General features: G+C 72.7%; 42 protein-coding genes (1 of these 42 only partly in view). 15 read left to right on the top strand and 27 right to left on the bottom strand.

Annotated elements, in window-relative coordinates; translation table 11 throughout:
• Positions 1-136: 136 nt before the first annotated feature.
• On the bottom strand, positions 137-2,629 hold the full coding sequence (gene pepN / locus ACZ5Y0_RS26260; protein ID WP_469131143.1) for an aminopeptidase N: 2,493 nt from the start codon (positions 2,627-2,629) through the stop codon (positions 137-139).
• A gap of 695 nt (positions 2,630-3,324) precedes the next feature.
• Positions 3,325-3,660: a chorismate mutase gene (locus ACZ5Y0_RS26255; RefSeq protein WP_469131142.1), complete on the bottom strand. Its 336-nt coding sequence runs from the start codon at positions 3,658-3,660 to the stop codon at positions 3,325-3,327.
• Between the two features lie 155 nt (positions 3,661-3,815).
• Here ACZ5Y0_RS26255 and ACZ5Y0_RS26250 point away from each other — a divergent pair, with 155 nt between their 5' ends.
• Positions 3,816-4,712 carry a hypothetical protein gene (locus ACZ5Y0_RS26250; RefSeq protein ID WP_469131141.1) on the top strand — a complete coding sequence of 299 codons (897 nt, stop codon included), beginning with the start codon at positions 3,816-3,818 and terminating at the stop codon, positions 4,710-4,712.
• 16 nt (positions 4,713-4,728) lie between these two features.
• On the opposite strand, the gene ACZ5Y0_RS26245 is transcribed toward ACZ5Y0_RS26250, so the two are convergent.
• Together ACZ5Y0_RS26245 and ACZ5Y0_RS26240 are read right to left on the bottom strand one after the other, a co-directional pair.
• Positions 4,729-5,634 carry an SDR family oxidoreductase gene (locus tag ACZ5Y0_RS26245; protein ID WP_469131140.1) on the bottom strand — a complete coding sequence of 302 codons (906 nt, stop codon included), beginning with the start codon at positions 5,632-5,634 and terminating at the stop codon, positions 4,729-4,731.
• A 1-nt stretch (position 5,635) separates the two neighbouring features.
• Positions 5,636-6,385 carry an SDR family oxidoreductase gene (locus ACZ5Y0_RS26240; RefSeq protein ID WP_469131139.1) on the bottom strand — a complete coding sequence of 250 codons (750 nt, stop codon included), beginning with the start codon at positions 6,383-6,385 and terminating at the stop codon, positions 5,636-5,638.
• A 53-nt stretch (positions 6,386-6,438) separates the two neighbouring features.
• Between ACZ5Y0_RS26240 and ACZ5Y0_RS26235 the strand changes: the two genes are divergently transcribed.
• Genes ACZ5Y0_RS26235 through ACZ5Y0_RS26220 form a run of 4 tightly spaced genes read left to right on the top strand, consistent with a single transcriptional unit; the run spans position 6,439 to position 9,799 of the window.
• Positions 6,439-7,182 carry an enoyl-CoA hydratase family protein gene (locus ACZ5Y0_RS26235; protein ID WP_469131138.1) on the top strand — a complete coding sequence of 248 codons (744 nt, stop codon included), beginning with the start codon at positions 6,439-6,441 and terminating at the stop codon, positions 7,180-7,182.
• Positions 7,183-8,019, top strand: coding sequence for a CoA transferase subunit A (locus tag ACZ5Y0_RS26230; protein WP_469131137.1), 837 nt, complete (start codon positions 7,183-7,185; stop codon positions 8,017-8,019).
• On the top strand, positions 8,019-8,735 hold the full coding sequence (locus ACZ5Y0_RS26225) for a CoA-transferase subunit beta (RefSeq protein WP_469131153.1): 717 nt from the start codon (positions 8,019-8,021) through the stop codon (positions 8,733-8,735). The genes ACZ5Y0_RS26230 and ACZ5Y0_RS26225 overlap by 1 nt, the downstream gene beginning before the upstream one ends.
• A complete protein-coding gene (locus ACZ5Y0_RS26220; RefSeq protein ID WP_469131136.1) occupies positions 8,735-9,799 on the top strand; it encodes an NAD(P)H-dependent flavin oxidoreductase in 1,065 nt (354 codons plus the stop codon). The genes ACZ5Y0_RS26225 and ACZ5Y0_RS26220 overlap by 1 nt, the downstream gene beginning before the upstream one ends.
• Positions 9,800-9,922: 123 nt before the next feature.
• Here ACZ5Y0_RS26220 and ACZ5Y0_RS26215 read toward each other — a convergent pair whose 3' ends face one another.
• Genes ACZ5Y0_RS26215 through ACZ5Y0_RS26205 form a run of 3 tightly spaced genes read right to left on the bottom strand, consistent with a single transcriptional unit; the run spans position 9,923 to position 12,555 of the window.
• Positions 9,923-11,080 (bottom strand): acetyl-CoA C-acetyltransferase, encoded by a 1,158-nt coding sequence (locus tag ACZ5Y0_RS26215; protein ID WP_469131135.1) that lies wholly within the window; start codon positions 11,078-11,080, stop codon positions 9,923-9,925.
• Positions 11,081-11,106: 26 nt separating this feature from the next.
• The gene (locus ACZ5Y0_RS26210) at positions 11,107-11,742 is read right to left on the bottom strand and encodes a TetR/AcrR family transcriptional regulator (protein ID WP_469131134.1); all 636 of its coding nucleotides are present in this window, start codon (positions 11,740-11,742) and stop codon (positions 11,107-11,109) included.
• Positions 11,743-11,763: 21 nt separating this feature from the next.
• Positions 11,764-12,555 (bottom strand): SDR family oxidoreductase, encoded by a 792-nt coding sequence (locus tag ACZ5Y0_RS26205; RefSeq protein WP_469131133.1) that lies wholly within the window; start codon positions 12,553-12,555, stop codon positions 11,764-11,766.
• 49 nt (positions 12,556-12,604) lie between these two features.
• Between ACZ5Y0_RS26205 and ACZ5Y0_RS26200 the strand changes: the two genes are divergently transcribed.
• On the top strand, positions 12,605-13,744 hold the full coding sequence (locus ACZ5Y0_RS26200) for an acyl-CoA dehydrogenase family protein (protein ID WP_469131132.1): 1,140 nt from the start codon (positions 12,605-12,607) through the stop codon (positions 13,742-13,744).
• A complete protein-coding gene (locus ACZ5Y0_RS26195; protein ID WP_469131131.1) occupies positions 13,744-14,688 on the top strand; it encodes an acyl-CoA dehydrogenase family protein in 945 nt (314 codons plus the stop codon). Before ACZ5Y0_RS26200 ends, ACZ5Y0_RS26195 begins: the two co-directional genes overlap by 1 nt.
• Before the next feature lies 1 nt (position 14,689).
• Here ACZ5Y0_RS26195 and ACZ5Y0_RS26190 read toward each other — a convergent pair whose 3' ends face one another.
• From ACZ5Y0_RS26190 to ACZ5Y0_RS26175, 4 genes are all read right to left on the bottom strand, one after another.
• Positions 14,690-15,418, bottom strand: coding sequence for a vWA domain-containing protein (locus ACZ5Y0_RS26190; RefSeq protein ID WP_469131130.1), 729 nt, complete (start codon positions 15,416-15,418; stop codon positions 14,690-14,692).
• Positions 15,419-15,573: 155 nt separating this feature from the next.
• Positions 15,574-17,037: a glutamate synthase subunit beta gene (locus ACZ5Y0_RS26185; protein ID WP_469131129.1), complete on the bottom strand. Its 1,464-nt coding sequence runs from the start codon at positions 17,035-17,037 to the stop codon at positions 15,574-15,576.
• Positions 17,030-21,625, bottom strand: a complete 4,596-nt coding sequence (gene gltB / locus ACZ5Y0_RS26180) for a glutamate synthase large subunit (protein ID WP_469131128.1) — start codon at positions 21,623-21,625, stop codon at positions 17,030-17,032. The genes ACZ5Y0_RS26185 and gltB overlap by 8 nt, the downstream gene beginning before the upstream one ends.
• Before the next feature lie 377 nt (positions 21,626-22,002).
• Positions 22,003-22,734 carry a VIT1/CCC1 transporter family protein gene (locus tag ACZ5Y0_RS26175; RefSeq protein ID WP_469131127.1) on the bottom strand — a complete coding sequence of 244 codons (732 nt, stop codon included), beginning with the start codon at positions 22,732-22,734 and terminating at the stop codon, positions 22,003-22,005.
• A gap of 296 nt (positions 22,735-23,030) precedes the next feature.
• On the opposite strand from ACZ5Y0_RS26175, the gene ACZ5Y0_RS26170 reads away from it, so the two are divergent.
• The 6 genes from ACZ5Y0_RS26170 (at position 23,031) to ACZ5Y0_RS26145 (ending at position 30,347) form a co-directional block, all read left to right on the top strand.
• Positions 23,031-24,035, top strand: a complete 1,005-nt coding sequence (locus ACZ5Y0_RS26170; protein ID WP_469131126.1) for an ADP-ribosylglycohydrolase family protein — start codon at positions 23,031-23,033, stop codon at positions 24,033-24,035.
• 269 nt (positions 24,036-24,304) lie between these two features.
• Complete coding sequence (locus ACZ5Y0_RS26165; RefSeq protein WP_469131152.1) at positions 24,305-25,684, top strand: ADP-ribosylglycohydrolase family protein; 1,380 nt, start codon at positions 24,305-24,307, stop codon at positions 25,682-25,684.
• 8 nt (positions 25,685-25,692) lie between these two features.
• Positions 25,693-26,907 (top strand): ADP-ribosylglycohydrolase family protein, encoded by a 1,215-nt coding sequence (locus ACZ5Y0_RS26160; RefSeq protein ID WP_469131125.1) that lies wholly within the window; start codon positions 25,693-25,695, stop codon positions 26,905-26,907.
• A complete protein-coding gene (locus ACZ5Y0_RS26155; protein WP_469131124.1) occupies positions 26,895-28,265 on the top strand; it encodes an ADP-ribosylglycohydrolase family protein in 1,371 nt (456 codons plus the stop codon). The genes ACZ5Y0_RS26160 and ACZ5Y0_RS26155 overlap by 13 nt, the downstream gene beginning before the upstream one ends.
• A 46-nt stretch (positions 28,266-28,311) precedes the next feature.
• Positions 28,312-29,526 (top strand): CaiB/BaiF CoA transferase family protein, encoded by a 1,215-nt coding sequence (locus tag ACZ5Y0_RS26150; RefSeq protein WP_469131123.1) that lies wholly within the window; start codon positions 28,312-28,314, stop codon positions 29,524-29,526.
• Positions 29,523-30,347, top strand: coding sequence for an HpcH/HpaI aldolase/citrate lyase family protein (locus ACZ5Y0_RS26145; RefSeq protein WP_469131122.1), 825 nt, complete (start codon positions 29,523-29,525; stop codon positions 30,345-30,347). Before ACZ5Y0_RS26150 ends, ACZ5Y0_RS26145 begins: the two co-directional genes overlap by 4 nt.
• Before the next feature lie 72 nt (positions 30,348-30,419).
• On the opposite strand, the gene lgt is transcribed toward ACZ5Y0_RS26145, so the two are convergent.
• The 11 genes from lgt to hisI form a co-directional block, all read right to left on the bottom strand.
• On the bottom strand, positions 30,420-31,448 hold the full coding sequence (lgt, locus tag ACZ5Y0_RS26140; RefSeq protein WP_469131121.1) for a prolipoprotein diacylglyceryl transferase: 1,029 nt from the start codon (positions 31,446-31,448) through the stop codon (positions 30,420-30,422).
• 82 nt (positions 31,449-31,530) lie between these two features.
• Positions 31,531-32,307 (bottom strand): DsbA family protein, encoded by a 777-nt coding sequence (locus tag ACZ5Y0_RS26135; protein ID WP_469131120.1) that lies wholly within the window; start codon positions 32,305-32,307, stop codon positions 31,531-31,533.
• Positions 32,308-32,395: 88 nt separating this feature from the next.
• Complete coding sequence (trpA, locus tag ACZ5Y0_RS26130) at positions 32,396-33,232, bottom strand: tryptophan synthase subunit alpha (RefSeq protein ID WP_469131119.1); 837 nt, start codon at positions 33,230-33,232, stop codon at positions 32,396-32,398.
• Positions 33,229-34,512: a tryptophan synthase subunit beta gene (gene trpB, locus ACZ5Y0_RS26125; RefSeq protein ID WP_469131118.1), complete on the bottom strand. Its 1,284-nt coding sequence runs from the start codon at positions 34,510-34,512 to the stop codon at positions 33,229-33,231. Before trpB ends, trpA begins: the two co-directional genes overlap by 4 nt.
• Positions 34,513-34,569: 57 nt before the next feature.
• The gene (gene trpM / locus ACZ5Y0_RS26120; RefSeq protein WP_469131117.1) at positions 34,570-34,815 is read right to left on the bottom strand and encodes a tryptophan biosynthesis modulator TrpM; all 246 of its coding nucleotides are present in this window, start codon (positions 34,813-34,815) and stop codon (positions 34,570-34,572) included.
• Between the two features lie 20 nt (positions 34,816-34,835).
• A complete protein-coding gene (gene trpC / locus ACZ5Y0_RS26115; protein WP_469131116.1) occupies positions 34,836-35,645 on the bottom strand; it encodes an indole-3-glycerol phosphate synthase TrpC in 810 nt (269 codons plus the stop codon).
• 138 nt (positions 35,646-35,783) lie between these two features.
• Positions 35,784-36,230, bottom strand: a complete 447-nt coding sequence (locus ACZ5Y0_RS26110; protein ID WP_469131115.1) for a DUF2752 domain-containing protein — start codon at positions 36,228-36,230, stop codon at positions 35,784-35,786.
• Positions 36,231-36,312: 82 nt separating this feature from the next.
• Positions 36,313-36,564, bottom strand: coding sequence for an HGxxPAAW family protein (locus ACZ5Y0_RS26105; protein ID WP_469131114.1), 252 nt, complete (start codon positions 36,562-36,564; stop codon positions 36,313-36,315).
• Positions 36,565-36,721: 157 nt separating this feature from the next.
• Positions 36,722-37,372 (bottom strand): TIGR02234 family membrane protein, encoded by a 651-nt coding sequence (locus tag ACZ5Y0_RS26100; protein ID WP_469131113.1) that lies wholly within the window; start codon positions 37,370-37,372, stop codon positions 36,722-36,724.
• Between the two features lie 93 nt (positions 37,373-37,465).
• Positions 37,466-38,944, bottom strand: coding sequence for an anthranilate synthase component I (locus ACZ5Y0_RS26095; RefSeq protein WP_469131112.1), 1,479 nt, complete (start codon positions 38,942-38,944; stop codon positions 37,466-37,468).
• A gap of 11 nt (positions 38,945-38,955) precedes the next feature.
• Positions 38,956-39,351, bottom strand: coding sequence for a phosphoribosyl-AMP cyclohydrolase (gene hisI, locus ACZ5Y0_RS26090; RefSeq protein WP_469131111.1), 396 nt, complete (start codon positions 39,349-39,351; stop codon positions 38,956-38,958).
• A gap of 82 nt (positions 39,352-39,433) precedes the next feature.
• Between hisI and ACZ5Y0_RS26085 the strand changes: the two genes are divergently transcribed.
• A complete protein-coding gene (locus ACZ5Y0_RS26085; protein ID WP_469131110.1) occupies positions 39,434-40,069 on the top strand; it encodes a TIGR03085 family metal-binding protein in 636 nt (211 codons plus the stop codon).
• A gap of 7 nt (positions 40,070-40,076) precedes the next feature.
• Positions 40,077-40,475, top strand: coding sequence for a VOC family protein (locus ACZ5Y0_RS26080; protein WP_469131109.1), 399 nt, complete (start codon positions 40,077-40,079; stop codon positions 40,473-40,475).
• A 73-nt stretch (positions 40,476-40,548) separates the two neighbouring features.
• Here ACZ5Y0_RS26080 and hisF read toward each other — a convergent pair whose 3' ends face one another.
• The 5 genes in view from hisF to ACZ5Y0_RS26055 are tightly spaced (at most 15 nt apart) and all read right to left on the bottom strand, a layout consistent with a single transcriptional unit that may run on beyond the window.
• Complete coding sequence (hisF, locus tag ACZ5Y0_RS26075) at positions 40,549-41,304, bottom strand: imidazole glycerol phosphate synthase subunit HisF (RefSeq protein WP_469131108.1); 756 nt, start codon at positions 41,302-41,304, stop codon at positions 40,549-40,551.
• Between the two features lie 15 nt (positions 41,305-41,319).
• Positions 41,320-41,715 carry a RidA family protein gene (locus ACZ5Y0_RS26070; RefSeq protein ID WP_469131107.1) on the bottom strand — a complete coding sequence of 132 codons (396 nt, stop codon included), beginning with the start codon at positions 41,713-41,715 and terminating at the stop codon, positions 41,320-41,322.
• The gene (gene priA / locus ACZ5Y0_RS26065) at positions 41,712-42,437 is read right to left on the bottom strand and encodes a bifunctional 1-(5-phosphoribosyl)-5-((5-phosphoribosylamino)methylideneamino)imidazole-4-carboxamide isomerase/phosphoribosylanthranilate isomerase PriA (protein WP_469131106.1); all 726 of its coding nucleotides are present in this window, start codon (positions 42,435-42,437) and stop codon (positions 41,712-41,714) included. Before priA ends, ACZ5Y0_RS26070 begins: the two co-directional genes overlap by 4 nt.
• On the bottom strand, positions 42,434-43,084 hold the full coding sequence (gene hisH / locus ACZ5Y0_RS26060) for an imidazole glycerol phosphate synthase subunit HisH (protein WP_469131105.1): 651 nt from the start codon (positions 43,082-43,084) through the stop codon (positions 42,434-42,436). Before hisH ends, priA begins: the two co-directional genes overlap by 4 nt.
• Positions 43,075-43,127, bottom strand: the end of a protein-coding gene (locus ACZ5Y0_RS26055; RefSeq protein ID WP_170109940.1) for a hypothetical protein. The gene runs 112 nt beyond the window's last position; only the last 53 of its 165 coding nucleotides appear in the window; its start codon lies beyond the right edge, outside the window — the gene reads right to left on this strand; its stop codon occupies positions 43,075-43,077. The genes hisH and ACZ5Y0_RS26055 overlap by 10 nt, the downstream gene beginning before the upstream one ends.

Here is a 43,127-nt window from a genome sequence, read left to right as displayed (position 1 = left end):
GCGGAAGCCCGGGTGGATCGAGCCTTCTACGATCGGCGTCGGGGTCGTCGGCCGGCGCCGGATCGGTCGGCCATGGTTTGGCCCCGGCCGACCGGTTCCGGCCCTGAACGGGCCTGGGCCGCGAGCGCCGGACGGGTCAGGGCATGACGCCGTCCCTCACCCGCAGTGCTCGCTTCAGGTCGTCGAGCTGGTCCGCCAGTTTGCGGCGCAGGGACGGGGTCGGGTCCGCCTCGCGCAGGCAGGTTTCGCCCAGGGCCAGGTTCTCGGCGTCGATGGCGTACGCGGGGAAGGCCCAGCGGCCGGCGGCGTCCGCGATGGCGGGTCCGCGGCGGGCGGCCACGGCGATCGCGTCGTCGTAGAAGCGGGGCACGTACTGCTGTACCAGGTCCGCCTGTTCGGGCTGCCAGAAGCCCTGGGCGGTGGCGGTGAAGAGGTAGTTGGACAGGTCGTCGCCGTCGAACATGGCGGACCAGGCCGCGCTCTTGGCCTCCTCGTCGGGCAGGGCGGCGCGGCAACGGGCCGCTCCTTCCCGGCCGGTGGCGGACGGGTCGCGCTCGAGTTCGGCGGCGATGGCGGCCTCGTCGGTGGCGCCGAGGACGGCCAGCCGGGCGAGGACGCGCCAGCGCAGGTCGGGGTCGAGTTCGGGTCCGCCGGGGACGGTGCCGTCGACGAGCCAGGCGGCGATGGTCTCCGGGTGGACGGCGACGGCGATGAAGTGGCGTACGGCGATCAGGCGCAGGCCGGGATGGTCGCCGTCCTCGGTGCGGCGGATGAGGTCGCGGCACAGGGAGGACAGGGTCGCGAGGGCGGCGGGGCGCTCCGCGGGGGTGAGGTAGCGGTCGGCGACCTGGGCGGAGGCGAAGGCGAGGACGCCCTGGACGAGGGCGAGGTCGGTCTCGCGCGGGAGGTGGACGCGGGCGGTCTCCAGATAGGCGCCGGGGGCGAGTTCGCCGTCGCGGACGGCGTCGCGCAGGGCGTTCCAGACGACGGCGCGGGTCAGCGGGTCGGGCAGCCGGGACAGGCTGGTGCCGACGGCCTCGGCGGACGCGGCGTCGAAGCGGACCTTGGTGTAGGTGAGGTCGCCGTCGTTGAGCAGGAGCAGGGCGGGGGGCTTGCCGACGGGCTGCGGGGTGCTCTGCGGGATGTCGATGTCGAGGCGTTCGCGCAGGGTGAGGCGCCCCTCGTCGTCGGACAGGTCGTGGTCGTACAGGCCGACGGCGATGCGGTGCGGGCGGCTGCCGGTGTGCTCGACGGCGAGGGCGCAGGTGCCGGCCTCGGTGGTGAGGGTCGGGGTGAGGGTGTCGACGCCGGTGGTGCGCAGCCAGGCGTCGGCCCAGGCGTGGACGTCGCGCTCGGTGGAGGAGGCGAGGGAGTCGATGAAGTCCGCGAGGGTGGCGTTGGCGAACTTGTGGCGCGCGAAGTGGGTGTTGATGCCGGCCAGGAAGTCCTTCTCGCCGAGCCAGGTCACCAGCTGGCGGAGCGCGGAGGCTCCCTTGGCGTAGGAGATGCCGTCGAAGTTGAGCAGAGCGGAGGCGGTGTCCTCGACGTTCTCGGGGGCGACGGGATGGGTGGAGGGGCGCTGGTCGGCGTCGTAGCCCCAGGCCTTGCGGACGACGCCGAACTCGGTCCAGGTGTCGGTGAAGCGGGTGGCCTCGGCGGTGGTCTGGTAGCCCATGTACTCGGCGAAGGACTCGTTCAGCCAGATGTCGTCCCACCACCTGAGGGTGACGAGGTCGCCGAACCACATGTGGGCCATCTCGTGCGCGATGACCATGGCGCGGGTCTGGCGTTCGGTGTCGGTGACGGCGGAACGGTAGACGAAGTCGTCGCGGAAGGTGACGAGGCCGGGATTCTCCATGGCGCCGGCGTTGAACTCGGGGACGAACGCCTGGTCGTAGGAGTCGAAGGGGTAGGGCTCCTCGAACTTCTCGTGGTAGCGGTCGAAGCACGCGCGTGTGACGTCGAGGATCTCGTCGGCGTCGGCGTCGAGGTGGGGCGCGAGGGAGCGGCGGCAGTGGATGCCGAAGGGCAGGTCGCGGTGCTCGGTGCGCACGGAGTGCCAGGGGCCGGCGGCGACGGCGACGAGGTAGGTGGAGATCAGCGGGGTGGGGGCGGCCCGCCAGCGGCCCTCGCCGAGGTGCTCGGTGATGCCGTTGGCGAGGACGGTCCAGCCTTCCGGGGCCTTCACCGACAGGTCGAAGACGGCCTTCAGGTCGGGCTGGTCGAAGGCGGCGAAGACGCGCTGGACGTCGTCCATGAACATCTGCGTGTAGACGTAGGTCTCGCCGTCGGCGGGATCGGTGAAGCGGTGCATGCCCTCGCCGGTGCGGGAGTAGCGCATGCTCGCGGCGATCCGCAGCTCGTGTTCACCGGCGGCGAGGTTCTCCAGGGGCAGCCGGTTGTCGTCCAGGGTCCGCGGGTCGAGGGTCTCGCCGTCGAGGAGGACGGAGCGCAGCTCGACCGGCTTCAGCTCGACGAAGGTGTCGGCGCCCGTGCGCGCGGCGAACCGGATCACCGTGAGGGATTCGAAGGTCTCGTCTCCGGTGGTGAGATCTAGCTCGATGGTGTAGCGGTGGACGTCGAGGAGCTGGGCACGGGTCTGCGCTTCGTCGCGCGTCAGTACGGACATGCAGGCCATGCTGCCCGATGCCGCAGGCCGGGCACAGGGGCGGATCGGTACGCACCTTTTGTCCCCCGCTCGTTCGCGGGCGCCGAAGCCACGGGGACCCCGGCCCCGACCAGGACCGATGCGACCGTCGCAGGGGCGCCGGGACGGCGGGACGGCGGGACCGTGGGGGTCGCGGCGAGGGCGGGTCCACGGCGCCGTGAGGGCCTGCGGGCGAGCGGCGCGGGCCCCGGCGTCGCGCTGGAAGGGGACCCGGTCGTCCCGCCTCTCGGCGTCCCGCACTCGTGCCCGCAGCGCCCCCGTCTCCTCCCGGAGCGCGACCCAGCGCTGGTGGGCGGCGTTGGCTTGGAGCGTGATGCAGCGCTGGTGGGCGGCGTAGCGCCGGTGGGCGGCGTAGCGCTGGAGCGCGACGTAGCGCCGGTGGGCCTCGTAGCGGTGGTGGGCGGCGTACCGACAGCGGACCTCGGTGCGCAGGGCCGACGGGTCGACCGGCTTTCCTGGCCAGGTCGGCGGCTCCGAGGCCGAAGCGGCGCTCGTGCGTGCCAGGTCCTGCGGCGCCGCCCTCCGACGGCCGGTCGGTCTCGTGCCCGAACCCGGACGCGCGGTGCCCGCCGACTGAGGCGCGGTACCCGCCGACGCGCCTACGGCGTACGCCTCGGCGGGGTACGGGTGCGCCGGGTGCGGTCGGTGCGCGGAGGTCAGACGCCGTGGACGGCGCCCTCGGCGATGCGCTCGTGGTGGCGGATCACCTCGGCGATGATGAAGTTGAGGAGCTTCTCGGCGAACGCCGGGTCCAGCTTGGCGCTCTCGGCGAGGGCGCGCAGGCGGGCGATCTGACGGGCCTCGCGGGCCGGGTCGGCGGCCGGCAGCTGGTGGCGCGCCTTGAGATGGCCGACCTGCTGCGTGGCCTTGAAGCGCTCGGCGAGCATGTGGATGACGGCCGCGTCGATGTTGTCGATGCTGTCGCGCAGCCGGGCGAGTTCCTCGTGGACGGCGGGGTCGACGTCACCGGTTCCGGTGTTGCTGGTGGTCATGGGCGTTCACCCTAGTGCGTCGTGCCGGGGGGCCTGCGGTCGCGTGATTCCCGCCGCCGGGGCCTCGTGCGGCGCTCCTCCGCTCCGAGGCGGGCCCGCTCGCGCCGGTTCCTCGTACAGTGGAAGCGGGGGCACGGCGTCTTGGGGGTACGGGCGTGGCGAACGACGGACCGGTCGAGCACGGCTATCCGCACCTGGACACGGTGCGGGACGCCGTCACCGCGCTCTACAGACGGCTGTCGTACGACACCATCCACCAGTTCGCGACCAGCGTGGCCCCCGTGGACGTGGCGTTCTGCGACACCGACGACCTGCACCTCGGGGCGCAGCGGGTGGCGCGGGAGCTGGTGCGACACTTCCGGCTGCCGGACGCCCGGCTGATCGTCGGGTTCCGGGAGATGCAGCACGCGGCCAACGTCGAACTGACGGCGGGGCCCGAGTACTTCGTCGAGCTGAACGACCGGTTCCGCACCCATCGGCGGGACATCGGCGCGGCTCTGGCGCACGAGATCACCCATGTCTTCCTGCACCGCGTGGACCTGGCGTTCCCCGGCACCCGCGCCAACGAGATCCTCACGGACACGGCCGCCACCTATCTGGGCGCCGGGTGGCTGCTGCTCGACGCCTACCGGGAGGACGCGTCCTCCTCGCAGAAGCTGGGGTACCTGACGCCGGAGGAGTTCGGGTACGTCCTGGCCAAGCGGGCGCTGGTCTTCGGCGAGGATCCGTCGACGTGGTTCACCAGCGCGCAGGCGTACACGGCGTACGTGAAGGGCAGGGAGCGGGCCGGCCTGGACGAGCGGCAGCCGCCGCTGACGGCCGCCGGGTGGGCGGGGCGGCGACGCTACGCGCGTGACCGACGGCACGCGCAGGCCACCCCGGCCCTCGCCGTCGCGCCGAGCGCTCCGTACGCCTTCGTGCCGGACGGACGGGGGCCGCTACGGGTGACGTTTCCCTGCCCCACCTGCCTCCAGCGGATCAGGGTGCCGGTACGGGGGCGGGTGCGGGCGCGGTGCGGGTTGTGCCGGACGGTGCTGGAGTGCGACACGTAGGACGCCCCGGTACGGTTCACGTCCCGTACACCCGACCGGGCCGCTCCGCCTCCCCCAGCAGTCGACGTGCCCTCTCCCCCGCCTCCTCGGGGGTCCAACGCTCCCCCTTGTCTGCCGTCGGGCCGGGACGCCAGCCCTCCATGACGGTGATGCGGCCGGCCTCCGTCTCGAAGACGCGGCCGGTGACGCCGTCGCTCGCGGCGGAGCCGAGCCAGACGACCAGGGGTGAGACGTTCTCGGGGGCCATCGCGTCGAAGCCGGTGGCGGGTGCGGCCATGGTGGTGGCGAAGGCGCGTTCCGTCATGCGGGTGCGGGCCACGGGGGCGATGGCGTTGACCTGGACGCCGTAGCGGGCGAGCTCGGCGGCGGCCACCAGGGTGAGGGCGAGGACGCCGGCCTTCGCGGCGCTGTAGTTGCCCTGCCCGACCGAGCCCAGCAGGCCTGCCCCGCTGCTCGTGTTGACGATCCGGGCGGCGGGGGTGCGGCCCGCCCTGGCCTCGGCGCGCCAGTGCGCGGCGGCGTGTCTGAGGGGGAGGAAGTGGCCCTTGAGGTGGACGCGTACGACGGCGTCCCAGTCGTCCTCGTCGAGGTTGACCAGCATCCGGTCGCGCAGGAAGCCGGCGTTGTTGACGAGGGTGTCGAGCCGGCCGTACGTCTCCAGGGCCGCCGTGACGAGGGACGCGGCGCCCTCGTCCGTGGCGATGTCGGCGCCGTGCGCGACGGCGTGGCCGCCCGCCGCCCGGATCTCCTCGGCCACGCGGGCGGCCGGGCTGCCGGGGTCCGGGGTGCCGTCGAGGCCGACGCCGAGGTCGTTGACGACGACCCGGGCGCCCTCGGCGGCGAACGCGAGGGCGTGGGCGCGGCCGAGGCCCCGCCCGGCGCCGGTGACGACGACGACCCGGCCCGCGCAGATTCCGCTCATGTCAGTGCTCCTTGTCAGCGGGTGCGGCCGTGGCCGCCTCCAAGAACGCGGGCCGCTCCCCACCGCCGTGGACGAGGAGGCTGGCCCCGCTGATGTAGGCGGCGGCGTCGGAGGCGAGGAAGACGGCCGCGGCGCCGACGTCCGCGGGCTCGGCGAGGCGTCCGAGCGGGACGGTGCGGGAGACGGCCGCGATGCCGTCGGCGTCCCCGTAGTGCAGGTGGGACCGCTCGGTGCGGACCATGCCGACGACGAGGGTGTTGACGCGGACCTCCGGCGCCCATTCCACGGCCATCGAGCGGGCGAGGTGTTCCAGGCCCGCCTTGGCCGCGCCGTACGCGGCCGTGCCGGGCGAGGGGCGGCTCCCGCTGACGCTGCCGATCATCACGATCGAGCCGTGGGCGCGCCGGAGGTGTCGGTAGGCGGCGAGGGACACGGTCAGGGGGGCGAGGAGGTTGAGTTCGAGGACGCGCAGGTGCCGGTCGGCGCCGGCCCGGGCGAGCGGGCGGTGGGGGGCGCCGCCCGCGTTGTTGACGAGGACGTCCAGTCGGGGCAGCGCGGTGAGGGTGCGGTGGACGGCGTCGCCGTCGCGCACGTCCAGCGGCACGAACTCCGTGCCTCGCAGGGGGACTTCCGGGGGGCGGCGGGCGCAGACGACGACCTCGGCCCCCGCGGCCGCGAGGGAGCGCGCTATCCCGGCGCCGACGCCGCGGGTACCGCCCGTGACGACGGCGACCTTCCCGTCCAGCTCCATTCACGCTACCTTCCGCCTAACAAACGTTTGGTGGAAAGGTAGCTGATGCCTCCATGGGTGTCTCCACCTCGTCCCCGGAAAAGGGGATTTCGTTGGTCACCGTCGACGTGCCGCCGGTGAACGCCCTTCCGGTGGACGGCTGGTTCGCGCTGGCCGACGCCGTGCGCGGGGCCGGCCGGGACCCGCGGGTGCGGTGCGTGGTGCTGGCCGCCGAGGGGCGGGGCTTCAACGCGGGCGTGGACATCAAGGAACTCCGGGCGGGGGGTGCGGGCGCGCTCGTCGGCGCCAACCGCGGCTGCTTCGAGGCGTTCGCGGCGGTGTACGAGTGCGAGGTGCCCGTCGTCGCCGCCGTGCAGGGCTTCTGCCTGGGCGGCGGCATCGGCCTGGTGGGCAACGCGGACGCGATCGTGGCGGCCGAGGACGCCGTCTTCGGGCTGCCCGAACTCGACCGGGGAGCCCTGGGCGCGGCCACGCATCTCGCCCGGTTGGTGCCCGGGCACCTCATGCGCGCCCTGTACTTCACCTCGCGCACGGCGAGCGCGGCCGAGCTGCACGCGCACGGCTCGGTGTGGCGAGTCGTACCGCGGGGTGCACTGCGTTCCGCGGCAATGGAGTTGGCGGGCGAGATCGCCGCCAAGGACGGGGAGCTGCTGCGCCTCGCCAAGGCCGCCATCAACGGCATCGACCCGGTCGACGTGCGCCGCAGCTACCGCTTCGAGCAGGGCTTCACCTTCGAGGCGAACGCCCTCGGGGTGGCCGACCGGGTCCGCGACAGGTTCGGGAAGGACGGGGCATAGGTGAGCGACAAGACGATGTCCGCAGACGAGGCGGTCGGCCGGCTGGCCGACGGCATGACCCTCGGCATCGGCGGCTGGGGCTCGCGCCGCAAGCCGATGGCCCTGGTCAGGGCGCTGCTCCGGTCCGCTGTCACCGACCTCACGGTCGTCTCGTACGGCGGTCCGGACGTCGGCATGCTGGTCGCCGCCGGACGGGTCCGAAGGCTGGTCGTCCCGTTCGTCACCCTCGACTCGATCCCGCTCGAACCGCACTACCGGGCGGCCCGCGAGCGCGGCGGCGTGGAGCTGACGGAGATCGACGAGGCGATGTTCATGTGGGGTCTGCGGGCCGCCGCGAACCGGCTGCCCTTCCTGCCGGTGCGGGCCGGGATCGGCTCGGACGTGATGCGGGTCAATCCCGGACTGCGGACGGTGACTTCGCCGTACGCCGACGGGGAGACGTTCGTGGCCGTGCCGGCGCTGCGCATGGACGCCGCGCTGGTCCACGTCAACCGCGCCGACCCACTGGGCAACGGGCAGTATCTGGGCCCCGACCCGTACTTCGACGACCTCTTCTGCGAGGCGGCGGACACCGCTTACGTCTCCTGCGAACGGATCGTCGCGACAGCCGAGCTGACGAAGCACGCGACACCGCAGACACTGCTGGTCAAGCGGCACACCGTGACCGGTGTGGTGGAAGCCCCGAACGGGGCGCACTTCACGTCCTGCGCTCCCGACTACGGGCGGGACGAGGCCTTCCAGACGACGTACGCGACCACGCCCTGGCCCGAGTTCGCGCGCCGGTACCTGGGCGGCGACGAGCGGGCCTACCGCTCGGCCGTCGGGGAGGGGGCATGATGGAGGTCACCCGCGCCGAGTACTGCGTGATCGCCTGTGCCGAGGCCTGGCGGGGCGCCGGCGAGATCCTCGCCTCCCCCATGGGCGTGATCCCCTCCGTCGGCGCCCGCCTCGCCCGCCGCACGTTCGCGCCGGACCTGCTGCTCACCGACGGCGAGGCGCTCCTGGTCCGCCCGGACGGCGCCGTCGAGGGCTGGCTGCCGTACCGGCAGCACCTGGCGCTGGTCACCGGCGGGCGGCGGCACGTGATGATGGGCGCGAGCCAGATCGACCGGTACGGCAACCAGAACATCTCATGCATCGGCGACTGGACGAAGCCGAGGCGACAACTGCTCGGCGTGCGGGGCGCACCGGCCAACACCGCGAACAACCCCACCAGTTACTGGGTCCCCCGGCACTCCCGGCGGGTCTTCGTCGAGCGGGTCGACATGGTGTGCGGGGTCGGGTACGACCGTGCCGCCGATACCCCCTACCACCGCCTCCCGCGGGTCGTCTCCGACCTGGGTGTCTTCGACTTCGCCACCCCGGACCGCTCGATGCGGCTGGCCTTCCTGCACCCCGGCGTGACCGTCGGACAGGTGAGGGAGGCGACCGGGTTCGCGCTCACGGTCCCGGACGAGGTGCCGTACACGCGGGAACCCACCGCGGGTGAGCTGGCGTTGATCCGGGAAGTGATCGATCCGGCGGACACGCGGGCGCGTGAGGTCGGGCACTGATGGAGACGGCGCTGACCCGGCTGGTCGGGGTGCGGCACCCGATCGTGCAGACCGGGATGGGATGGGTGGCGGGCCCACGCCTGGTCTCGGCGACGGCGAACGCGGGCGCGCTGGGCATCCTGGCGTCCTCGACCATGACCCTCGACCAGCTGCGCGAGGCGGTACGCGAGGTGCGGTCCCGCACGAACGCGCCCTTCGGCGTCAACCTCCGCGCCGACGCGGTCGACGCCGGCGAGCGGGTGGCGGTCCTGATCGAGGAGGGCGTGAGGGTCGCGTCCTTCGCGCTCGCGCCCACCGCCGGGCTGATCGCCGAGCTGAAGGAGGCCGGTGTCGTCGTCATCCCGTCCGTGGGGGCCCGCCGGCATGCCGAGAAGGTCGCTGCGTGGGGTGCGGACGCCGTCCTCGTACAGGGCGGGGAGGGCGGCGGTCACACCGGTGAGGTGGCGACGACGGTGCTGTTGCCGCAGGTGGTGGACGCCGTGGAGATCCCCGTCGTCGCGGCGGGGGGATTCTTCGACGGGCGCGGCCTGGTCGCGGCGCTGGCGTACGGGGCGGCGGGGATCGCGATGGGCACCCGCTTCCTGCTGACGTCGGACTCGACCGTGCCACAAGCGGTGAAGGCCCGGTATCTGGCGGCGACGGCGCGGGACGTCACCGTGACCCGGGCGGTGGACGGGCTGCCGCACCGCATGCTGCGCACCGAACTGGTCGACGCCCTGGAGGGGGCCGGGCGGGTGCGGGCGCTGGGGCAGGCACTGCGCCGGGCGGCCGGTCTGCGGCGGCTGACCGGGCTGACCTGGCGCCGGATGGTGCGCGACGGACTGGCGCTGCGGCACGGCAAGGAGCTGTCGTGGAGCCAGGTCCTCCTCGCCGCGAACACGCCGATGCTGCTGCGGTCGGCGATGGTGGACGGCCGGACCGACCTCGGGGTGATGGCGGCGGGGCAGGTCGCCGGGGTGATCGACGACCTGCCGTCCTGCGCGGAGCTGGTGGAGCGGGTGATGGCCGAGGCGGCGGACGCCGTCGCCGCGTTGTCGGCCGGTGGCGCTTCTCCGCGCGCATGACGGAAAACGATCGGTGAGCCCTGGGGAATCGACGCGCCGGGGACGGGGGAGGTGTCCGCGGGCGTGGTGCCGGGCTTGGCGCCCGGCCGTGGACAGCCGTACGCCCCGGCACCGGCCCCGGGCTCAGAGCCGTTCGATGATCGTCACGTTGGCCTGACCGCCGCCCTCGCACATGGTCTGGAGACCGAACCGGCCGCCGGTACGCTCCAGTTCGTGCAGCAGGGTGGTCATCAGCCGGGCGCCGGTGGCGCCGAGGGGGTGACCGAGGGCGATCGCGCCGCCGTTGACGTTGACCCGGGCGGGGTCGGCGCCGGTCTCCTTCAGCCAGGCCAGGACGACCGGCGCGAAGGCCTCGTTGATCTCGACGAGGTCGAGGTCGTCGATGGACAGGCCGGTCTTCTTCAGAGCGTGCGCGGTGGCGGGGATCGGCGCGGTCAGCATGCGGATCGGGTCCTCGCCGCGCACCGAGAGGTGGTGGACGCGGGCGCGGGGCCGCAGCCCGTGTACGCGCACGGCGTCCTCGGAGGCGAGCAGCAGGGCGGCGGCGCCGTCGGAGACCTGCGAGGAGCAGGCGGCGGTGACGGTGCCGCCGTCGAGGACGGGCTTCAGCGCGGCCATCTTCTCCAGGGAGGTGTCCCGGCGCGGCCCCTCGTCGACGGCGACCTGGCCGAGGGGCACGGTCTCCCGGACGAGACGGCCCTCGTCGATCGCCCGCAGCGCCCGCCGGTGGGAGCGCAGCGCGAACTCCTCCTGGTCGCGCCGGGTGATGCCCCACTTCGCCGCGATCATCTCGGCACCGGCGAACTGGTTGACGGGCCGGTCGCCGTAGCGGGCGCGCCAGCCCTCGCTGCCCGCGAAGGGGCCCTGGGTGAGGCCCAGCGGTTCGGCGGCCTGCCGGGTGGCGAAGGCGATCGGGATCTGCGACATGTTCTGCACGCCGCCCGCGACGACCAGGTCCTGGGTGCCGGAGAGCACGGCCTGCGCGGCGAAGTGCACGGCCTGCTGCGAGGACCCGCACTGGCGGTCCACGGTCACGCCCGGCACCTCCTCGGGCAGTCCGGCGGCCAGCCAACAGGTCCGGGCGATGTCCCCGGCCTGCGGTCCGACGGCGTCCAGGCAGCCGAAGACGACGTCCTCGACGGCGGCCGGGTCGATCCCGGAGCGCTCCACGAGTTCCCTGAGCACATGGGCGCCGAGGTCGGCCGGGTGGACGCCGGCCAGCCCTCCCCCACGCCGCCCGACGGGCGTACGGACCGCTTCGACGATGTAGGCCTCGGCCATGGCGACTCCCCAGACTCCCCAGTGGGTTACGTGCGTACGGCGATCCCGTCCAGCACCATCGACAGGTACTGCCGGGCGATCTCCTCCGGGCCGTGCTGTCCGCCGGGCCGGTACCAGGAGGCGGCGACCCACACCGTGTCCCGCACGAACCGGTAGGTGAGACGGACGTCGAGGTCGGCCCGGAAGACCCGGGCGGCGACCCCCCGCTCCAGCGTGGACAGCCACGCCTTCTCGAACCTGCGCTGCGACTCGGCGAGGAACGCGAACCGCTCCTGCGCGACGAGCTGCCTGCTTTCCTTCTGGTAGATCGCGACGGCGGCGCGGTGCCGGTCGATCTCCCGGAACGACTCGGTGACCAGGGCCTCGAGCGTCTCGCGCGGGTCCAGTCCGGCGGCCAGGACGGTGTCGTAGCCGTCCCACAGCTCGTCGAGGAAGGTGCGCAGGATCTCCTCCAGCATCGATTCCTTGGAGTCGAAGTGGTAGTAGAGGCTGCCCGCGAGCATGCCGGCGTGGTCCGCGATCTTGCGGACCGTGGTGGCGTTGTAGCCCTGCTCGGCGAAGACCTCGGCGGCGGTGTCGAGGAGTTCGCCGCGGCGGTCGCGAGCGGCGGCGGCCGCGGGGGGCTCCGCCGCGGTCACCTGGGACTTCTTCTTGGTAGGCACGCGCACATTGTCGCCTCCGCCTCAGGCCCGCTGTCCGCTGACCGGGACGACCTCGCCGGTCAGGTACGAGGAGTAGCCGGAGGCGAGGAACACGATCACGTTGGCGACCTCCCAGGGCTCGGCGTGCCGCCCGAAGGCCTCGCGGGCGGTGAGGTCCTCCAGCAGTTCCGGGGACGTCACCTTCACCAGGTGGGGGTGCATGGCCAGGCTCGGCGCCACGGCGTTGACCCGCGCGCCGTAGGCCACGGCCTCCACCGCCGCGCACCGGGTCAGGGCCATCACGCCGGCCTTGGCGGCGGCGTAGTGCGCCTGTCCGGCCTGGGCGCGCCAGCCGAGGACGGAGGCGTTGTTGACGATCACGCCGCCGCCGTCCTGCTCGCGGAAGTGCCGCAGGGCCGCCCGCACGCACCGGAACGTCCCCGTCAGAGTCACGTCCAGCACCCGGGACCACTGCTCGTCGCTCATGTCGGCCAGGGCCGACGTCCCGCCGAGGCCCGCGTTGTTCACCACGACGTCCAGGCGGCCGTGGGCTTCCGCGGCCGCGTCGAACAGCCGGCTCACCTGGTCCTCGTCGGTGACGTCGCAGGGCACCGCCGCGACCGCCGCCGCGCCGAACTCGGCGGCCAGCGCTGCCTCGTGCTCCTTGAGCCGACGGGTGTGCGCGTCGCTGATCAGGACGCGGGCGCCCTCCTCCAGGAAGCGCCGCGCGGTCGCGCCGCCGATGCCCGCGCCGGCCGCGGCGGTGAGCACGGCGGTACGCCCGCGCAGCAGACCGTGTCCGGGTACGTACGACGGACTCTCGACGTCTGTCATGACAGCACGCTAACCTACCAAACACTTGTTAGGGAAGGTGGGTTCGGTCATGGACCTCGGGTTCACACGGGACGAGGAGGCCTTGCGCGCCGCGGCCCGCGCCTGGCTCGCGGCGCATGTGCCGGCCGATCCGCCGCCCTCCCTGGAGACCGAGGAGGGCTTCGCCGCGCACCGTGCGTGGGAGGCACGACTGGCCGCGGACCGCTGGTCGGTGGTCGACTGGCCGCAGCGGTACGGCGGCCGGGACGCCGGTCTGATCGGCCGACTGATCTTCGAGGAGGAGTACTGCGCGGCGGGCGCCCCCGGCCGCGTCGGGCAGAACGGCGTCAGCCTGCTCGCCCCCACCCTCTTCGCCCACGGCACCGAGGAGCAGCGCGGCCGCGTCCTGCCGTCGATGGCCACCGGGGAGGTGGTCTGGGCGCAGGCCTGGTCGGAGCCGGAGGCCGGTTCGGACCTGGCGTCCCTGCGCTCCAGGGCCGTCCGCGCGGACGGCGGCTGGCTCCTGAGCGGCCAGAAGAGCTGGTCCTCGCGCGCGGCCTTCGCCGACCGCGCCTTCGGGCTGTTCCGCAGCGACCCGGACACCCCGAAACCCCATCAGGGGCTCACCTACGTGATGTTCGACCTGCACGCCCCCGGTGTCACGGTCCGTCCGATCCGCCGGCTGGACGGAAAGCCGGCGTTCGCCGAACTGTTCCTGGACGGGGTGTTCGTACCCGACGAGGACGTGATCGGCGAACCCGGCCAGGGCTGGCGGATCGCGATGGCGACGGCGGCCGACGAACGGGGGCTCACGCTCCGCTCCCCCGGCCGTTTCCTGGCCGGTGCCGACCGGCTGTGGACGCTCTGGCGGGACCGGGGCAGCCCCGACTGGGCACGGGAGAAGGTCGCCGACGCTCTGATCGGTGCCCGCGCCTACCAGTTGTTCACGTTCGCGGCGGCCTCCCGGCATCTGACGGGTGAGCCGCTGGGCCCGGAGTCCAGCCTCAACAAGGTCTTCTGGTCCGAGTACGACCTCGCGCTGCACGAGACGGCCCTCGATCTCCTGGGGGAGGAGGGCGGGTTCGCGGACACGGACTGGACCGAGCGGTACGTGTTCGCACTGGCCGGCCCGATCTACGCGGGCACGAACGAGATCCAGCGCGACATCGTCGCCGAACGCCTGCTGGGCCTGCCGAAGGGACGCCGCTGATGCGCTTCCTGCTCGACCCCGAGCAACGGGACTTCGCCCGCTCGCTGGACGCCGTGCTCACCGCCGCCGACACCCCCGCCGTGATCCGGGACTGGAGCCGCGGCGAGCACGAGCGCGGACGGGCGCTGTGGCGCCGTGTCGCCGAGGCCGGGGTGTTCGCGCTGGCGGTCCCCGAGGAGTACGAGGGGCTGGGCGTGCGGCCCGTCGAACTGGCGATCGGCTTCATGGAGTTGGGGCGCCACGCGGTGCCGGGACCGCTGGCGGAGACGGTCGCGGCGGCGTCACTGCTGGCCGGCACCGGACACGCGAAGCGGTTCCTGCCGGGCCTCGCCGCCGGAGAGGCCATGGCCACTCTCGCCCATGAGGGCTTCCACGCGCTGGACGGCGACACGGCCACGCACCGTTTCGTCCTCTGCCCCCGAGGCCTCCGCCTGTCCCCCGGGCACGGCCCCGTCCGCGCCTGCCTGGACCCGGCCCGCCGCCTCACCCCGCTGGTCCCCGAGGGTGAACTCCTCGCCCCGCCACCCGCGCCCCACGCCCTCGACCTGGCCCGTCTCACGACGGCGGCGCAGGCGCTGGGCATCGGCCTCGCCCTGCTCGACCGTACGGTCGCCCACGTCGGCCGGCGTACCCAGTTCGGGGTCCCCGTCGGGTCGTTCCAGGCGGTGAAGCACCGGCTGGCCGACGCGAAGATCGCGCTGGAGTTCGCCCGCCCCCTCGTCCTCGGCGCCGCCCTCACCATGGCCCCGGCGGACGTGGCCGCGGCGAAGGTCGCGGCCTGCGAAGCGGCGTACGCCACCGCCCGCACCGCACTGCATCTGCACGGCGCGATCGGTTACACCGAGGAGTACGACCTGTCCCTGTGGCTCACCAAGGCCGGCGCCCTGCGTACCGTCTGGGGCACCCCGCGCGAGTGCCGCGACATCGTCCTGGACGCCGCCTGACTCAGCGGCCGGGGCCCACGATCCCTCGCGCCCGCGCCGCCACCAGCCACTTGGGGAATTCGCCCACCAGACGGTCGTACAGATGCGCGTCCGACACCCTGCGCGGATCGGCGCCCGCGTGGAAGAAACCGGCGTTGTCGACGACCCGCTTCGCCGGCACGGGCAGTTCGTCGAGCTTGCGCAGGAAGTCGAACTGCTTGCTGTCCTTGTCCCCGAACCCGATGAACTGCCAGAACAGCGGCAGCGTCGACGCCTTGCACAGATAGCGCTCGGCGGCGAGCTTGTTGATGGGCCCGCCGTCGGTCTGGAAGACGACGAGGGCGGGCTCGCGGGCGCCGCTGTCGAGGTAGTGGTCGATGACGGCGTCCATCGCCAGGTGGTAGCTGGTCCTGCCCATGTGTCCGAGACCGGCCACGATCCGGTCCACCCGCCCCTGGTGGTCGGCGAGGGCGATGTCGGTGACGGCGTCCACGTCGGTGGAGAAGAACACCACCGGCACCCGCCCGTCGTCGTCGAGATGCGCCGAGAGCCCCAGCACCCGGTCGGCGAGCGCCTGCACACTGCCGTCCTGGTAGTACGGCTTCATCGACCCCGAGTAGTCCACGACGAGGTAGACGGCGGCACGCTGCCCGTCCAGGCCGTGCTTGGTGAGGGACACCCCGGCGCTCTTGTACAGGCTGACCAGCGCCGGTGCCGTCTCCTGGACCTTGCTGAGACTGATCGCGACCATGCGCCATACCTTCCCACACCGGGACATGCGGCGGCGCCTGCCCGGTCGTCCGGTCGGGGACAGTGGGGCAGACGCCGTCTCGGGGGGTGTCCGGGGGCGGTGCCCCCGGACATCCCGCCCGTACGCCTTTGTACGGGACGCTTGGTGACCGGCCGTCAGACCGTCAGGGAACGGTCCGTCGGGCGGATCGGGGCCGGCAGGTCGCTGTCGCCGGTCAGGAAGCGGTCGACGCCGCGGGCGGCCGACCGGCCCTCCGCGATCGCCCACACGATGAGGGACTGGCCGCGACCGGCGTCACCGGCGACGTACACGCCCGGCACGTTGGTCCGGAAGTCCGCGTCGCGGGCGATGTTGCCCCGCTCGTCCAGCTCCAGCCCGAACTGCTCCACCAGGCCGTTCTCACGGTCGGTGCCGGTGAAGCCCATGGCGAGGGTGACCAGCTGGGCGGGGATCTTGCGCTCCGTGCCCGGCTTCTGGGTCAGCTTGCCCTCGACGAACTCGACCTCGGTGAGGTGCAGCCACTGGACGTTGCCGTCCTCGTCACCCTCGAAGTGGGTGGTGGAGACGGAGTAGACCCGCTCGCCGCCCTCCTCGTGCGCGCTGGTGACCTTGTAGAGCATCGGGAACGTCGGCCAGGGCTGGGCGACCGGGTTCCGGTCCTCGTTCGGGCGGGGCATGATCTCCAGCTGCGTGACCGAGGCCGCGCCCTGGCGGTGGGCGGTGCCCACGCAGTCGGCGCCCGTGTCGCCGCCACCGATGACCACGACATGCTTGCCCTCGGCCGAGATGGGGGGCGCGACGAAGTCGCCCTCCTGCACCTTGTTGGCCAGCGGCAGGTACTCCATGGCCTGGTGGACGCCCTTGAGTTCACGGCCGGGGACCGGCAGATCACGGGCGGTCGTGGCGCCGGCGGCGATGACGATCGCGTCGTACCGCTTCTTCAGGTCGGTGGCCTTGAGGTCGCGGCCGATCTCGATGCCGGTACGGAAGCGGGTGCCCTCCGCGCGCATCTGCTCGATACGGCGGTTGATGTGCCGCTTCTCCATCTTGAACTCGGGGATGCCGTACCGCAGGAGGCCTCCGACGCGGTCCGCGCGCTCGTAGACGGCGACGGTGTGGCCCGCCCGGGTCAGCTGCTGGGCGGCGGCGAGACCCGCCGGGCCCGAGCCGATGACCGCGACGGTCTTGCCGGAGAGCCGCTCCGGGATCTGCGGGGCGACGTCACCGGTCTCCCACGCCTTGTCGATGATCGAGACCTCGACGTTCTTGATGGTGACCGGCGGCTGGTTGATGCCGAGCACACACGCCGACTCGCACGGAGCGGGGCACAGCCGGCCCGTGAACTCCGGGAAGTTGTTGGTGGCGTGCAGGCGCTCCGAGGCCGCCGACCAGTCCGCGCGGTAGGCGAAGTCGTTCCACTCCGGGATCAGGTTCCCCAGCGGACAGCCGTTGTGGCAGAACGGGATGCCGCAGTCCATGCACCGGCCGGCCTGCTTGCCGATGATCGGCAGCAGCGAGCCGGGGACGTAGACCTCGTTCCAGTCCTTGACGCGCTCCTCGACGGGGCGGGACCTGGCGACCTCGCGGCCGTGGTTGAGAAAGCCCTTGGGATCAGCCATTGGTCGCCGCCTCCATCATCTTCTCGGTGATCTCGGTCTCGGAGAGACCGGCTCGCTCGGCGGCGTCCTTGGCGGCGAGCACTGCCTTGTACGTGCTGGGGATGATCTTGCTGAAGCGTTCCACGGACGCGTCCCAGTCGGCGACCAGCTTCTCGGCGACCGTCGAGCCGGTCTCCTCGGCATGACGGCGCACCACGTCGTACAGCCACGCCTTGTCGGTGTCGTCGAGCGCCTCGATCGCGCCGAGGTTGCCGGCGTTGACGTTGTCGTGGTTGAGGTCGATCACGTAGGCGACGCCGCCGGACATGCCGGCCGCGAAGTTGCGGCCCGTCTCGCCGAGGACCACCGCGTGACCGCCGGTCATGTACTCGCAGCCGTGGTCGCCCACGCCTTCGGAGACGACCGTCGCGCCGGAGTTGCGGACGCAGAACCGCTCGCCGGACCGGCCGCGCAGGAACAGCTCGCCGCCGGTCGCGCCGTACGCGATGGTGTTGCCCGCGATCGTCGAGTACTCGGCGAGGTGGTCGGCGCGTCGGTCCGGGCGGACGATGACCCGGCCGCCGGAGAGACCCTTGCCGACGTAGTCGTTGGCGTCGCCCTCCAGGCGCAGCGTGACACCGCGCGGGAGGAAGGCGCCGAAGGACTGGCCGGCCGAGCCGGTGAAGGTGATGTCGATGGTGTCGTCGGGCAGGCCGGCGCCACCGAACTTCTTCGTCACCTCGTGGCCGAGCATGGTGCCGACCGTGCGGTTGATGTTGCGGATCGCGACCTGGGCGCGCACCGGCTGGGCGTCGGTCGCGGAGTCCGCGGCCAGCGCGTCGGCGGCGAGCCTGATCAGCTCGTTGTCGAGCGCCTTCTCCAGGCCGTGGTCCTGCCCGACGACCTGGTGGAGCGAGGCGCCCTCGGGCAGCGACGGCACGTGGAACAGCGGCGCCAGGTTCAGGCCCTGGGCCTTCCAGTGGTCGACGGCGCGCTCGACGTCGAGGACCTCGGCGTGGCCGACGGCCTCCTCGATCGAGCGGAAGCCCAGCTCGGCCAGCAGCTCGCGGACCTCCTGCGCGATGAACTGGAAGAAGTTCACCACGTACTCGGCCTTGCCGTTGAACCGGTCGCGCAGCACCGGGTTCTGGGTGGCGATGCCGACCGGGCAGGTGTCCAGGTGGCAGACGCGCATCATGACGCAGCCGGAGACGACGAGCGGCGCGGTCGCGAAACCGAACTCCTCGGCGCCGAGGAGCGCGGCGATGATCACGTCACGGCCGGTCTTGAGCTGACCGTCGGTCTGCACGACGATGCGGTCACGCAGTCCGTTGAGCAGCAGGGTCTGCTGGGTCTCGGCCAGGCCCAGCTCCCAGGGACCGCCGGCGTGCTTCAGCGAGGTCAGCGGGGACGCGCCGGTACCGCCGTCGTGGCCGGAGATGAGCACGACGTCCGCGTGCGCCTTGGACACACCGGCCGCGACCGTGCCGACGCCGACCTCGGAGACCAGCTTCACGTGGATGCGGGCCTGCGGGTTGGCGTTCTTGAGGTCGTGGATCAGCTGGGCCAGGTCCTCGATGGAGTAGATGTCGTGGTGCGGCGGCGGGGAGATGAGGCCGACGCCCGGCGTCGAGTGACGCGTCTTGGCGACCCACGGGTAGACCTTGTGGCCGGGCAGCTGGCCGCCCTCGCCGGGCTTGGCGCCCTGCGCCATCTTGATCTGGATGTCGTCCGCGTTGACCAGGTACTCGGAGGTCACGCCGAAGCGGCCGGAGGCGACCTGCTTGATCGACGAGCGCCGCGCCGGGTCGTACAGCCGGTCGGCGTCCTCGCCGCCCTCACCGGTGTTGGACTTGCCGCCCAGCTGGTTCATGGCGATGGCGAGGGTCTCGTGCGCCTCCTTGGAGATGGAGCCGTACGACATGGCGCCGGTGGAGAAGCGCTTGACGATCTCGCTGACCGGCTCGACCTCGTCGATGGAGATCGGCCGGCGGTCCGAGTTGAAGCCGAACAGGCCGCGCAGCGTCATGAGGCGCTCGGACTGCTCGTTCACCCGGTCCGTGTACTTCTTGAAGATGTCGTAGCGGTTGGCACGCGTCGAGTGCTGGAGGCGGAAGACCGTCTCCGGGTCGAACAGGTGCGGCTCTCCCTCGCGGCGCCACTGGTACTCGCCGCCGATGTCCAGCGCGCGGTGGGCCGGCGCGATGCCGCTGGCCGGGTAGGCCTTGGCGTGGCGGGCGGCGACCTCCTTGGCGATGACGTCGATGCCGACGCCGCCGATCTTGGTGGCCGTGCCGTTGAAGTACTTCGCGACGAAGGCGTCGTCGAGACCGACGGCCTCGAACACCTGCGCTCCGCGGTAGGAGGCGACGGTCGAGATGCCCATCTTGGACATGACCTTCAGGACGCCCTTGCCGAGGGCGTAGATCAGGTTGCGGATCGCCTGCTCGGGCTCCATGCCGTTGAGGAAGGTGCCGGCACGCAGCAGGTCCTCGACGGACTCCATCGCCAGGTACGGGTTGACGGCGGCGGCGCCGAAGCCGATCAGCAGGGCTACGTGGTGGACCTCGCGGACGTCGCCGGCCTCGACCAGCAGGCCCACCTGGGTGCGCTGCTTGGTGCGGATGAGGTGGTGGTGGACGGCCGCGGTGAGCAGCAGCGACGGGATCGGCGCGTGCTCGGCGTCGGAGTGGCGGTCCGACAGGACGATGAGGCGGGCGCCGTTGGCGATGGCCTCGTCGGCCTCGGCGCAGATCTCCTCGATCCGTGCGGCCAGCGCGTCCCCGCCGCCGTGCACCCGGTACAGGCCGGAGAGGGTCGCGGCCTTGAAGCCGGGCATGTCGCCGTCGGCGTTGATGTGGATGAGCTTGGCCAGCTCGTCGTTGTCGATCACCGGGAAGGGCAGCATGACGGAGCGACAGGACGCGGCGCTCGGGTCGAGCAGGTTGCCCTGCGGGCCCAGCGAGGAGCGCAGGGAGGTGACCAGCTCCTCGCGGATCGCGTCCAGCGGCGGGTTGGTGACCTGCGCGAACAGCTGGGTGAAGTAGTCGAAGAGCAGGCGCGGGCGGGCGGACAGCGCGGCGATCGGCGAGTCGGTGCCCATCGAACCGATCGGCTCGGCGGCCGACTTGGCCATCGGCGCGAGCAGGACGCGCAGCTCTTCCTCGGTGTAGCCGAAGGTCTGCTGGCGGCGAGTGACGGAGGCGTGCGTGTGCACGATGTGCTCACGCTCGGGCAGGTCGCTCAGCTCGATCTCGCCGGCTTCCAGCCACTCCGCGTAGGGGTTCTCGGCGGCGAGCTGCGCCTTGATCTCGTCGTCCTCGATGATGCGGTGCTCGGCGGTGTCGACGAGGAACATCCGGCCGGGCTGGAGGCGGCCCTTGCGGACGACCTTCGCCGGGTCGATGTCGAGGACGCCGACCTCGGAGCCGAGGACGACGAGGCCGTCGTCGGTGACCCAGTAGCGGCCGGGGCGCAGACCGTTGCGGTCGAGGACGGCGCCGACCTGGACGCCGTCGGTGAAGGTGACACAGGCCGGACCGTCCCAGGGCTCCATCAGGTTGGAGTGGAACTGGTAGAAGGCACGGCGGGCCGGGTCCATGGAGTCGTGGTTCTCCCACGCCTCCGGGATCATCATCAGCACGGAGTGCGGCAGCGAGCGGCCACCGAGGTGGAGCAGCTCGAGCACCTCGTCGAAGGACGCCGAGTCGGAGGCGTCCGGCGTACAGATGGGGAAGACGCGGTCGATGCGCTCCTGGTCCCCGAAGAGGTCGGAGACGAGCTGGGACTCGCGGGCCGCCATCCAGTTGCGGTTGCCCTTGACGGTGTTGATCTCACCGTTGTGCGCGACGAAGCGGTAGGGGTGGGCGAGCGGCCACGACGGGAAGGTGTTCGTCGAGAAGCGCGAGTGGACGAGCGAGACGGCCGAGGCGAAACGGCGGTCGGACAGGTCCGGGAAGAAGGGCTCCAGCTGGCCGGTGGTCAGCATGCCCTTGTAGACGATGGTCCGCGCGGACAGCGAGGGGAAGTAGACGCCGGCCTCGCGCTCTGCGCGCTTGCGGAGCACGAACGCGCGGCGGTCGAGGTCGATGCCCTTCGAGGCGCCGTCGGTCACGAAGACCTGGCGGAAGGCGGGCATCGTCGAGCGGGCGGTGGCGCCGAGGAGTTCGGGGGCGACCGGGACCTCGCGCCAGCCGAGGACCGTCAGGCCCTCTTCGGAGGCGATCGTCTCGATGTGTGAGACGGCGTCCTCGAGGCCGGCCTCGGGCAGGAAGGCGATGCCGACGGCGTAACCGCCGGCCTCGGGCAGCCCGAACCCGGCGACCTCGCGGAGGAACGCGTCGGGAACCTGCGTGAGGATGCCCGCGCCGTCGCCGGAGTCCGGCTCGGAGCCGGTGGCGCCGCGGTGCTCGAGGTTGCGCAGAACGGTCAGCGCCTGCTCGACCAGCGTGTGGCTCGCCTCGCCGGTGAGGTTGGCCACGAAGCCGACGCCACAGGCGTCGTGCTCGTTGCGGGGGTCGTACATACCCTGCGCAGCAGGGCGAGCATCCATGAAGGACCAGTTCTGGCCATTCGCGGAATGCTGGGACGGCTGGCGCGGCGTACGCATCGGCTCTCCCGTCGTCGTCTCAAGTGGCATGTCTGCTGCGAAGGGACGACGTTGGCCCTCTGCGTAAGTGCAAAATTTCGTGCAGGTTACATGATGGAGCGGTTCTCGGGAACCGGATACTCCGTTCCAACATGCGGACGCCTGGGGGTGGCGGCGGGGGCCGCACAAGCGGCTGAAAGTGTGTGGGGACCGGACCGGACACCTTCGGTCGGATCGGTGTCCGTCGGTCCGCAGGGCGGAGGGGCGTCGTAGCCCACCCCGCGAGTGCGCGGCAGGCGTCATTGCCGCAGCGCTTACGGGTCATGCCCGGTGGTTGAGCGTTCGAAACCAGCGGGTAACGGCTGGCTATGCGGTCCCGCGCATAAGTAGCGACTGACTTATCCTACGGCCGTTCCGAAGAGACTGCCCAGGGCGTACGTCACACCGGCCGCCGCACCACCGAGGACGAGCTGCCGCAGCCCGCTGTACCACCAGGTCCGCGCGGTCACCCTGGACACCACCGCACCGCACAGGAACAGCCCGAGCAGCGCGAGCAGCACGGCCGGCCACAGCACGGTCGCGCCGAGAAGATAGGGCAGGACGGGCAGCATGGCGCCCAGCGCGAAGGAGCCGAAGCTGGACACGGAGGCCACCAGCGGCGAGGGCAGGTCGGAGGGGTCGATGCCCAGCTCCTCGCGGGCGTGTATCTCCAGGGCCTGCTCGGGATCGCGCGACAACTGCGAGGCGACCTGCCGGGCGAGACCGGGGTCGACGCCGCGGGCCTCGTAGAGCGCGGCGAGCTCCGCCTCCTCGTCCTTCGGGTGCTTCCGCAGCTCGCGCCGCTCGACGTCGAGTTCGGCCTCGACGAGTTCACGCTGCGAGGCGACGGAGGTGTACTCGCCGGCGGCCATCGAGAAGGCACCGGCGGCGAGGCCCGCGAGTCCGGTGAGCACGATGGTCTGCCGTTCGACCGCTCCCCCGGCGACACCGGTCATCAGGGCGAGGTTGGAGACCAGGCCGTCCATCGCGCCGAAGACCGCCGGACGCAGCCAGCCGCCGTTCACATCCCGGTGGGTGTGGTTGTCACGGTGCGCCTCGTGCAGCGCCGCCTCGGTCTCGATGAGAGCCATGCCGATCTCCAGAAAGAGCGTCTCCGCGCCGCCCGGACGTCGACCCGGACGGCCTTATTTGGACTCAGTCCATTCTTTGACGGCAACCAGAATACGCTCACCAGATCCTCCTCGCCAGCAAGGAAAGGCTCGGCTAACCTGCGGCTTTACCGTCTTTCGCTCATTCGATCAGGAGCCCGCACAGATGTCGACCGGGTGACATGAAGGCTCCGAAGGCTCAGGTCAACCGCCGACGGTGGGACACATCCGCAAAAGGGCTCCGCACCCGTGCGCGGCCCCCGGAGGAGAGGCCACGTATGGCATCGACCGCCTGCATGCCCCCGGTCCCCGTGCCGGGGGACACCACCGGCCTCCGCGACCGGGCCCGCGGCGCACTGCTCGGCCTGGCCGTCGGAGACGCCCTCGGCGCACCGGCCGAGAACCTCAAGCCCTCCGAGATCCGGGCCCGGTGGGGCCGGGTCACGGGCTATGTCGCCGACCAGCCGGCCGGCACGGACGACACCGAGTACGCCATCTTCTCTGGCCTCCTGCTCGCCCGGCACGGCTCCGCGCTGACTCCCGCCGACGTGGAGGCGGCCTGGCACCAGTGGATCGCCGACCGTGACGAGGGCCCCTTCCGCGGGGCGGGGTTCAGTGAACGCGGCACCTTGGAGAATCTGCGCCGGGGCCTGGCCGCGCCCATCTCCGCCCAGCACCGGCACGCCTGGAGCGACGGCCTCGCGATGCGCGCGGCCCCCTTCGGCGTCTTCGCCGCCGGCCGTCCGGCCGAGGCGGCCCGCCTGGTCGCGATCGACGGCTCGGTCAGCCACGACGGCGAGGGCATCTACGGCGGTCAGGCCGTCGCGGCAGGCGTCGCGGCCGCGATGGCGGGAGCGCCGGCGGTCGCCGTGGTCGCCGCCGCCCTGGCGGTGATCCCCGACGACTCCTGGACGGCCCGCTCCCTGCGCCGCGCGGTCGCGGTCGCCCACCGGGGCGAACGCGCGGTCCGGTCCGCCGTCGTCATCGGCGGCTACCCCTGGACCGACCTGGCCCCCGAGGCGGTCGCCCTCGCCTTCGGCGCGTACGCGGCGGCCGACGGCGACTTCGCCCAGGCGGTCCTGACGGCCGTCAACATGGGCCGCGACGCCGACACGACGGCCGCGGTGGCGGGCGCCCTGGCCGGTGCGGGCCAGGGCCTCGCGGCGATCCCCCAACACTGGGCGGCCGCCATCGGACCGGCCCGCGGCAGCTGCCTCCCGTCGATGTCCGGCCACCACATCCTGGACGTGGCCGACCTCCTGGTACCGGCGGCGGGCTCATGAGGCCGCCCGGGCCCTGGGCCGAGGAGGGGGCCGGCGGAGCGGTGTCACTGGCGCCGCCCCCGGCCGACACCCCGACCACGGGCGACACGGTCGCGGCGGAGCCGACCGGCCCCTCGGCCACCGACGTCGAAGACGCCGCGCAGCGCACGACCCCGGCAGAGCCGACCGAAGCGGCGACCACCGGCGCGGCCGCCGCCGACCGCCCGAGTCGCACCGTCACCGCGGAGGCGAGCACGCCCGCGACCGCCGGGGAAGCCTCGGCCGGGACCATCACGGCGGAGCCGACCGGTCCGGCGACCGACCCCGCAACGACCGACGGGCCGACCGGTCCGGCGACCGACCCCCCAACGACCGACGGGCCGACCGGTCCGGCGACCGACCCCGCAACGACCGACGGCGGGCACCCCCCGCAGGGGCCCCCCGCACAGGCCGACGACGCCCGCACAGGCGGTGCAGGCGGGAGACACTCCCGCGGTGCAGGCGGTGCAGGCGTTAGACACTCCCCCGCCGAAGGCCGAGCCGAGGCCGCCGGAACCAGTGGCCGGACCGAGGGCCTCCTCCTCGGGCTGGCCGCAGGCGACGCCGCCGGCTGGCCCGCCGCCCGTCACCGCGCCGCGCGCATGCCGGAGTGGACCCGACGCCTGACCCGCGAACTGGACACCTTCGCCGAACAGAACGCGACGACGACCCTCCCCGTCCCCATCGCCCTGAACCAGCCCCCCGAACCCCTCCGCCTGGGCCCGTCCGACGACGCCGAATGGGCGGCCTTCGCCGCGGAGGCGGTGCTGCGGGCGGGCGACGACACCGTCCTCGGCGACCTCAGCCGGCAGCGCCGCCTCCGCGCCGCCATCGACCTCACCTGGAACGCCGTCGCCAGCGAGGTCGCGGCGGCAGCCGACCGCGCCCCCGAGGTGGAGTCGGCCGTACTGCCCCTGCGCGCCCGGATCTCGGTCCGGGCCGGCCTCGGCAACCTGGCCACCGGTCTGCGCCCGCCCGCGACCGGCCACGACAACCCGCACTTCTTCGACGACGCGGCCTGCATCCGCGCCTGCGTGCTCGCGGTGGCCCACCCCGGCGACCCCCGACTCGCCGCGGAGCTGGCCGAGTTCGACGCCCGCTACACCCAGGACGGCGACGGCGTGCACGGCGCCCGCGCGATGGCTGCGGCCCTCTCGCTGGCCCTGGTCGGCACGGACACCGGGGCCTGTGTGGCGGCGGCGCTCGCCGAACTCCCCGAGGGCACGGAGATCGGGCGCAACGCCCGCCACGCGCTCGCCCTGGCACGGGGCGCGGAGAGCGCGTTCGCACTGGTCCCGCTGCTGGAACACCAGATCGTCGACCACGTCTACAGCTACGGCGTCGCCGCCGCCGAGACCGTTCCGGTCGCTCTCGCCCTGGCCGGCGCGTCGGGCGGCCGGATCGCGGAGGCCGTTCCGGCGGCGGCCTGTCTGTCGCGGGTCGCGGACTCCGCCCCCGCGCTCGCGGGCGCGCTGACCGGGGCGCTGGGCGGCGCCGCGTCGATCCCGGCGACCTGGCGCGACGCCTGCCGCACGCTCTCCGGCTGCGCCCTGCCCCGCCTCACCGGCACCGACCTGGTGGAACTCGCCGGACTACTGGAAGCCACACAACCCGCCGCGGCAGGAGGATGATTCGCCCCATGACACCCAAATCAGAGGAAAGCGGCGGAGGGGCCGGGGAAACCCCGGAGAGGGGGACCCCGGTGGGCGGGACCCTGGAGGAACGGGTCACCGGCGCCCTCGTCGGCGCGGCCGTCGGCGACGCCCTCGGCGGGCCGGTCGAGGGTTACTCCCCCGACCAGATCCTCCAGCGTCACGGCGGCCGTGTGCACGGCATCGTCGGCCCCTGGAACGGCGAGGACTGGCGCACGGCCCGCCCTATCGCGCCGTACCACAAGGGCGACGGCCACGTCACCGACGACACCTTGATGACCCACGCGTTGATCAGGGTCTACGCCACGGTCCGCGACCACCTGGACGCGTACGCGCTCGCCGACCACCTGGTCCCGGACCTGATGACGAACCCGCGCTGGATCCCGGAGCTGGAGGCAGAGGCACTCCCTCTCCAGCGCGTCTTCCTGGCGGAGAAGTGGCTGGTCACGAGGCTTCACTACGGCCATGTCGACCCGCGCGAGGCGGGCGTCGGCAACATCGTCAACTGCGGTGCGGCGATGTACATGGCCCCCGTCGGCCTGGTCAACGCCGCCGACCCGGCGGCCGCCTACGCCGAGGCGATCGACCTGGCGGGCGCCCACCAGTCGTCGTACGGCCGTGAGGCGGCGGGCGTCTTCGCGGCGGCGGTGGCCGCGGCCTGCGCACCCGGCGCGACGCCCGACTCGGTCGTGACGGCCTGCCTGTCCCTGGCCAAGGACGGCACCCGGACGGCGATCGAGCGGGTCTGCGAAACGGCCTCCCGGTACCGGGACTTCGAGTCGGCGCTGGCCCCCCTCCGGGAGGCGGTGGCGCCGTACGACACCGTCGGTCCCGACTACCGGCAGCCCTCCCTGGCCGCCCGCCGCCCCTCCCGCCTGCACGCCATCGAGGAACTCCCCGTAGCCCTGGGCATGGTGCTCGTGGCCGGCGGCGACTACCGCCACTGCGTGCTCGGCGCGGTGAACTACGGCCGCGACTGCGACTCGATCGCGACGATGGCCGGCGCGGTGACCGGCGCCCTCGGCTCCCCCGTCCCGGACGAGTGGTCGAAGCGGGTCGCGGAGGCCAGCCGCCTGGACCTGTGGTCACCTGCGACGGCCCTCACCGAGGTCGCCCGGGAGATCTTCGAGAAGGACGTCCGCCGCCGCAGGGCGCACGAGCGGGCGTTCGCCGGCCTCGGAGGCCGGCGATGCTCCGCATGACCTGGGTCCAGCCGGAAGACCTCGTCGGCCACGAGCTCCGGCAGGCGGCCCAGGACGGCCGCGAACCGTCGGCGGTCGCGGCCCGCTGGCGGGCGGCGGGCGGCTGGGAGGCCCCGGAACGGGCCGGCGCATCACCCCGGCGCGCGTCGCGCTACCTGCGCCTCCTGGCGGAGGACCTGCTGGACGAACTGGCGGACCTGCCGAGCGCCTTGGCGGAGGACGAGCCGACCGATCTGCCGAAGATCAGGGCCGCCTGCCCGGCGTGGCCGGCCGCACCCACGGGCGGGCGCGGCCGCGCCCCCGCCCTGGCCGGCCTGGAAGCCGCCTGGCTGGGCCGGGCAGTGGGCTGTCTCCTCGGCAAACCCGTGGAGAAACTCCCCCTCGCCGCCATCCGCGCCCTGGCCACCGCCCCCGGCAACTGGCCTCTGAACGCCTACTTCACGGCCAGAGGCGTCCCCCCGGCCCTGCTGGAGGCGCATCCCTGGAACCGCCGCTCGGCGAAGACCTCCCTCGCCGAGAACATCGACGGCATGCCCGAGGACGACGACCTCAACTACCCCCTCCTCAACCTTCTCCTGCTCCGGCGACACGGCAGAACCTTCACCACCACCGATGTGGCACGCCTCTGGCTGGACGAACTGCCGGCCGGCCGCACCTTCACCGCCGAACGCCTCGCCTACCGCAACCTCCTCTGCGGCATCGAACCCCCACGCACCGCCCGCCACCGCAACCCCTTCCGCGAGTGGATCGGCGCCCTCATCCGCGCCGACGTCCACGGCTGGACCAACTGCGCAGACCCGGCCGCGGCCGCGGAGCAGGCACACCGGGACGCCACCCTCACCCACACCGCGAACGGCGTCTACGCGGCGATGTTCACGGCGGCCACCATCGCCGCCGCCGCGACCGGCAGGCACGACGTCCACGCCTGCCTGCGTACCGGACTCACGGTGGTCCCGCCCCGCTCACGCCTGTTCCGGGCCGTCACCCACGCGATCGGACTCGCCGGCGAGCACGCCGACTTCGACACGGTCGTGGACGAACTCCACGCCAGGCACGGCGCGATCCACCACTGGGTCCACGCCGTCCCCAACACCGCCCTGATCGCCGCCGCCCTCACCCACGCCGACGGCGACTTCACCGGCTCCGTCTGCCGTGCGGTGTCGGGCGGTTGGGACACCGACTCCAACGGTGCCACCGCCGGCAGCGTGGCCGCGCTGCTCGCCGGCGACCCCGCCGCCCTCCCCGACCGCTGGACGACCCCGCTCAAGAACCGTCTCGCCACCTCCGTCGCCGACTTCGACGGCACCGGCTTCGACACCCTCGCCCACCTCACCCACCGGGAGGCTGCACGCCCATGACCGACACCGTCGTGCCCGGCAGCACGAACACGGACCCCGTGACGCCATGACCGGAACGAACAACGCGGGCACCCGCACCGCGCCCCTCGCCGGCCTGCGCGTCCTCGACCTGGCCACCCTCTTCGCCGGCCCCCTCGCCGCCACCATGCTCGGTGACTTCGGCGCGGAGGTCGTCAAGATCGAGCACCCGACGAAACCCGACCCGTCCCGAGGCCACGGCCCTTCCAGGAACGGCGTCGGCCTGTGGTGGAAGCTCCTGGGCCGCAACAAGCGCGCGATCACCCTGGACCTGTCCAAGCCCGGCGGACGCGCCACCCTGCTGCGCCTCGCCGCCACCGCCGACGTGATCATCGAGAACTTCCGTCCCGGCACCCTGGAGAAGTGGGACCTCGGCTGGGAGGAACTGTCGGCGGTCAACCCCCGACTGGTCCTCACCCGCGTCACCGGCTTCGGCCAGTTCGGTCCGTACGCCCACCGCCCCGGCTTCGGCACCCTCGCCGAGGCGATGAGCGGCTTCGCCGCCATCACCGGCGAACCCGACGCGCCCCCGACCCTGCCGCCGTTCGGTCTCGCCGACTCCATCGCGGCGCTGGCCACGTCGTACGCCGTCATGACGGCCCTCGCCGCCCGTGACCGCACCGGCGAGGGCCAGGTCGTCGACATGGCGATCATCGAACCGATCCTGACCGTCCTCGGCCCGCAGCCGCTCTGGTACGACCAGCTCGGGTACGTCCAGGAGCGCACCGGGAACCGCTCCGCGAACAACGCCCCCCGCAACACCTACCGCACGGCCGACGGCACCTGGGTCGCCGTGTCCACGTCGGCCCAGTCGGTGGCGGAGCGCGTGATGCGGCTGGTCGGCCGCCCCGACCTCGTCGACGAGCCGTGGTTCGCCACGGGCGCCGGACGGGCCGCCCACGCCGACGTCCTCGACCCGGCGGTCGCCACCTGGGTCGCCGCCCGCAGCCGCGCCGACGTCCTCGCCGCCTTCGAGAAGGCGGAAGCGGCGGTCGCCCCGATCCAGGACGTACGGGACGTGCTGACCGACCCGCAGTACCAGGCCCTCGACACCGTCACCACGGTCGACGACCCCGAACTGGGCCCGATCCGCATGCAGAACGTCCTCTTCCGCCTGTCCTCCACCCCCGGCGCCATCCGCTGGGCGGGCCGCCCGCACGGCGCGGACACCGAGGCGGTCCTCACCGAACTGGGCCTCACGCCGGCCGACCTGACGGCCCTGCGCGCGGAGGGCGCCCTGTGACCTTCCCGCTCACCTGGCTGTACGTGCCCGGCGACCGCCCGCACATCGTCGTCAAGGCCCTGCGCTGCGGGGCGGACGTCGTCGTGATCGATCTGGAGGACGCGGTCGCCCTCAACCGCAAGGAGTACGCCCGCGCCGCCACCGCCGAGCTGCTCTCCGAGGAACAGCCGGTCCCGGTGCACGTCCGGGTCAACGCGCTGGAGGGCCCTCTCGCCGCCGCCGACCTGCGGGCCGTGTCGGCCCTCCCCGGCCTCAGGGGCCTGCGCCTGCCCAAGGTGACGACGCCCGCCCAGGTCACCCGGATCGCCACCCGCGTCGCGGAGCACGGCCCACGTCCGGAGCTCCACGCCCTGCTGGAAACGGCCCTCGGCGTCGAACGCGCCTACGCCATCGCCGGAGCGCACCCCGACCTGCGCGGTGTCTCCCTGGGCGAGTCCGACCTGCGCGCCGACCTCGGCGTGCGCGCGGACGCGGGGCTCGACTGGTGCCGCTCTCGCGTGGTCGTCGCCGCACGGGCGGCCGGCCTGGCGCCGCCGTCCCAGTCGGTCCACCCCGACATCCACGACCTCGAAGGCCTGGCGTCCTCCTGCGCGCACGGCCGCGCCCTGGGCTTTCTGGGCCGGTCGGCGATCCATCCGCGCCAGCTCCCGGTCATCGAACGGGCCTACCTGCCCACCCGGCGGGAGATCGAGGAGGCCGAGGCGATCGTCAAGGCGGCGGCCGCCGAGCCGGGCGCCCAGGCCCTGCCGGACGGCCGTTTCGTCGACGCGGCGGTGGTGGCGACGGCCCGGCGGACGTTGTCGCTGGCCCGCCGGACCTGACGACCGGATCTGGCCCTCATCCACGACGAGGGCGCCCGGAGACCCCGGGCGCCCTCGTCGTGGAAGCTGCCGTCAGCGTTTCTTGCCCGCCGACTCGGACTCGGCGGACTCCTTCGCCTCGCCCTTGGCGCCTTCCTTGCCGTCTTCCCTGCCTTCGGTCCCGCCCTTCGCGTCTTCCTCGTCGTCCTCCGCGGCGGCCCGCGCGGACTCGGGGGAATCGGCGGTCCCTGCCTCGTCCTTCTTCGCCCCACCGTCACCGTCGGTCGCACCGTCGGAAGGGCCGTCCGCGCCCGGTTCGACCACGGCCTCCCGTCCCGGCCGCTTCTTCGCCGAGATCACGAGGTACACCACTGCCAGCACGAAGACGACCATCGCGGTCCAGTTGTTCAGCCGCAGACCGAGGATGTGGTGGGCGTCGTCGACGCGCATGTACTCGATCCAGAAGCGACCGGCGCAGTACGCGGCGACGTACAGGGCGAACGCCCGCCCGTGGCCCAGCGTGAAGCGGCGGTCGGCCCAGATGACGAGGAGGGCGACACCGATGCACCACAGCGACTCGTACAGGAACGTCGGGTGGTAGTACCCCGGCACCCGGCCGTCCAGGGAGGACGTGATGTGCAGGGCCCACGGCAGGTCGGTCTCCTTGCCGTACAGCTCCTGGTTGAACCAGTTGCCCCAGCGGCCGATCGCCTGCGCGAGGGCGATACCGGGGGCGAGGGCGTCGGCCCACGCGGGCAGCGGGATGCCCCGGCGGCGGCAGCCGATCCACGCGCCCACCGCGCCGAGCGCGATCGCGCCCCAGATGCCGAGACCGCCCTCCCAGATCTTGAAGGCGTCCACCCAGTCGCGACCCTCGCTGAAGTACAGCTCGTAATCCGTGATCACGTGGTAGAGCCGGCCGCCGATCAGGCCGAAGGGCACCGCCCAGACGGCGATGTCGGCCACCGTGCCGGCCCGCCCGCCCCGGGCGATCCAACGCTTGTTGCCGAGCCAGACGGCGACGAAGACACCGATGATGATGCAGAAGGCGTAGCCGCGCAGCGGAATGGGGCCGAGGTGGATCACTCCGCGCGACGGGCTGGGAATGTAGGCAAGTTCCATGGCAGGGTCGACGCTACCGTGCCGGGCCGGGCCCACGGCGGGCAGCCCGGCTACGGCTCCATAACGGGCCGGTGAGCGGGGCTCACCCCCGGTCGGCCTCCTCCACCATCTTCTTCAGCTTGGCCGGCGTCATCGTCTGGTCCTGGTAGACGTTCTCGCCGTTCAACAGGACGGTCGGCGTACCGGTGAAACCGCCGGTACGGAAGGCCTTCCCGGACTTGGCGACCCAGCTGTCGTGCGTGCCGTTCTCCACGCAGGTCCGGAAGGCCGGCGTGACGAGGCCGTCGACCTTGCCGGCGAGTTCGAGGAGCTCGTCGTCCGAGGCGTAGGCGTCGTCGCTCTCCTCCGGCTGGTTCTCGAACAGCACGTCGTGGTACGCGGGGAACTTCCCGGCGTCCTGGGCGCAGGCCGCGGCGTTGGCCGCGGCACGGGAGCCGCTGCCGCCCATGTTGCCGTCGATGATGGTGGCCAGGTGGTACTCCACCTTGAGTTTCCCGGCGTCGGTCAGCTCATGGACGGTCGAGCGGTAGGTGTCCTCGAAGGACTTGCAGGCCGGGCAGCGGAAGTCCTCCCACACGGTGAGCGTGGACTTGGCGCTCTCCTTTCCGACCGGGATCGCGAGGGCGTCCTTGCCCTGCGCGCCCGAGGGCGCCACGACCGGACCGGCGCTGTCGTCGCCGTCGTCCTTGCCGGCGTTCGCCGCGACGACGCCGATGACCGCGGCCAGGCCCAGTACACAGGCGACACTCACGCCGACGATCAGCGTCCGGCGCCGCCGCTCCACCGCCTTCTGCTTCTCACGCTCGACCGCCAGCCGCTCCCGGGCGGTGCGCTTCCTGTCACGATTCTTCTCGCTCACACCCCGAGAACGAACCGGGGAGGCGCCCAGCGCCTCCCCGGTCCCATGTCCACCCGTTCGAGTGACTGATCTTCCGGCGACGGCCGGGCTACGCCTGGCCGCGCACGCCCTTCGCCAGCTCGCCCGCGAGTGTGCGCACGGCCTCGACACCGGCCGCGTCGTCCGGGGCGTCGAGCATCCGCTTGACGAAGGCCGAGCCGACGATCACCCCGTCGGCGAAGCCCGCGACCTCGGCGGCCTGCCGGGCGTCGGACACCCCGAGGCCCACGCAGACGGGCAGTCCGGTACCGGTGGCGCGGGTGCGCTCGACCAGGTTCTGGGCCTGCGCGCCCACCGACTCGCGAGTGCCGGTGACACCCATCAGCGAGGCGGCGTAGACGAAGCCGCTGCCCGCCTCGGTGATCGTGGCGAGCCGCTCGTCCTGACTGCTGGGCGCCACGACGAAGACCGTCGCGAGTCCGTGCTTGTCGGCGTGCTCTCTCCACAGCGCCGACTCCTGCACGGGCAGGTCGGGCAGGATGCAGCCCGCCCCGCCCGCCTCGGCCAGCTCGGCGGTGAAGCGCTCGACGCCGTAGCGGTCGACGGGATTCCAGTACGTCATGACCAGCACCGGCTTGCCGGTGGCCGCGTGCGCCTCGCGGACCGTGCGCATCACGTCCGCGATCCGTACGCCGCCGCGCAGGGCGATGTCGTCGGCGGTCTGGATGACCGGGCCGTCGAGGACGGGGTCGCTGTGCGGCAGACCCACCTCGACGATGTCGGCGCCGCCGTCCAGGACGGCCTTGACCGCCGCGATGCCGCCGTCGACGGTCGGGAACCCGGCCGGGAGGTAGGCGATGAGCGCGGCGCGTCCCTCGGCCTTGGCGGCGGCGAGGGTGTCCGACAGCAGTCGGCCCTTCGTGCTGTTCGATGCGGCCCCGCTCACTTGGCGTCCCCCTCGATCTCGGCGGTGTCCGCCGCGTCGGCGGCGACCTCGGCGTCGGTGTCGTACAGGCCGAAGTAACGGGCGGCCGTGTCCATGTCCTTGTCGCCGCGACCGGACAGGTTGACGACGATGAGACCGTCCGTGCCCAGCTCCTTGCCGACCGCCAGGGCGCCGGCCAGCGCGTGCGCGCTCTCGATGGCCGGGATGATGCCCTCGGTGCGCGACAGCAGGCGCAGCGCCTGCATGGCCGCGTCGTCGGTGACCGCGCGGTACTCGCCGCGGCCGCTGTCCTTGAGATAGGAGTGCTCGGGGCCGATGCCCGGGTAGTCCAGACCGGCCGAGATGGAGTACGGCTCGGTGATCTGGCCCTCGTCGTCCTGGAGGACGTAGGAGCGGGAGCCGTGCAGGATGCCGGGTTCGCCTGCGGTGAGGGTGGCCGCGTGCTCACCCGTCTCGACGCCGTGCCCCGCCGGCTCGCAGCCGATGAGGCGTACGCCGGCGTCCGGGATGAAGGCGTGGAAGAGGCCGATGGCGTTGGAACCGCCGCCGACACAGGCGACGGCCGCGTCGGGCAGGCGTCCGGCACGCTCCAGGACCTGACGGCGGGCCTCTACGCCGATGACGCGGTGGAAGTCGCGGACCATCGCCGGGAAGGGGTGCGGTCCGGCGACCGTGCCGAACAGGTAGTGGGTTCGGTCGACGTTGGCGACCCAGTCGCGGAAGGCCTCGTTGATGGCGTCCTTCAACGTGCGGCTGCCGGACTTCACCGAGACGACCTCGGCGCCGAGCATGCGCATCCGGGCCACGTTGAGCGCCTGCCGCCGGGTGTCGATCTCGCCCATGTAGATGGTGCATTCGAGGCCGAACAGCGCGCAGGCGGTGGCGGTGGCGACGCCGTGCTGGCCGGCGCCCGTCTCCGCGATGACGCGCGTCTTGCCCATGCGCTTGGTGAGCAGGGCCTGGCCGAGCACATTGTTGATCTTGTGGGAGCCGGTGTGGTTCAGATCCTCGCGCTTGAGGAACACCCGGGCCCCACCGGCGTGTTCGGCGAACCGCGGCACCTCGGTCAGGGAGCTGGGCCGGCCGGTGTAGTGGGCGAGCAGGTCGTCGAGTTCGCGGGCGAACTCGGGGTCGTGCTTGGCCTTGTCGTACTCGACGGCGACCTCGTCCACGGCGGCGACGAGGGCCTCCGGGATGAACTTGCCGCCGAAGGCGCCGAAGTAGCCTTCGGCGGTGGGGACCTGACCCTCGGGGTCGGGAATGAAGAACTCGCTGGGCATGCGGAAACCTCACGGTGAGTGTGTGCGGATCACTGATCGCCGTGGGGGCAGGGTTTGTCAGCCGGCTGCGCGACCGCTGTGGCTGGTCGCGCCCGCGCGGCGGTGGCCGCGCCCTTGACAGAGCCCCGCGCCCCTGACGGGGCGCTGCCATCGCATGCCGTTCACCTGGCCGGGCTCGTCACCGATGACGTAACGCACGCGCCTGCCGTGCACCCGCCGCGCGGGCGCGCGGCAGCCACGGGGCCGGCAGCCGCGCGCGAGGCGGGCGTAGCGGTCCATGGCCGTGGTGGTGGTGAACGTCATCGGTGCCAAGCCTAGCGGGGTCAGCCCCGGCCGTGCCGCAGTGCGGGGTGTTCGCCCGCCGCCACCAGGTCGGCGACCGCCGTCCTGGGGTCGCGGCCGGTGACGAGGGACTCGCCGACCAGGACCGCGTCGGCGCCGGCGTTGGCGTAGGCGATGAGGTCGTGCGGGCCCCGGACGCCGGACTCGGCGATCTTGACGAGGTGGTCCGGGATCTCGGGGGCGACCCGCTCGAACGTGCCCCGGTCGACCTCGAGGGTCTTGAGGTTGCGCGCGTTGACGCCGATCACCTGGGCGCCCGCGTCCACCGCGCGCTCGACCTCGTCCTCGTCGTGCACCTCGACGAGCGGGGTGAGGCCGATGGAGACGGCGCGCTCGATCAGCGACTCCAGGGCCGCCTGGTCGAGGGCCGCGACGATCAGCAGCACGAGGTCGGCGCCGTACGCGCGGGCCTCCCACAGCTGGTACGACGTGACGACGAAGTCCTTGCGCAGCACCGGGATGTCGACGCGTGCGCGGACCGCTTCGAGGTCGGCGAGCGAGCCGCCGAAGCGGCGCTGTTCGGTGAGGACGGAGATGACGGCGGCGCCGCCCGCCTCGTAGTCGGCGGCCAGTGCGGCCGGGTCCGCGATCGCGGCCAGCGCGCCCTTGGAGGGGCTGGAGCGCTTCACCTCGCAGATCACCTTGACGCCGTCGCCCCTGAGCGCGGCGACCCCGTCCTTGGCCGCGGGGGCGTTGGCCGCGCGCTCCTTGAGCTCGTCGAGGCTGACGCGCGCCTGCCGCTCCGCGAGGTCGGCACGGACTCCGTCGATGATCTCGTCGAGCACACTCACGCGAGCGGCCCCCTTCCAGACGGTTGACAGTTCCAGCGACCAGAGCGAATAGATGGTCACTGCGATGGTATCCGGAGGAGGCCGATGGCCTCACATCCGGTGATGGGCGGTCCCACTACCTGGACGTTCGCCCGGTGATCAAGGATGCAACCAGCCGCCGTACGGCAGGTTCCGGACAACCGTGAAGACCAGCAGCAACGCGCCCAGCGTCCACAGCTGTACCGGTCCCGGATCGATGCGGACCGGTCGGTCCCGCGCGACGCGGACCACCCAGACGGTCCACAGCACGGCGAAGAGTGCGTAGGAGGCCACGGCCAACGCATTGGCGTGCAGGGCGGTCGCCAGGTCGCCGTGCGCGAAGGCGTGCGCACTGCGCAGGCCGCCGCAGCCGGGGCAGTAGAGGCCCGTGACCCGCAGCAGGGGGCAGACCGGGTAGTGGCCCGGCTCGTTGGGGTCGACGGCGGCCACGTACGCGAAGGCGCCGACGACGGCCGCGAGGATCCCGGCGGGCACCGCGAGCCGGGGCAGGACGGGCTCGGGAGCGGGCGGCGTCACGCTGTGGCTGTCGGCGTTCACGCCTCGCATTGTGCCCCGCCACGGGTCCACGCGCGCGCGAGGGGCGGCCGGTGCGCACCGGCCGCCCCTCGGACGAGGTCGTGCGCCGGGTTCAGCGCTCGGCCACGGCCGGCTCTCGCGTCGCCGTCACCTGGTGCACCGGGTGGGCGGACTTCGGCATGCCGAGGCCCATGGCCTTCATGACGCCGCCGACGACACCGCCGAGGGCCACGATCGCCAGGCCCGCCCAGAAGCCGACCGGCTCGGCCATCACCACGAACGCGCCCGAGACGCAGAAACCGATGAAGGCGATGATGACACCGGTCCAGGCGGCCGGGGTGTGTCCGTGGCTGCTGCCCGCCATGACTTGCTCCTCGTTGCTGTCTATGTGGCGTACGGGTCGTACGTGTCCGAGCCTGAGGCTCGGCGTCCATTGTCCCGTACGCGCGCGCGTGCCAAGTGCTGGGGTCGGTTGCCGGTCGAGTCTGGTTCGCCACATCGGGAAACCGGACGGGTGCGGATCAGGCCGGGTCCATGCCCGTGGGGTCCTCACCACGGTCCAGGGCCTTCCACATGTCCTCGGGACGGTCGGGGTCGACGACCGGGGCCCTGCGGCGCGGGCGGGGGGCGCCGTCGCGCTCGTAGCGGCCCGACATGCCCGGCCACAGGCGGCCGTAGCGCAGGGCGAGCAGGCCGGCCAGGAGGATCAGGGCGCCGCCCACCGCGGCGGCGTAGGGCCAGGCCGTGTGGGTGAGGGAGGCGACGGTCGCGGAGGTGTCGCCGGAGGCCTTGGCGGCCTTGTCGTCGAGGGCGGAGCTGTCGGAGGCGCCGAACAGCGCGGCGGCGACGATTCCGGCGCCGGAGAGCGTCAGGAGGGCGGAGACGGCGAGGCGGCCCGCCCTGCGGACGGCGAAGACGGCGACGAGCGCGGCGAGGCCCACTATGGCGAGCGCCGCGGGGACGCCCGTGACGTCACTGCCCTTGGCGGTCAGGGGGAACGCGCCGCCGGCCACCGTCGCCGTGCCCTGCGACCAACGCTGCCGGGTCGCGAGCAGGGCCACTGCCGCGCCCAGCGCGCCGCACATCAGGGCGAGCGCGAGGCTGCGGCGGCCCGACCGGGCGGGAGCGGCGGCTTGGGAACGGGGATGAGGAACAGCAGTCACGTGCTCCACTATCGCTTGAACCTCCGGCGAACCGGCACCCGGGGCGCACGTGACACTTGTCCTACTCCGCTCCCGGTCCTTCCTACTCCGCGCCGGCCGCCCCTACTTGGCCAGCCGGTTGGCCGTGTGGACCGCGCGGAGCACGGCCGCCGCCTTGTTGCGGCACTCCTGGTCCTCGGCGACCGGGTCGGAGTCGGCGACGACGCCGGCGCCGGCCTGGACGTAGGCGGTGCCGTCGCGCAGCAGGGCGGTGCGGATGGCGATGGCGGTGTCGGAGTCGCCGGCGAAGTCCAGGTAGCCGACGCAGCCGCCGTACAGACCGCGGCGGGAGGGTTCCAGTTCGTCGATGATCTGCATCGCGCGGGGCTTGGGTGCGCCGGAGAGGGTGCCCGCCGGGAAGCAGGCGGTGAGGACGTCGAAGGCGGTGCGGCCCGGCGCGACCCGGCCGGTGACCGTCGAGACGATGTGCATGACGTGGGAGTAGCGCTCGACGGACATGAAGTCGACCACCTCGACGGAGCCGGGTTCGCAGACCCGCCCCAGGTCGTTGCGCCCCAGGTCGACGAGCATGAGGTGCTCGGCACGCTCCTTGGGATCGGCCAGCAGTTCGTCGGCCAGGGCCTGGTCCTCCTGCGGGGTCGCCCCGCGGTGCCGGGTGCCGGCGATGGGGTGGACCATGGCCCGCCCGTCCTCGACCTTCACCAGGGCCTCCGGGGAGGAGCCCACGACGTCGAAACCGTCGAAGCGGAACAGGTACATGTACGGCGAGGGGTTGGTGGCCCGCAGGACCCGGTAGACGTCCAGCGCGCTCGCCGTGCACGGCGTCTCGAAACGCTGGGAGGGGACGACCTGGAACGCCTCCCCCGCGCGGATGCGCTCCTTGACGTCCTCGACGGCCCGCTGGAAGTCGGGGCCGCCCCAGCGGGCGGTGTACGCGGGGAGTTCGGAAGGGGGCAGGACGGCGGGCGGCTGGGCCACCGCGCGCGAGAGGTCCGCCTCCATGGCGTCGAGGCGGGCGACGGCGTCCGCGTAGGCCTCGTCCACTCCCGTGTCGAGGTCGTTGTGGTTGATCGCGTTGGCGATCAGGAGGACCGATCCCTCCCAGTGGTCCATCACGGCGAGGTCGCTGGTGAGGAGCATGGTCAGCTCGGGCAGCCTCAGGTCGTCGCGCTCGCCGGGGCCGATCTTCTCCAGCCGGCGGACGATGTCGTAGCCCAGGTAGCCGACCATGCCGCCGGTGAAGGGCGGCAGGCCCTCCTGGTGGGGGGTGTGCAGGGCCTCGATGGTGGCGCGCAGGGCGGCCAGCGGGTCGCCGTCGACGGGGACGCCGACGGGCGGGGTGCCGAGCCACTGGGCCTGTCCGTCGCGTGCGGTGAGCGTGGCGGCCGAGCGCACGCCGACGAACGAGTACCGGGACCAGGAGCGGCCGTTCTCCGCGGACTCCAGCAGGAACGTGCCGGGGCGCTCGGCGGCGAGCTTGCGGTAGAGGGCGACGGGGGTGTCGCCGTCCGCGAGGAGCTTGCGGGTGACCGGAACGACGCGGCGGTCGGTGGCCAGCTTGCGGAACGTCTCAAGATCCATGGCGGCTGACCTTACTGATCCGAGGCCGGTACGGCGGAATCGGCGTCGCCCTGGCCGACGGTGGCCTCGAACAGCACGTCCGCGTCGAAGCAGGTGCGGGCGCCGGTGTGGCAGGCGGCGCCGACCTGGTCGACCTTGACCAGCACGGTGTCGGCGTCGCAGTCGAGGGCCACCGACCTGACCCACTGGAAGTGGCCGGAGGTGTCGCCCTTGACCCAGTACTCCCGGCGGCTGCGCGACCAGTACGTGCACCGGCCGGTCGTCAGGGTGCGGTGCAGCGCCTCGTCGTCCATCCAGCCGAGCATGAGCACCTCTCCGGTGTCGTACTGCTGGGCGATGGCGGGCAGGAGGCCGTCCGGGCTGCGCTTGAGACGCGCGGCGATCTCCGGGTCGAGGTTGCTGGTCATGGGGCCATTGTGCCGCGTGGCGGTGACACCCCCGGGCCGACGTCCACTGTGCGGACCCGTCGGCCGGTCGTAGGCTGACCGCATGTCGACTTTCGCCAAGCGTGAACGGCTCCTTCTCGCAGACCTCCTGGAGACGGCGGGCCCGGAGGCGCCGACCCTCTGCGAGGGCTGGCGGACCCGCGACCTGGCCGCGCACGTCGTGGTGCGCGAGCGCCGGCCCGACGCTGCCGGGGGGCTGCTCATCAAGCAGCTCTCGTCCCGACTGGACAAGGCGATGGAGGAGTTCGCCGCCAAGCCGTACGAGGAGCTGGTGCAGCTGATCCGTACCGGCCCGCCGCGTTTCTCCCCCTTCCAGCTCAAGCAGCTCGACGAGGCGTCGAACATCGTCGAGTTCTACGTGCACGGCGAGGACGTCCGGCGTGCCCAGCCCGACTGGACCCCCCGCGAACTGGACCCGGTCTTCCAGGACGCCCTGTGGTCGCGCCTGGAGCGCACGGCCCGGCTGATGGGCCGCTCCGCCCCGACCGGCCTGGTGCTGCGCCGCCCCGACGGCCGCACGGCGGTCGCCAACCGCGGCACCCCGGTCGTCACGGCGACGGGCGATCCCTCGGAGCTGCTGCTGTTCCTCTACGGCCGGCAGAGCGCCGCCAGGGTGGACCTGGTCGGCGACGAGGACGCCATCACCAGACTGCACAGCGGCAAGCAGCTCGGCATCTGAGGCCGCAGTGATCAAGGTCGCCGTGACCAGCGTGTACGTCGACGACGTCGCCAGGGCCCACGCCTTCTACACCGACGTCCTCGGCTTCGAGACCCGCGTCCACCTGGACCTGGGCCACGGCGCTCAGTACGTCACCGTGGGCGCGCCCGGGGGCGCCCAGCGGGACCTCCAGCTGCTGCTGGAGCCCGGTCAGGGCCCGATCGCCGAGCCGTACCGCGCGGCGCTGCGGGAGGCCGCGCTGCCCTGCATCGTGTTCTCGGTGGACGACATGCGGGCCGAGTTCGACCGGCTGAGCGCCCTCGGCGTGCACTTCGCCCAGGAGCCCCGGGAGCAGGGTCCGGTGATCACGGCCGTCCTGGACGACACGGTCGGCAACTACGTGCAGCTGACCCAGCCGAGGGAGTAGGTCGCGCTCGTACCTGCTCACGGGAACGCCCCGGCCACCAGGTGACCGGGGCGTTCCCCGACGCGCGAAGGGGTCAGCGCACGGGATGTCCCGCCCCCCGCAGGGCGTTCTTCACCTCACCGATGCGCAGGTCGCCGAAGTGGAACACCGAGGCGGCCAGGACGGCGTCGGCTCCCGCCTCGATCGCCGGGGGGAAGTCGGAGAGTCTGCCGGCGCCGCCGGAGGCGATCACCGGGACCGATACGTGCTTGCGGACGGCGGCGATCATCTCCAGGTCGTAGCCGTCCTTGGTGCCGTCCGCGTCCATCGAGTTGAGCAGGATCTCGCCCGCGCCCAGCTCGGCGGCCCGGTGGGCCCACTCGACGGCGTCGATGCCGGTGCCGCGACGGCCGCCGTGGGTGGTGACCTCGAAGGAGCCGGACTCGGTACGGCGGGCGTCCACCGACAGGACCAGCACCTGGCTGCCGAAGCGCTCGGCGATCTCCTTGATCAGCTCCGGGCGGGCGATCGCGGCCGTGTTGACCCCGACCTTGTCGGCGCCGGCCCGCAGCAGTCTGTCCACGTCCTCGGGGGCGCGCACCCCGCCGCCGACGGTGAGCGGGATGAACACCTGCTCGGCCGTGCGGCGCACCACGTCGTAGGTGGTCTCACGGTTGCCCGACGAGGCGGTGATGTCCAGGAACGTCAGCTCGTCGGCGCCCTCGGCGTCGTACACCTTCGCCATTTCGACGGGGTCGCCCGCGTCGCGCAGGTTCTGGAAGTTGACACCCTTGACGACCCGGCCGTTGTCCACGTCCAGGCAGGGGATGACTCGGACCGCCAGGGTCATGAATCCACGGCTCCTCTACTTGCCTCTGAATGCTTCCAGTTCCACGGAGACCAGGACCCGCGGATCGATGAACCCCTCCACGATCAGCAGGGTCGCGGCCGGGCGCACGGTGTCGAAGAGTTCCTTGTGGGCCCGGCCCACCTCGTCGACGTCGCGTGGATGCGCCAGGTGCATCCGGGTCCTGAGCACCGATTCGGGTCCCAGCCCGAACTCGGCGATCGCCTCCAGGGCGCTGGTGAAGGCCACCTTGGCCTGCTCGTAGGGATTGCCCTCCCCGTACAGCACGCTGCCCTTGAAGGACGTCGTGCCCGCCACCAGCACCAGGTCGCCCGCCGCGACGGCGCGCGCGAAACCGAAGCTCTCTTCCCAGGGACTACCGCTCTGCACACGCCGTACGGCTTCGGACGTCATGACGACACAGCCTCCAGGGCCTCTTCCAGGGTGAACGCCTTCGCGTACAGCGCCTTCCCGACGATGGCGCCCTCGACACCGAGGGGCACCAGTTCGGCGATGGCGCGCAGGTCGTCGAGCGAGGACACCCCGCCGGAGGCCACGACCGGCCGGTCCGTCGCCGCGCACACATTGCGCAGCAGCTCCAGGTTGGGGCCCTGGAGGGTGCCGTCCTTGGCGATGTCCGTGACGACGTACCGCGCGCAGCCCTCCTTGTCGAGGCGCTCCAGCGTCTCGTAGAGGTCACCGCCGTCACGGGTCCAGCCGCGGCCGCGCAGGGTGGTGCCCCGTACGTCGAGGCCGACGGCGATCTTGTCGCCGTGCTCGGCGATGACCTTCGCGACCCACTCGGGGGTCTCCAGCGCCGCCGTTCCCAGGTTGACGCGGGTGCAGCCGGTGGCGAGGGCGGCGGCGAGGGTGTCGTCGTCGCGGATGCCGCCGGACAGCTCCACCTTGATGTCCATGGCGCCGGCGACCTCGGCGATCAGCGCGCGGTTGTCTCCGGTGCCGAACGCGGCGTCCAGGTCGACCAGGTGCAGCCACTCGGCGCCCGAGTGCTGCCAGGCGAGGGCGGCGTCGAGGGGCGAACCGTAAGAAGTTTCCGTCCCCGACTCACCGTGCACGAGCCGGACGGCCTGGCCGTCGCGGACGTCGACGGCGGGGAGGAGTTCGAGCTTGCTCACAGGGTTCCGATCCAGTTGGTGAGGAGCTGGGCTCCGGCGTCGCCGGACTTCTCGGGGTGGAACTGGGTGGCCCACAGCGGGCCGTTCTCCACGGCGGCCACGAACGGTTTGCCGTGCGTCGACCAGGTCACCCTGGGCGCCTGCATCGTGGGGTTGTGCTCGTCGAAGGACCAGTCCTGGACGGCGTAGGAGTGCACGAAGTAGAAGCGGGCGTCCGGGGCCAGGCCGGCGAACAGCTGGGAGTCGGCCGGGGCGTCCACGGTGTTCCAGCCCATGTGGGGGACGACCTGGGCCTGGAGCGGCTCGACCGCGCCGGGCCACTCGTCGAGGCCCTCGGTCTCCACGCCGTGCTCGATGCCGCGGGCGAAGAGGATCTGCATGCCGACGCAGATGCCCATCACCGGCCGTCCGCCGGACAGCCGGCGGTCGACGATCCAGTCGCCGCGCGCGGCCCGCAGGCCCTGCATGCAGGCGGCGAAGGCGCCGACGCCCGGCACCAGCAGTCCGTCGGCGTTCATCGCCGTGTCGAAGTCACGCGTGATCTCGACGTCGGCCCCGGCGCGCGCGAGGGCGCGCTCGGCGGAGCGGACGTTGCCGAAGCCGTAGTCGAAGACCACGACCTTCTTGGATGCGGCGGTCAACTCCACACCTCCAGCCTCATCACACCCGCGACCAGACACATCGCGGCGC

The sequence above is a fragment of the Streptomyces sp. NPDC033216 genome, assembly GCF_055577115.1.
This window is presented reverse-complemented; position numbering and strand designations above follow the sequence as displayed.

Bases quoted from the DNA above. Each gene is read 5' to 3' on its own strand.
- ACZ5Y0_RS26205 (WP_469131133.1), bottom strand. From the start codon at position 12,555: ATGACAGACGTCGAGAGTCCGTCGTACGTACCCGGACACGGTCTGCTG.
- ACZ5Y0_RS26235 (WP_469131138.1), top strand. From the start codon at position 6,439: ATGGGTGTCTCCACCTCGTCCCCGGAAAAGGGGATTTCGTTGGTCACC.
- ACZ5Y0_RS26200 (WP_469131132.1), top strand. From the start codon at position 12,605: ATGGACCTCGGGTTCACACGGGACGAGGAGGCCTTGCGCGCCGCGGCC.
- ACZ5Y0_RS26095 (WP_469131112.1), bottom strand. From the start codon at position 38,944: ATGGATCTTGAGACGTTCCGCAAGCTGGCCACCGACCGCCGCGTCGTT.
- ACZ5Y0_RS26185 (WP_469131129.1), bottom strand. From the start codon at position 17,037: ATGGCTGATCCCAAGGGCTTTCTCAACCACGGCCGCGAGGTCGCCAGG.
- ACZ5Y0_RS26255 (WP_469131142.1), bottom strand. From the start codon at position 3,660: ATGACCACCAGCAACACCGGAACCGGTGACGTCGACCCCGCCGTCCAC.
- ACZ5Y0_RS26220 (WP_469131136.1), top strand. From the start codon at position 8,735: ATGGAGACGGCGCTGACCCGGCTGGTCGGGGTGCGGCACCCGATCGTG.
- ACZ5Y0_RS26110 (WP_469131115.1), bottom strand. From the start codon at position 36,230: ATGCGAGGCGTGAACGCCGACAGCCACAGCGTGACGCCGCCCGCTCCC.
- ACZ5Y0_RS26175 (WP_469131127.1), bottom strand. From the start codon at position 22,734: ATGGCTCTCATCGAGACCGAGGCGGCGCTGCACGAGGCGCACCGTGAC.
- ACZ5Y0_RS26070 (WP_469131107.1), bottom strand. From the start codon at position 41,715: ATGACGTCCGAAGCCGTACGGCGTGTGCAGAGCGGTAGTCCCTGGGAA.
- trpB (WP_469131118.1), bottom strand. From the start codon at position 34,512: ATGCCCAGCGAGTTCTTCATTCCCGACCCCGAGGGTCAGGTCCCCACC.
- gltB (WP_469131128.1), bottom strand. From the start codon at position 21,625: ATGCGTACGCCGCGCCAGCCGTCCCAGCATTCCGCGAATGGCCAGAAC.
- hisI (WP_469131111.1), bottom strand. From the start codon at position 39,351: ATGACCAGCAACCTCGACCCGGAGATCGCCGCGCGTCTCAAGCGCAGC.
- ACZ5Y0_RS26195 (WP_469131131.1), top strand. From the start codon at position 13,744: ATGCGCTTCCTGCTCGACCCCGAGCAACGGGACTTCGCCCGCTCGCTG.
- ACZ5Y0_RS26155 (WP_469131124.1), top strand. From the start codon at position 26,895: ATGCTCCGCATGACCTGGGTCCAGCCGGAAGACCTCGTCGGCCACGAG.
- ACZ5Y0_RS26170 (WP_469131126.1), top strand. From the start codon at position 23,031: ATGGCATCGACCGCCTGCATGCCCCCGGTCCCCGTGCCGGGGGACACC.
- lgt (WP_469131121.1), bottom strand. From the start codon at position 31,448: ATGGAACTTGCCTACATTCCCAGCCCGTCGCGCGGAGTGATCCACCTC.
- ACZ5Y0_RS26215 (WP_469131135.1), bottom strand. From the start codon at position 11,080: ATGGCCGAGGCCTACATCGTCGAAGCGGTCCGTACGCCCGTCGGGCGG.
- trpM (WP_469131117.1), bottom strand. From the start codon at position 34,815: ATGACGTTCACCACCACCACGGCCATGGACCGCTACGCCCGCCTCGCG.
- ACZ5Y0_RS26150 (WP_469131123.1), top strand. From the start codon at position 28,312: ATGACCGGAACGAACAACGCGGGCACCCGCACCGCGCCCCTCGCCGGC.
- ACZ5Y0_RS26245 (WP_469131140.1), bottom strand. From the start codon at position 5,634: ATGAGCGGAATCTGCGCGGGCCGGGTCGTCGTCGTCACCGGCGCCGGG.
- ACZ5Y0_RS26160 (WP_469131125.1), top strand. From the start codon at position 25,693: ATGACACCCAAATCAGAGGAAAGCGGCGGAGGGGCCGGGGAAACCCCG.
- ACZ5Y0_RS26085 (WP_469131110.1), top strand. From the start codon at position 39,434: ATGTCGACTTTCGCCAAGCGTGAACGGCTCCTTCTCGCAGACCTCCTG.
- pepN (WP_469131143.1), bottom strand. From the start codon at position 2,629: ATGTCCGTACTGACGCGCGACGAAGCGCAGACCCGTGCCCAGCTCCTC.
- ACZ5Y0_RS26105 (WP_469131114.1), bottom strand. From the start codon at position 36,564: ATGGCGGGCAGCAGCCACGGACACACCCCGGCCGCCTGGACCGGTGTC.
- ACZ5Y0_RS26190 (WP_469131130.1), bottom strand. From the start codon at position 15,418: ATGGTCGCGATCAGTCTCAGCAAGGTCCAGGAGACGGCACCGGCGCTG.
- ACZ5Y0_RS26240 (WP_469131139.1), bottom strand. From the start codon at position 6,385: ATGGAGCTGGACGGGAAGGTCGCCGTCGTCACGGGCGGTACCCGCGGC.
- ACZ5Y0_RS26225 (WP_469131153.1), top strand. From the start codon at position 8,019: ATGGAGGTCACCCGCGCCGAGTACTGCGTGATCGCCTGTGCCGAGGCC.
- hisF (WP_469131108.1), bottom strand. From the start codon at position 41,304: ATGACCCTGGCGGTCCGAGTCATCCCCTGCCTGGACGTGGACAACGGC.